Raw genomic sequence first — 57,671 nt, forward strand, 5'->3', positions numbered from 1 at the left:
GGGCGAACGAGGTGCAGATCGACGGTTTCCGGTTCGATTTGGCTGTGACGCTCGGCCGTGACGAGCGCCACGAGTTCCAGCCGGAGCATCCGCTGCTCACTGAGATCCGCGACGACCCCTACCTGCAGGACGTCAAGCTCATCGCCGAGCCGTGGGATGTCGGCATGGGCGGCTGGCAGTCGGGCAACTTCCCGACCGGGTACCTCGAGTGGAATGACGGCTACCGCGACCGGATGCGCTCATTCTGGCTCACTGACATCGCCTCCGCCCGCGATCACGGCAAAGCCAGCGAGGGCATCGGCTCGTTCACCCGGCGTCTGGCCGGATCCGCGCACGTGTTCACCGACGAGCGCGGCCCGCTCGCGAGCGTCAACTTCATCACCGCGCACGATGGCTTCACCGTCGCCGACCTCGTCGCCTACAACGCCAAGCACAACCTGGGAAATGGCGAAGCGGGCCGCGACGGCACGAACGACAACCGGTCGTTCAATCACGGCTTGGAGGGGCCGACGACGGATGCCGCCATCCTGGGCGTGCGGCGGAAGGCGATGCGCAACCTGCTCGCCTCCCTGCTGCTCGGCGCCGGCGTGCCGATGCTCACCGCCGGCGACGAGTTCGGCCGGTCGCAGCGTGGCAACAACAACGCCTACTGTCACGACGACGAGCTGACCTGGCTGAGCTGGCAGCGCGAGGACTGGCAGCAGGACCTGCACGAGATCACGCGCACACTGCTGCGGTTGCGCCGCGAGAACCCCGCCCTGAGACCGGTGCGGTTCGGCAAGTTCGGCGAGACCGTGCCGAGCGCGACCCAGATGGACTGGTACAACAAACAGGGCTTGTCGATGGCCGACGAGGATTGGGACTCCCCCGCCGAACGCACCGTGCAATACCTCGCCGCGTCAACGCCGGAGGAGGAATCTTCCAACCGGATCCTGCTGGTTGTGCACGGACTCGAGCAGGACGTCACGGTGACGCTGCCCGAGCATGAGGGCGTGAGCTCGTACACGCTGCTGTGGGATTCGGCGCGCGACGACCTGTCCGCAGCCGCCCTCGAGCACGGTCCTGGCAGTGAACTGACGCTGGCGGGCACCTCGATGCAACTGTTCCGGGCGCACTGAATGGCATCGACCACGGCGACGGTCGCGCTGCACGCGGCGGGCATACCGTTCACGCCGCACGAGTACGAGCACGACCCTGCGACGTCCAACTTCGGCATGGAAGCCGCCACCGCGCTCGGGCTTGACCCGGACCGGGTGTTCAAGACACTCCTCGCCGACGTGGACGGAAAACTCGTCGTCGGGGTTGTGCCGGTGACGGGCAAACTCGACCTCAAGGCCCTCGCCGCAGCTGTGGGCGGCAAGAAGGCCGCGATGGCGGACCCGGCGCTGGCCGAACGCCGGACCGGTTACGTGGTCGGCGGGATCAGCCCGGTCGGGCAGAAGATGCGGCACGTGACGGTCATTGACGAGACCGCCGAGCTGTTCGACACGGTGTTCGTCAGTGGCGGGCGCCGCGGCTTCGACATCGAGGTCGCTCCGGCTGATCTGGTCGCGGTGACCGGGGCGGTCGTCGCCGACATCGCGCGGTAAGGATCAGTCAGCGACTGCGATCAGGCCCAGCTCGGCCGGAGTGTCGAGCTGCGGATGATTGGGCACGACCCGCACGTTGTAGCCGAAGCTGCCCGCCCGATCGAGCGGCACGGTCCCGGTGAACACCGCCGGGCGACCCGGCTCGCGGGCGGCCAGTTCGAGTCGTTCTCGCCGGATTCCGGTGAGCTTCTCCTCGTCGACCGCCCGGCCGTAGACCACCTCGACCTTGACGTCATCGGGCTCCAGCGACCCGAGCGAGACGAACGCGCGCACGTGCAGCGCGTCGCCGACCTGCGCGGGCGCCTCGACTCCACCGGATTCGACGTGGGCCACCGTGACATCCGGCCACGCCTCGCGAACCCGCCGTTTCCAGATCGCGAGGTCCCGCGCCGGCAGGTAGTCATCGGCGGTCATCGTGCGGACGGATGCCGCGGCCGGGAGGTACAGCGCGGTGACGTACTCGCGCACCATCCGATCGGCAGACAACTCGGGCGAGAGCGTCGCCAGGCTGTGCCGGATGGCTTTCACCCAGTGCTCAGGCACCGACCCGGTGCGGTCGTAGAACCGGGGAGCGATCTGGAACTCGATGAGGTCGTACAGGCTCTGCGCCTCGATGGCGTCACGCTCGGCGGCATCGCCAGCGGCATCCGCCGTCGGAATCGCCCAGCCGTTCTTCTCGTCGTAGTACTCGGCCCACCAGCCGTCGAGGATGGACAGGTTCAGCGACCCGTTGAGAGCCGCCTTCATTCCCGAGGTTCCACACGCCTCGAGCGGGCGCAGCGGATTGTTCAGCCAGACATCCGTGCCCGGGTACAGCACCTGCGCCATGCCGATGTCGTAGTTCGGCAGGAAGACGATCCGGGTGCGCACCTCGGGATCCTGCGCGAAGTCGACCAGCCGTTGAATCAGGCGCTTGCCCTCCTCATCGGCCGGGTGGGACTTGCCGGCGACGACGAGCTGGATCGGCCGGTCCGGGTGCAGCAGGAGTGAGCGCAATCGTTCCTCGTCCTGCAGCATCAGGGTGAGCCGCTTGTAGGTGGGAACGCGACGCGCGAAGCCGATGGTGAGGACGTCGGGATCGAGCAGTTCACTCATCCACGACGGTTCGGCCACCCCCGGGTTCTGCTGGCGCCACGCGGCCGCGACCCGGCTGCGCGCGTCGGAGACCAATTGCGCGCGCATGAAGCCGCGTACCGTCCACAGGTCTGCGTCGCTGATCTCGGCCGACTGCCAGTCACACGCCGTGGTGTCGCCGGCGCCGAGCCGGGACTCGGCGAGTCCGAGCAGCAGCGGGTCGGTCCAGGTCGGAGCGTGCACGCCGTTGGTGATGGAGCCGATCGGCACGTCGTCCGGGTCGAAACCGGGCCAGAGTGCCCCGAACATGCCGCGGGAGACGGCGCCGTGCAGCTTGGACACACCGTTGGCACGCTGGGCCAGCCGAAGCCCCATCACGGCCATGTTGAAGGTGCCTTCGGCGCCGCCGTCGAAGTCTTCGGCGCCGAGCGCGAGCACGTCGGCGACCTCGACTCCGGGCAGCAGGTCGGTGGTGAAATACCGTTCGACAAGCGAGGTCTCGAACCGGTCGATCCCTGCCGCCACCGGCGTGTGGGTGGTGAACACGGTTCCGGCGCGCACGACCTGCATGGCCTCATCCATGGACAGGCCGCCGCCGATCAGGTCGCTCAGGCGTTCCAGTCCGAGGAATCCGGCGTGACCTTCGTTGGTGTGGAACACCTCGGGCGCCTGCCCGCCGGTCAGGGCGGTGAACTGGCGGATGGCGCGGACCCCGCCGATTCCGAGCAGGAGTTCCTGCAGCAGCCGATGTTCGCTGCCGCCGCCGTATAGCCGGTCGGTCACGCTGCGCAGGTCGGCGTCGTTGGAGGGGATGTCGGTGTCGAGCAGCAGCAGGGTGACCCGGCCGACCGCGACGCGCCAGACCCGCGCCGACAGCGCGCGGCCCTCGGGCAGTGCCAGCACCACCTGCGCCGGGGTCCCGTCGGGGTTGCGCAGCAGGGTGAACGGCAACCCGTCGGGATCGAGGGTCGGGTAGCTCTCCTCCTGCCAGCCTTCGCGGGAGATCGATTGCCTGAAGTAGCCGTTGCGGTAGAACAACCCGACGGCGACAATCGGGACGCCAAGGTCCGAGGCGCTTTTCAGATGGTCGCCGGCGAGGATGCCGAGGCCACCCGAGTATTGCGGCATGGCCGCGGCGATGCCGAACTCCGGCGAGAAGTACGCGATCGACGCCGGCGCGTTTTCAAGGCTCTGGTACCAGCGTGGTTCGGTGAGGTAGCGCTGCAGCTCCGCGTGCAGGGCGTGCGCCCGATCGACGAAGCCGTCGTCGGCGGCCAATGCGTCCAGACGCGTCGGTTCGATGGCGCCGAGCAGTTTGACCGGGTCGCGACCGGACGCCTCCCAGAGTTCCGGGGACATTGCCGAGAACAACTGGCGGGTGTGCTCATGCCAAGACCACCGCAGGTTGGTTGCGAGCTCCCCCAAGACGGCGAGGCGCTCGGGCAGGACGGTGCGGACAGTAAACCGACGGATCGCCTTCACCCGGCCCACTCTAAGTGAGAGGAGTTACTCGCCTGGCAACTCACGGTTACCGATTGGGCGCTTCTTGGCGGCATCCACCACGGCGCTGGCGACCATGTACCCGGCGTACAGGAACAGTCCGCCGGCGATCACCGGGACGATCCAGGCGCGGTTCTCACCATTCACGGCGTTGTTGACATATCCCAGCCACGGCACGCTGTACCAGACGCGACCCTGCACCTGGTCGGGCACGACCGGACGCGCGTCGGGAGCGTCGTTGTTGTCGCCCTGCGTGACGAAGGTCGTGCCGCCGTCCGAGGACGACGTGATCGAAATGACACGGTGGGTGACCACTTCGGGCTTGCCGGATTCGATCTGGTAGGTGATCGCATCACCGATGCGGATGTCGGCGGTGTCCACCGGTTGCACCACGATGAGGGTGCCCGGCGGCAGCGTCGGTTCCATCGAGCTCGTCAGAACGGTCAGTGGGACGGACCCGGTCGCCGCGGGGACGACAATCACCGCGGCGGCGAGCGCGAGCATCAGGACGAACAATCCACCGGACAGGCCCAAGCCGAGGTAATACAGGATGCCGCGGGTCTTTGCCAAAGTCGGTTCGGCGTCGGCATTGGCCTGGGCCTTGGCCGATGCTGCCTGGGCCTCAGCCGGTGCGGACTTGGCGTCGGCCGGAGTGGGCTGTGCGTCGGCCGCCGTGGGACGCGAGGTCATGGGTTCGGCTGCGCTCGGCGTGGGCTTCGCGGTCACTGGTTCGTCGACGGTCGGTAGGTCCGTTGCATCCGGCGTCACCGGTGAATTCTGGTCGGCCGTGTCCGGCTCGACTACTCGTCGCCCCATCAGACGCCCTCCCCCACGGATTCGGTGTCGCTGGCGCGCCGGCGTCGCCACGCCAGCAGGATGAACCCGGCGATTCCGGCGATGAACGAGCCGATGACGATGAACAGCAGGAGCAGGTTCAGCTCGCCGGTGTTCGGGTCGACGAAGGCCTGGAACGGAAACGGGAGCACCGGCAGGTCGACACGTGACGCGGTGGTCGTCGTCTCGGTGGGCGCGACACCGGTGGCGGCGACGGGGGCGGTCGCGGGGCTGCCTGTGCCGCTGTTCGGTGACGCAGTTGCAGTAGTTCCGGTAGGGGTGCGTCCGGGTTCGCCGAGCACGGGCAGTTCGGTGCCATCCGGGCCGCAATCCGTCGATGAGAACGCCGGGTAGGCCGGGTCGACGAGTGCTACGCGGATGCTGGTCCAGGCAGTCGCTCCCTGTCCGACCTGACCGGTCAGGTCGCCCAGGTTGAGTTCGGTAACCAGACGACGAGTCTCACCGGGCTGCAGAATCGGTCCCTCGAGTAGGACCGCGCACGGGTTGGCGGCGCTGAGCGGAACCGCCGGGCGGACGCCGCCACCGGCCAACGTCGTCATCATCGTGAGTGCGTCGGCGAGCGCGTCGTCGGTGGTGACCACATCGATCAGCGACACTCGCAGCACGCCAGGGGCCGTGGACGTGTTGCGCACCCAGAGGTCCTCGCTCACCGCGTCGCCGGGGACGAGCGGACTTGTCAAGGTGAACAGCGCACCGGGAAGCGTGGACGAATAGGTGACGTCATCTGCGGACACCTCGACACCGTTGCCTGCCGCGTGGGCGGGTGTCACGATCAGTCCGCCAGCGACGACAGCAAGGGCGATGCCCATCGTTGCGGAGATTCCCGCCTGCTTGAGCCTAAACACCAGATAACACGAAACTCTGTGCGGTATTCGCAGGGTCGCAGACCGTCAGCTGAATGCGCGTCTCCGAACTTTGCGGCACTCTCGTCGCGCAGGTACCCGTTACGGCGTTGATCAGCTGGTAGCCGCCCGTGCCATGCGCCTGGATCTTCCAGCCGGACGAGGTGTCGTTATTCGCGTTTTGGCTCTGCACGGTGGCCGTGCCATTCAAACCCCAGATCCGGCCATCGTGGCTAAGCGAGACGATTTGGAACGTGTCCGACATCCCGATTCGGGTGAAGCGCCACCGTTCAGGGTTTTGGGTGCATTTGGTGAGTGTGGTGACGGAGAGAGGAGTGTTGTGACCATTGCCGCCGATGGAGATGCACACATCCCCGTTAGTGATCGTGTAGCTGTTGGTCGGGGTGGGAGCGAACAGGGATGTCGTGAACTCCGCCGTGTGCGTACCACTCGATGCCGACCAAGAACTGGCGGTCACCTTGCTGACAAAGTTGACGCTGAGCTTCTGGTTCGAAACATCAGCGAGACCCATCGCCGTCGCCTCGACACCGATGCAATAGACGGTTGATTCACCAGTGCCAAGGCTTCCGGTGAGAGTCTCCCAGCTGTAGCCGACAGCGGACGCGGGAATCTCCTCACCGCATTGTGAAGGCTGCGCGACGGTCCATCGCCACGCGCGCAGATAGGTTGCGAGTTGCGTCAACTTGTTCGAACTGGCCAGAAACGTGTAGGCGGTCGACACCGAGCTGGTGTTAGTCACGGTGATTGCACCGACGATGCGGGGTGCAACGGCCGAGAACGCGTGAGAGAAGTTGGTTGCGGACTGAGACACGGACACAGTTGCCGCTTTCACAGAAGCAGACGTGCTCGTGGAAGCTGTCCAGACCGCGTACGCCGCACTGGAGCCGCCGAAAACAAGCAGCACGCTGACAACAGCCGCGATCGCCTTGCGGGAAACGCGCCGACCGCCGTCTGACCGTGCTGAGGTGCCCAAGAGTCCTAGTCGTGAGCGCGTTGGACTAGGACTTTCGGGCACCTCGGTGCCTCGAGTGGTGACTCGCCCGCGAGTTCTGAACATGGTCGGGGTTACCTCTGCGTTGCAGTCAGGTTGATCGCGAATGAGGCGGTCTGCCCCTGGACGGTGATGGGAGCGTCGGCATTGAGCCGGACTTCGGCACAGAACGTCATCGGCGTATTCGCTGGCATCTCGGCGATAGCCACGGCGCCGGTGGACGTGAGAACAGTCTCCATGCCGCCCGTCCGTCCCGGCTTGCAAAGCTCGCCTTCCGAGAGATGGGTGAGGCGCAACGTCATGTGCGAGGCGATCTCCGGGACCGGCGCGGCGACGGTGAGCGACGCCGACAGGGAGGCTGCGACCGTCCCGGCGTTGGTGACGACAAACGTCTCAGTCGCCGACTCGCCAGGCAAGAGGTTGGACCAGGCGCCGGTGTTGAGCGCTGGCTTGTCGATCATGAGTGTCATCGAGCCGGACGTGATCGCACCGGGGGTGACGGTTTCTGCGTCGCTCCAGAGCGCGTAAGTGCCGCCGGTTGGGACGAGGGCGAGACCTACTGCGGTTGCTACGGCAGCCAGGAGGAGCGTGCGAGCCTTCGGCCGCTTGGGTACGCGAATGCTGAGCATGGCGTCGCCTTCCACTCGTTCGGGTCGATGGGAAGAGGGTGTGTCCGCCCGGGTAGAGGCGGGCACACCGGCCGTTACTTCTGTGCGATCGTGAAATTGACCTCGGTCAGCGCGAGCTTCACGTTCTGGCCGGTAGTGCCCGAGATTGTGTCGGGGAAAATCACAGTCAGTGTCGCTCTATCGATCGCGCTAGCCTGTGCCGCGCTCAATCCGGTGAGAGTCGTGATCTCTGTAGCGCCGTCGTAAGCGCGCAGTTGAAGAGTTCCACCAGCGTTCTTGAACGCGGTCACATCACTCTTACCAAGGTCGAAGCCGAAGTCTGCTTTGAGGTTCGCGCCCTCGGCATCGATTCTGAGCGGCTGTGTCAAGACAACCGTCGTGCCCGGGACGAGCTTCTGAGTCGCGGGATTGAAGGCAGTGCCGGATACCGCTGCGGGTGCAACGTACGCCCATGTTTGAGCGGTCTGGTCGGCAGAAACGGTCATCTTTCCTACGCTGATCTCGCCAGCGGCGACGGTGGCCTCTGCGTTCCAGAGGGCAAACGTGCTCGCCCCTCCGAGGAGCAGCGCGATGCCTGCAGCGCCGGCGATGGATCCCTTGACGAGCTTGTTCATGAGCCTTGTCCTTATTCCGCGGCTCGTGGCCGCTCTAGGTAGTGAGTCCCCCGGCTCACGGCTCGACGACGACGCCCCACCCCGTGCCGCCTCGGGTGGCTGGCAGGGGTGGTGCGTCGTTCGCTCGGGTGATTCGGGTTGTTAGATCGCACAGGCGGCGGGTAGGCGACCGCCTGGTCGCGGGTAGGTATTGCTTCGGGTAGTTCAGGTAGTTCAGAGATCGGGCCGGGTGAGTCCGATTCGTTCCCCCGACCACTCACACTAGTTGTCGGGTTTATGGAGGACAAGCATGTACCCCATCCAACACGCCCCCAGTGCGAGGGGCACAACTCGTGTCCCCATCAATGCGGACAGACAGAACGGGACGTCTCCTCGCCCCTGGCACACGAAGGTGCAATTCCAACTTGCGATTCCCCGGCGGTGCTTCGGGTTGTGCAGGCGGCGGGTTGGGGACCGCCTGCACTGAGGGGTGTGAAGAAAGACGCCAAGGCGGCGCGGGATGCTTCCTCCAAACGATGAATCTATAAGTCCTCCTTTTGGAGGACAAGACTTATCTTCACGACATGTGAACCCAGTACGGGGGACAACGCACGCGGCGGAGGGCAGGCGGTACGGTCGGAGTGTGGTGACACCAGAGCACGAAACCAGCCCCGCCGCGACACGATCGACCGGTGCCTCCGCCCCGGTGATCGGCCGCATCCCCATCCGGCACCTGTCACCGCGACAGCCGGAAGATCGCTGGGCCCCCAAGGCGTTCGTCGGCGAGGTGGTCCCCTTCGCCGCCACGGTGTTCCGCGAGGGCCATGACCAGCTCGGGGTGACGCTGGAATTGACGGCCCCGGATGGCACGGCCAAGCAGCATCCGATGATCATGACGATCCCCGGGACCGACCGCTATTCCGCCGACATCCAACTCGATCTCCCCGGCACCTGGACTTACCGCGTGCTCGCCTACTCTGACGACTGGGCGACCTGGCTGCACAACGCCGAGATCAAGGTTCCGGCCGGCCAGGACGTCGAGCTCATGTTCGCCATGGCCGGGCAACTGCTGAAACGAGCCGGCCGATCAACGGTCGCGAAGGACGTCGCGGTCGCCATCTCGAACACGAAGCTCTCCCCCGCCGAACGCCTGCGCGCAACTTCCGACCCGCGGCTGTTGCGAGCCCTGGCTGCCTATCCGATCGCCAGCCTGCACACCTGGTCTGAGACGGTCGCCGTGCGCGTTGAGCGCACGCGGGCGGGCGTCGGCAGCTGGTACGAGTTCTTCCCGCGCAGCGAGGGCGCGAAGAAGCACCGGGACGGCTCGTGGACCAGCGGCTCCTTCCGAACCGCTGCCAGGCGGCTTCCTGCGATCGCGCGGATGGGTTTCGACGTCGTCTACCTGCCGCCGATCCACCCCATTGGGCACTCGTTCCGCAAGGGCCCGAACAACACCCTTACCCCTGGACCGCACGATCCGGGCTCGCCGTGGGCGATCGGCTCAGAGGACGGCGGACACGACGCCGTGCACCCCGACCTCGGCACGATCGCCGACTTCGTGGCCTTCGTCGGCACGGCGAAGAAGAACAACCTCGAGGTCGCGCTGGACCTGGCGCTGCAGTGCTCCCCCGACCATCCGTGGGTGCACGAGCATCCGGAATGGTTCACCAAGCTGCCGGATGGCTCGATCGCCTACGCGGAGAACCCGCCGAAGAAGTACCAGGACATCTACCCGCTCAACTTCGACAACGACCCCGAAGGCCTCCGGCAAGAGGTGCTGCGCATCGTGAAGCACTGGATCGGCCTCGGCGTCAACATCTTCCGGGTGGACAACCCCCACACCAAGCCGCTGGCCTTCTGGGAATGGCTGCTGCACGAGGTGAACACCGAGTATCCGGATGTCGTGTTCCTCGCCGAGGCGTTCACCCGCCCCGCGATGATGCAGTCGCTCGCCGGAGCAGGTTTCCAGCAGTCCTACACGTACTTCACCTGGCGGAACACCAAGCCGGAACTCGAGAGCTACCTGACCGAACTGTCCCAGGAGACCGCTGATTTCCTGCGTCCCAACCTGTTCGTCAACACGCCAGACATCCTCACCGAATACCTGCAGTTCGGCGGCCCGGCTGCCTACAAGGTGCGCGCGGCGATCGCGGCGACCGGGGCGCCGACCTGGGGCGTGTATTCCGGGTACGAGCTGATCGAGAACGTCGCCCGGCCGGGGTCCGAAGAGAACATCGACAACGAGAAGTACGAGTACAAGCCTCGGGACTGGGCACGCGCCGAGAAGCTCGGGGCATCGCTCGCGCCCTATCTGACCCAGCTGAACAAGATTCGAGCCGAACAGCCTGCGCTGCGACAGTTGCGGAACCTGCGTGTGCACTGGAGTGACGACGACTCGATCCTCGTCTACACGAAGTACCTGCCGGGTCGCCATGTGCGCACCGGTCGCGCCAACGGCATCATCGTGGTCGCCAACCTCGACCCGCACTCGGTGCGCGAGACGGTGGTCCACCTCGACGTCACCGAACTGGGCCTGCCGCTCGGTGCCCGGTTCGACGTGCGCGACCTGATCACTGGCCAGCAGTTCGAGTGGGGTGCCGACAATTACGTGCGCCTGGATGCGTTCACCGAACCGGTGCACATCCTGCGCGTCGACTACCCGCGAGGTGTCTGATGCTGCCCAAACTGGCTCCCGAGACCATCACGGCGCTGGCCACCGGCAGTCACCAGCGGCCGCACGACCACCTCGGTCAGCACCCCGTCGACGACGACACAGTCGTCATTCGGGCGGTCCGCCCGCTGGCGGCGACGGTCACCGCGGTGCGCGGCGACGGCAGCGGGATTGAACTGACTCACGTCGCCGATGGGCTCTGGGAGGCATCCGCTGCCGCGCCGATCCAGCCCTACGTGCTGCGCGCGACCTATGGCGACGGCTCCGAGTGGAGCACCGACGACCCCTATCGATTCATGCCCTCCTTCGGCGATGTCGATTTGTACCTCTGGGGTGAGGGCAGGCACGAGCAGCTCTGGAAGGCGCTCGGCGCCCACCACCGCGAGCACGAGGGCGTCGACGGAACGTCATTCAGCGTCTGGGCGCCGCGCGCCCGGGCAGTGCGCGTGGTCGGTGACTTCAACCGCTGGGACGGGGTGCTGCACGCCATGCGCCGCCTCGACGGCAGCGGCGTCTGGGAGCTGTTCGTGCCCGGCCTGCAGGCCGGCAGCACCTACAAGTTCGAGATCCTCACCGCGGGTGGCGAATGGGTGAAGCGGGCGGATCCGATGGCCCGGTTCACCGAGGCTCCGCCAGCCACCGCTTCGGTCATCGGCGACAGTAGCTACCGGTGGCAGGATGCCGCGTGGCTGACAGCCCGTGCCGAGCGGGATTTGCACTCCAGCCCGATGAGCGTCTACGAGGTGCACCTCGGATCCTGGCGTCCCGGTCTCGGCTACCGCGAGATCGCCGACCCGCTCATCGACTACGTCACCGAGCTCGGGTTCACCCACGTCGAGTTCATGCCACTGGCCGAGCATCCCTTCGGCGGTTCCTGGGGCTACCAGGTAACCGGCTACTACGCGCCGACCAGCCGGTTCGGCCACCCGGACGACCTGCGGTACCTCATCGATCGCCTGCACCAGGCCGGCATCGGCGTGATCATGGACTGGGTCCCGGGGCACTTTCCGAAGGACGAGTGGGCGCTCGCACGCTTCGACGGTGAACCGCTCTACGAACACGCCGATCCTCGTCGCGGCGAGCAGCTGGACTGGGGCACCCTGGTCTTCGACTTCGGCCAGTCGCAGGTGCGCAACTTCCTGGTGGCCAACGCCTTGTACTGGCTCGAGGAGTTCCACATCGACGGTCTTCGCGTGGACGCGGTGGCCTCGATGCTCTACCTCGACTACTCGCGTGAGGAGTGGCTGCCGAACGAACACGGCGGCCGGGAGAACCTCGAGGCGATCAGCCTGCTGCAGGAGGTGAACGCCACCGCCTACAAGCGCAACCCCGGGATTGTGATGATCGCCGAGGAGTCGACCTCCTGGGACGGTGTCACCCGGCCGACCTCGGAGGGTGGACTCGGCTTCGGGCTGAAATGGAACATGGGCTGGATGCACGACTCGCTCGTGTACATGGCCAAGGACCCGCTCTACCGCAGTCACCACCATCACGACATCACGTTCAGCTTCCTGTACGCCTTCAGCGAGAACTTCATGCTGCCGATCAGTCACGATGAGGTCGTGCACGGCAAGGGCTCACTGCTCGGCCGGATGCCGGGTGACCAGTGGCAGAAACTCGCGAATGTGCGCGCCTACCTGGCATTCATGTGGGCGCATCCGGGCAAACAACTGCTGTTCATGGGTCAGGAATTCGGCCAACCCGCTGAGTGGAGCGAGGAACGCGGACTCGACTGGTGGATCCTCAACCAGCCCGCCCACGCCGGCCTGCACAAACTCGTCGCCGAACTGAACCGCACCTACCGCAACACTCCTGCCCTCTGGGAACAGGACGAGGAGCCGGCGGGCTTCGAATGGCTGGATGGCGGCAATTCCGCGCAGAGCGTCCTGTCCTTCATCCGCTGGTCAAAGGCGGGCGAGCCGCTCGCCTGCTTCTTCAACTTCAGCGGAACCCCGATCACCGACTACCGGGTCGTCCTGCCGCGGGCGGGCCGCTGGCGCGAGGTGCTGAACACGGATGCCACGGAGTACGGCGGCTCGGGAGTCGGGAACCACGGCACGGTCGTTGCCCACGACGAACCGTGGGCGGGACGCCCAGCCTCGGCTCGGTTCACCCTGCCGCCGCTCGGAGCCCTGTACCTCTCGCCGCGCTGATCAGGCGCGACTGGCTAGTCGCGCCTGGCTAGTCGCGCCTGGCTAGTAGAGCAGCCCGGCGAGCCGGATGCGGGCGGCAACGACCCGCGGGTCCTCGGCGCCGACGATCTCGAAGTACTCGACGAGCCGTGCCCTTGCCCGGTTCTTGTCGGGGTGTGCGAGCTTGGGGAAGAGGTCCAGAATCCGTTCGAAGGCGTCTTCGACGTGACCGCCAGAGACATCCAGATCGGCGACGTCGAACTGCGCGTGCAGGTCACCCGGATGCTGCGCCGCGGTCACCCGGATGGTCGCGGCCGACTTGCCGTGCAGGCGCTTCAACAGCGACGCCTGCGCGAGGCCGGCGACGGCCTGCTGGTCCCGCGGGTCCTGCGTGATGGCGGTCTGGTAGGCGTGGATGGCGGCGTCCAGGTCGCCGCGTTCGATCGCGTCGAAGGCTTCCTGGTGCAGCGGCGGCAGGGGAACCTCCTGCGGAGCAGGCTCGGCCGCGGCGTCATCCGTCGCCAGCTGGCCGGTCACGCCGTTCTGCGCCGCGAGCTGGAGCACCTGCTCGAGAACCTCGCGTACCTCCTCATCGGAGGGCAGTCCGACGAACAGTGAAAGCGGTCGGCCGGCGACCACCGCGGCGACGGTCGGCACCTGCTGAACCTGGAACGCCTGGGCCAGCTGCGGGTTCGCGTTGGCGTCGACGGTCGCAAGCGCGATCCGGCCGCCATAGGAGGACACCACACCTGCCAGGGCCGGCTCGATGCCCTGCCCGAAGAACTCCACAACGACGGGCACGGTGTTCGACAAATCGAGCACCCGCGTGAAGTCCGCGTCGCTGTACTGCGCGACGACCGCTCCCGGGCCCGCGGAAGCCGGGGCATCCGTCGCTGGCCGGTTGACGAGGGATGACAGGTCGACGGCGCCGCGTAGATTGGCGCCGTTCAGGGGTGCGTTGCTCACGGGACCTCCGATGCTCCGATTAGTCCCTGAGCGTACCCGAGCAAAACGATCTTCTGATCGCTCTCGCTCACCGGCGGCACATAGAACAGCAGCTGCATGCCGTACGTTGCGGTCAATCCCTTGGTGCTCTGGCTCACACCGGACAGCGCCTTGACCTGACCCTCGGCGTTGACTGCCGCGCCGGCCTCAGTCGGCGTGATGGTCTCGATCTCGTTCAGGTTCACCGCGACCAGCGCGCCCGTGTCGTTCGTGGCAAGCGCGACCGTCTGTCCGCCGCCTGGCGCCTGCGCGAAGGTGAGGCTCGCCGTCTGCAAGGCGGCGACCCGCTCGTCCTTGTACGCCTTGCCGAGCTGGGCGAGCAGTTTGTCGTTCGCCGTGTCGAACAGCGGGAACGAGGCGCTTGCCTCGCCGTTCTGCAGGACATCCGCGTACGCCGGACCGACCTCGGCGGGCGTCAGGCTCAGCAGCTTGGAGTCTTCGGGTAGCGGCGCTGCGCCGACGCTCGCCGGTGCCACCGGAAGCTCGGCTTCGGTCAGCAGCGGAATCGCGTAGTGCACCTTGTACTGGCTGCGCGGGTCCGGCTGGACGAGCACCAGCGCGACCGGCGCCGGTGCTGGTTCCGGAGTGGCAGCCGGGTCGGTCGAGGGCTCGGGTGCCGGCGGCTGGACGACGGTGAGGACCGTGCGCGGCCACGCGTCACCGGTCTGCTGGGGAAGGGTCAAGGTGACCGGCTCCCCCGGGATCGCCGGCAGCGCGGCGATTGCCCCATCGGCGGCGCGCGCGGCGTAATTGGCCTTGCGCAGCTCTAGCGCGGGGCCGTCCAGACGCGTCGCCGCGAGATCAGCGTTGGCGCTGGCATCCGCTTCGGAGGTCACCGTACCGACCTGGGCGACGATGTTCTTGGCCTGGGCGACCGTGACCGCCGTGGCCGGCAGCTCTTCCGCCGGAGCTTCCGCGGTTGCGGTCGGCGTCGGCTCGGCGCCGCTTCCACCCAGGAATTCCGGCCAGGAGTCCGCCGAGCAGCCGCTCAGTACCAGTGCACCGGCGATCACCGGCACGACTGCGATCATGGGCCGCCGAGAACGACGTCCGCGAGCGTTGGTGGGAGTCTGTGCGGTGGCCGACTGCTTGAAGGCACGCTGACGCGGGGGTTTCGGCATCTTCGGCGACTTGGGCTGCTTCGGCTGGCTGCGGCGCGGACCCCGCGAGCGGCGCAGATGAATGATCGCCCACAACAGCAGGCCAAGGCCGGCCAGGAGCAGCAGCGAGCCACCGACGATCAGCGGGCCGGACAGCGGCGCTGAATTGTCGACCGGCCAGGTGACGCTGATGTCGGCCGGCGCGGGGGCAACACCGTCAGACGCGATGATGATCGACACATCCGAGGGAACGTTCACCGTGAAAGTCAGGGTGTTGTCCGCCTGGAAATCGGCCAGCCAGAGGTCCGAGCCAAGCGGGTTCGGCACCTGAGTCTCGGTGCCGGTCTGGTGATCGATGACGAGGTCAGAGGTGCCGTCCTCGGTCTCGGTATCCACGCTGATGCGGTTGACCGTGGCGTCGCCGATCCAGGCGTCGACATCGGCCGTGCGCCCGTAAGCGGCGAACACCGTGCCTTCCCCGTCGATGGACACCGTCTGTCGGCCGTCATGCGCGGTGAGCGACTCACCGTCGATCACGGCGAGTGGGGCGTCTTCCGTCAGCTCAGCAGTCGCGGTGACCGTGTCGGGGCTGGCCAGCACGGTGCGCTGCGCGATGCCCAGCCCAATCAAAACGGCAGCGAGGACGAAGGCGACGATCGCGAAGACGAAGCGCAAGTTTCTCCTTTCGTGCTGCCCGACTATCGGAATCGTCGCACGGGTAACCGCTTCCAGCACGGACACCGGCGAATTCCGGGCACCGCGGCGCCGGAGGGAGGGCAGCAGCAAAGACGTTCAAGAATACTCGATGGCTTGTTCCCAAACCAGTCCATGCACTGGGAGCATGCTGGGAGTCGCCGTGTCGGGGGCACTACCGACGCTGGCTAAACTCATTGCTGTCCGGCCCCACCCAACCACCCAAGGAGTCAACGTGGCTGCAGACGATGCAGGCTTCAGCCTGGAACTTCGCGGATACAAGAAGGAAGAGGTCGACCAGGCGATCCAGCAGCTTCGCCGCGAGTTGATCAAGGCCAACACCGACAAGGTCGACACCGCGAAGGAAGCGAAGCGTCTGGCGGCAACCGTCGACGACCTGCAGGCTGAGCTCGATGAGATCGGCAGCCCGACCTATGCGGGCCTCGGCATGAAGCTTGAGAGCACGCTGCGCATCGCCGAAGAGCAGTCCACTCGGCTGATCAGCCAGGCCGACATCGACGCCGAACGGCTGCGCGCCCACACTCAGGCCGACGTACAGAAGCTTCGCGAGGATGCAGCCGCCGCCGCTGAGAAGGTGATCGCCGACGCCAGGGAGCAGGCGGCGCACCTCGTGGACAACGCCCGCGCCGAAGCCCACGACATGGTGTCGATGGCGCAGGACTCCGCCGAAGCGACAACGCAGGACGCGCTGCGCGAGGCGGCCGCGATCCGAGGCGCCGTCGCCACCGAGGCTGCTGAAGCCCGCGCCACCGCGAAGCGCGAAGCGGCCGCACTGCGCGCCGAGGCCGAGCGCGAGGCATCCGAAGTCAAGGTCGTCGCCGTGCGCGAAGCGGCCGAAGCCCGCGAGATCGCCGCGAGCCTCAGCCGCGACATCGAGAAGACTCGCGCCGACTTCGAGAACGAGGACGCCACGCGGCGCGCCGAGCTCGAGGCGCACATCGAACGCGGCCGTGCCGATCTGGAGCATCACGTCAGCACCCGCACCGCCGAGCTGAACGAACTGGTGCAGACCACTCAGGCCTCGCTCGCCGCCGAGGTGGAGCAGACCCGCGGCGCTCTGGCGGCCGAGGTCGAGCAGACCCAGACCGACCTCGCCCGCCAGGTGCAGCAGACCCGCGCCGAACTGGCGAGTGAAGTTGAGCAGACCCGCGCCGAGCTGGCTGCCCACGTCGAATCGACCCGCGCCGACTTGGCCGCAGAGGTTGAGAGCACCCGCAGTGAGCTCACCCGTGAGGTCGACCAGACCCGCGCAGAGCTGGCGACCGAGGTGGAGCACTCCCGCGGCGACGTCGCCGCGGAGATCGACGCTGCCAAGCAGGCGCTGGCGCTCGAGGTCAAGGGCACACGCGCTGAAGCCGCCCGTGAGGTGGAGCGAGAGCGCGCCGAACTCGCCCGCGAAGCGCAGCAGACCCGAACCTCGCTGGCCCGCGAGGTTGAGCAGGCTCGTGCCGAGCTTGAGCGCGAGACGACCGAAACCCGGACAGCGCTCGAAGCCGAAGTCACCAGCACCCGCGCGACGCTCGACAGGGACGTCTCCCAGACGCGCGCGGCGCTCGATAAGGATGTCGCTGAGACCCGCGGTGCCCTCGAGCGGGAGGTGTCGGAGACCACCTCCGCCCTCGAGCGCGACACCGCCGAGGCGCGTGCCGCTCTCGACAAGGAGATCACCGAGGCCCGCGCAGCTCTCGAGAAGGAGATCGCCGACGCCCGCGCCGCATTGGAGCGGGACATCCTGTCACAGCGGACCGAACTTGCCCGCGAAGCCGAGGACCAGCGCACCGCACTCGCGTTCGAGGCCGAGCAGACTCGCGCCGCTCTGGCCCATGACCAGGACCGGGTGCAGACCGAACTCGCCGCCGAAGCCGAGCAGGCTCGCATCGACCTCGACGTCGAACTCACCTCCCGGAGGGACGAGGCCGAGAAGGACTACCTCAGCCGTCACCAGGAGGCGGTCGCGCAGACTCAGAAGTACCTCGACGAAGCCGGCGCCCAGCTGGCCGAGGCCACCCGTCGCGCAGCGGACAAGCGTCTGGAAGCAGACACGTTGGCTGTCAGCGCCAAGGCCGATGCCAAGCGCATCCGGGAACAGGCGGATGACACCGCCCGCGAAGTGCTCGAGAACGCGGACGCCCGCTCGCAGGCCATCGTGGAGGACGCTGAGCGACGCGCTGCGGCCCTGATCGCCGACGCCGAGGAGCGTCTCGACAAGCTGCGTATCGAGCGCGACGCCGTGGCTGGCTACTTCGAGGGTCTCCGCGGGGTATTGTCACAGGCAGAGAAGGTGACCAGCGAGCAGTAGCCGGCCAGGGGGAATAGCGTGAAGATCCACAATCCGTTCCGGCTCGGACTTCTCGCGGGGCTGGGAGTGCTGGTCGCGATCGCGATCGGCACGGCGGTCGTCCAACTGGGCGTCATCCTGACCTACGTCGGCGCGGCGCTCTTCATCGCGCTCGGCCTGGATCCGGTGGTGAGCTGGATGGCGCGCAAGGGCGTGCCCCGCTGGCTGGCCATCCTGATCACGATTTCCGCCGTGATCAGCGTGTTCGTCGGACTGGTTTTCGCCATCGTCCCCGTCATCACCGAGCAGGTGAACAAGCTGCTCGGGCAGATTCCCGACCTGGTGGAGTTCTTCACCGAAGGCGGCGCCCGGCAATGGGCCGAAGGGACCTTCCCCTGGCTCGACGTCGACATGGTCGTCGACGAGGTCGTCAAGTGGACGCAGGATGCCGACAATGTCGCCGGTCTGTTCGGCGGTGTGCTCCAGAGTGCCCTGGTGATTGCCAGCGGCGCGTTCGGTGCGCTGATCATCCTGATCCTGACCCTGTACTTCGTCGCCTCCCTGCACCGCATCAAGGCGTCGATGTACCAGCTGGTGCCGGCCTCACGCCGCGCCCGCGTTGTGGACATCTCGGAGCAGGTCAGCGACGCGGTCGGCCGCTACGTCGTCGGCCAGGGTGCCCTCGCACTGTGCAACGGCGTGCTGAGCTTCATCTTCCTGTCGATCATCGGCGCCGAGTACCCCGCCCTGTTCGCGTTCATCGCGTTCCTGTTCTCGTTGGTGCCGCTGGTCGGTACGATCACAGGATCGATCGTCATCGTGTCGATCCAGTGGCTCGTGAACCCGGACTCGATCAGCACGGTCATCGCGGCAGCCATCTACTACCTGATCTACATGCAGGTCGAGGCATACGTGCTCAGCCCGAACATCATGAACCGTGCTGTGAAGGTCCCCGGCGTCGTGGTGGTCATCGCCGCCCTCGCCGGCGGCACCCTGCTCGGCATCCTGGGCGCGCTGGTGGCCATCCCGGTTGCGGCGTCGATCATGATCATCGTGAAACAGGTGCTGGTGCCGAGGCAGCAGACGGTTTAGGACCGTTTAGGGGCTCTTCACAGTTGAGTGTGTAGTCGCTGGTGGGATAGTGGCTGCTCGAGACAGCGGATTCAGACCCCGACTAAACCCTGCATTGGTGAAGAGTCGCTCTTTCTGAGGGTCGGCCAAAGATACGACGGAAACCGGCAACCAGTGATCTTGAGTTGAACTTGCCGCGGGTGAGGTGCTGGGGCGGATCGCCGTCGGCTGCTCGACCAACGACAGCAATGCGCGAACGCAGCCGGAGGCCCGATCTTGTGTCACCGTTCGCAGTGGAATTCTTCGCGTACCTGCTCAGATCGGTCAACGGCGCACCGGATAGCGCAGGTGAAGCACCCGGTTGCCCTGAATCACCACGTCAGGATCCTCCAACAGGTGCTCCGCGTTGACCGATCCGAAGTAGCGCTTGCCGGACCCGAACACGACGGGTACGACATCCATGCGCACCTCGTCGACCAGGCCTGCGGCAAACGCCTGGCCACCGACATTGCCAGCGGCGACCTCGACGATGCGGTCACCCGCAAGCTCCTGCGCCTTGGCCACGGCTGCCTCGACGCCGTCGACGAAGTGAAACGGCGCCTCGGGGTCCCAGCCCTCAGGCGCCGGCCGGTGCGTCACGACGACCACGTGGTCGACCCCGGCCGGAGGCTTCCCGTCCCAGCCGTCGGTCATGTCGAAGACGTGACGGCCGGCGATCGTTGCCCCGATCTGGTCCCAGTACGGCCGGGTGTAGTCGTAGGAGGTCTGCGACACCTTCAGCACGCCGCTCTCGTCCAACGGCACGTCACCGCTGGTCAACCAGTCGAACAGGGGTCCGGGCTGGTCATTGTCGTCCGCGATGAAGCCGTCCACCGACACCGAGCTGTACATGACCACCTTGCCCATGGGGCGCTCCTCTGCGTTGGGGTCGTCCCCAGATTAGCGGGTCGTGGGCTGTCGCTCTTGTAAGAATTCAATCGGCCGGCAGCGGCAAGCTGTCGAGCACGTGGCCGGCATGTTCGCGCAGGATCTGTCGCCGGACTTCGACGTACCGGGTCGGCGTGAGCCCGGTGAACGCCCGGAACTCGTGGCCGAAGTGAGCCTGGTCGAAGTAGCCTGCCCCACCGCGAGGTCGTCCCAGTCGATCGGTCCGGCGGGGTTGATCGCGAACACGGTGGCGACCAAGCGATAGGTGCGGGCTCACATGTGGGCGCAGTCAGAGCACCGGTGGTGGCGGACCGTGATCGGCAGGGAGGTCGGTCGGCAAGCTCGACCAGCGGGTGGGCCTAGGTTCCTCGACCAGCGGGTGTGGGCTTCTAATACTCCGTGGGCAGCGGCAACGCCGCCGGGTTCAACCGTTCGACGATCTCGGCGAGCACCCGGTAGGTCTGGCTCTCCCCCACCCACAGGTGCTTGCCCTCGTCCACTGCCACCAGGTCGATGTCGGGGACCACCGCGAAACGCTCGCGCGCCTCGGCGGGCCGCAGGTAGTCGTCCAGCTCTGGCACGACCGCAACCAGCTTGCGCTCATCTTCGGCCCATGCGCCGAGCTCCTGGGCCGTTGTGCGGTGCAGCGGCGGCGACAGCAGGATCGCGCCGACGATCGGATGCGGCCGACCCCATTTCAGCGCCACCTCGGTACCGAACGACCAGCCCAGCAGCCAAGGGTTAGGCAGCCCCTGCTCGGAGACGAACTGCATCGCGGCGGCAAGGTCCCGGCGTTCCTCGATGCCCTCGCCGAAAGAGCCCTCCGACGTGCCCCGCGGTGAGGTGACCCCTCGGAAGTTGAAGCGCAGCACCGCCAGCTGCGCGAGAGCGGGCAGTCGCGCCGCGGCCTTCCGCAGAATGTGGGAGTCCATGAAACCCCCGCCGGTCGGCAGTGGGTGCAGGCAGACGAGGGTAGCGACCGGGTCGCCCGACTCGGGAACCGCCAGTTCGCCGACCAGGGTGAGCCCATCATCCGTGTGGAGCTCAATCTCGGTACGCACGGCGGGCAGGACGCTATTGCTGCGAATGGGTTCAGTCAACTCTTGATCTTCCAACAGTGGCTGTGCCAGTGCCGACGGGCGCCGACATCGTCGGCCTCACCCATCAAGCCATCGGCACGCCAGGCGACGATATGGGCAGTGCCCGGGGCGATCTGCACGGTGCATCCGGGGCAGGTGTAGTACTTGAGAGCGGATGCCGCAGCCACGGGCTGCACGTTCCACAACGCATCCCGCTTCTGTTCGGTGCGACGGCCGCCGAACAGTGCCTGGGTCAGATCGCGTTCCTCATCATCCTCGAGACGGCGCTTGCGGCCGCGGGGACGATTGGAACGAGGCATGGAACAATCCTAGGCAGCTTCAGGCTGCGACCAGGTCAGTACCAACCGCTCGACTGCGACTTCGCCCACGCGCCGCACGGTGTGCCGTAACGGCCGGAGATGTACCCGAGGCCCCAGGTGATCTGGGTTGCCGGGTTGGTCTCCCAGTCAGCGCCAGCCGTCGCCATCTTGCTGCCGGGCAGCGACTGCGGGATGCCGTAGGCACCGCTGGACTTGTTGTGGGCGTAGACGTTCCACTTGGATTCCTTGTGCCACAGGGCGACCAGGCAGTCGTACTGGCCCTGATCCCAACCGCGCGCCATGACCATGTCATAGGCGATCGCCTTGGCTGTGCCCGGATCGGGCGTGCCTGCGGCGGGTGCGGCGCGGCCGGCGGCAGCGGCGACGGGTTTCGGCTTGGGCTTCGTGACCTTCCACACCTCGCGGGAGACGGTTACCGCGTCGGTGGCCGCCAGCTCCAGAGTCTGGCCAGGCTGGGCGGAGCGAGTCGGCCGTTCCTCGTCACCCATGCCCGCGTAGGCACCGGTGTACGGGTCGACGACCGAGACGGCCAGGAAACCGAAGACGGCGAGCATCGCGAGCATCGGCAGGAACACCCGCTGTCGCTGGGGTCTCGAAGCAGAACCGCGACGAGATTCCGTCTGCGGCGGCACCGAGTGTGAATGTCTGCCCATGACCCGGAAAACACTACCGGATAACGGTCAGGTAACGCGAAGCCACGCTAGCGGACCGCGAGCATTACCTGCGTGACGCTGTCGAGCAGCAGATCCACCTGGGCCTCGTTGTAGCCCCGCTTGGCGGGACGGAACGCGATCGTGCGCACCTCGTTGATGCCGAGGGGGCGTCCGTGCTGGAAGAACCCGATCAGACGGTCGGCGAAGGCGTCGACATCCGACACGCGATATCCGGTCGTCATCAGCCCGACCCGGTTGAACTTCGCGCCGGCGGGCCGGGCCAGCCGGTCGATGAGCACCTGGGCGGTGGCGCGGGCATGCCCATTCCATTCAGCCTCGCCGCGTTCGGCTAGCGCTGCCTCGCGTTCCCGGGTGGCGAATGCGTCCTCGAGGCGCTCCAGGGCGGCATCGACGGCCGACGGGGTGTAGCCGCCCTTCTCCATCGCGAAGGCGGTGCGGCGGATGGTGTCGGAGGTCACCGTGCTGGCATGCGCCGAAGTCTCGGCGGTGTACGCCCGTCGGGCGTCCTCGAGGAATTCCTCGACCTGCTCGACGCTGTAACCGAGCTGCGACTTGCGGGCGCGCGGGAAGGTTGTGCTCACGGCACCATTCTGCCGTACGCGCCCTGCACGCCCGGTCAAGCGAAGAGCGTGTACAACGCGAACGCGGCGAACGCCGACGGAAGGATGGAGTCGAGCCGATCAAGGAAGCCACCGTGGCCTGGCAACCAGGTGCTGATGTCCTTGATGCCGAGGTCGCGTTTGATCAGTGACTCGATCAGGTCGCCACCCGTACCGGTTGCCACCATCACGAGGCCCAGGAGCACGCCGATCCACCACGGCTGGTCGATCATGAAGATGGCCAGCAGCACGCCGGTGATAACCGCGACCACGACCGACCCGGCGAAACCCTCCCACGTCTTCTTGGGGCTGATCCTGGGAGCCATCGGATGCTTGCCGAAGAGCAATCCGGACGCGTACGCGCCCGTGTCGGTGGCGACCACCACGGCGAGGAACGCGAGCACCCACCACTGACCGCCGTCCTGCGCGACCAGGAGCACCGCGAAGCTGGCCAGGAATGCCACGTAGATGAGCACCATGACGCCGCCGCCCAGGTCTTTCAGCACATCGACGAGCGGCGCCCGCCCGGCCGGAGTCACCAGCTCAATCAGTCGCCAGAGGCTCACTATCCCGATCCCGGCGAGCAGCACCAGCCACTGGCCGCTGCCGCCCCAGTAGAAGGCGGCCACCTGCAGGGCGACTGTGGCCACTACGACCGGCAGCCGCGGCACGTCCCGGCCGGCGAACCTCAGCGCACTGGCCAGCTCGAACGCCGCGAGCCCGGCGAGGGCAGCGGCGAAGACGATGAACAGTTCCTTGATCACCAGCAGGCTGACCAGCAGCAGGCCACCGAGGGCAAGGCCGATGGCGATCGCCATGATCAGGTTGCGACCGGTGCGCTTCTCGATCCGTTGTTCGATCGCGTCGAACTGAGCCTTCGTCGCGGCGAGTTGGGTCTCCAACTCGACACGGGCGTCCTGGGCAAACGTATCGAGCTCTATCTTGCGGCGGGCGCGCTTGCCTGACCGGCCTGCCGGCTCATCGGAGCCATCAGTCATCTAGACCTCGAGGAGTTCCGCTTCCTTGCGCTTGAGAGCCTCGTCGACGGCGTCGACGAATGACTTGGTGTTCGCCTCAAGCTCCTTCTCAGCGCGTGCGACCTCGTCGTCACCAACCTCGCTCTTCAGCGCATCCAGGTCATCCTTCGCCTTACGACGGATGTTGCGGATCGAGACCTTCGCGTCCTCGCCCTTCGAACGGACGAGCTTCACGAACTCCTTGCGGCGGTCCTCAGTCAGCTCGGGCAGGGTGACCCGCACGATGGTGCCGTCGTTGCCGACGCTCGCGCCGAGGTTCGGAGCGTTCACGATGGCCTTCTCGATCTCGCGGAGTGCGCCCTTGTCGTAGGGCGTGATGATGAGCATCCGCGCCTCGGGGTTCTGCATTGCGGCGAGCTGCGCCAGCGGCGTAGGGGTGCCGTAGTAGTCGACCAGGATCTTCTGGAACAGCGCGGGGTTCGCCCGGCCGGTGCGGACCGTACCGAAGTCGTCCTTGGCGACCTCGACCGCCTTGTTCATCTTGTCCTTGGCCTCGGCCAGTACGTCGCTGATCACGGATGCTCCTTATGCAGTGTTTCCTGTCGGCAAGCTTAGTTGGCAAGCCCTCAGTTGCTGACCAGCGTGCCGATGTGGTCGCCGAGAATGGCTTTGGTGACGTTACCGGAGGGCTCCATGCCGAACACGCGCATCGGCATCCCGTTGTCCATGCACAGGCTGAACGCAGTCGAGTCGACGACCTTCAGCCCCTTGACGAGGGCTTCCTGATAGGTGATCGCATCCAGCTTCTTGGCGCTGTCATTCTTCCGCGGGTCATCGTCGTAGACGCCGTCAACCCCGTTCTTGGCGACCAGCACCTCGTCCGCCTTGATCTCCAGCGCACGCTGCGCAGCGACCGTGTCGGTGGAGAAGTAGGGCAGCCCAGCGCCAGCACCGAAGATCACTACGCGCGACTTCTCAAGGTGACGCTCGGCACGCAGCGGGATGTACGGCTCGGCGACCTGCGTCATCGAGATGGCGGACTGCACGCGGACGCCGGCGCCCGCCTGCTCGAGGAAGTCCTGCAGCGCGAGAGCGTTCATTACCGTGCCGAGCATGCCCATGTAGTCAGCCCGCCCGCGGTCCATGCCGCGCTGGCTGAGTTCGGCGCCGCGGAAGAAGTTGCCTCCACCGACGACGATGGCCACCTCCACCTCGTTGGTGGCTGCGGCGATCTCCTTGGCAATGGCGCTGACGACGTCGGGATTGACGCCGAGCGACCCGCCACCGAAAGCCTCGCCGGAGAGTTTCAGCAGGACTCGTCTTCTGCGGTGTTCAGTCATAGGTCTCCCTCTCGAGGCTTGTTACAGATTAGGGGTTTGCGCATGAAAACGGGGTCCGAGACATGTGTCTCGGACCCCGTTTCACGGAATGTTAGGCGCCGACCTTGAAGCGGGCGAACCCGGTCACGGTGAGGCCTGCATCGGCGGCAACCTTGCTCACAGTGAGCTTGTTGTCGCGGGCGTAGTCCTGCTCGAGGAGGGCGACCTGCTTGAAGTAGGCGTTCACACGGCCCTCGATGATCTTGGGCAGGGCTGCCTCAGGCTTGCCCTCGCCACGGCTGATCTCCTCGACGATGCGACGCTCGTTGTCGACCTCAGCGGCCGGAACGTCCTCGCGGGAGAGGTAGGACGGGTTCGCGAAGGAGATGTGCTGCGCGATTCCGCGAGCGGTCTCCGCGTCGTCACCCGTGTAGCCCACGACCACGCCGACCTGCGGGGGCAGGTCCTTGTTGGTCTTGTGCAGGTACACCGCGAACTTGTCAGCCGAAACGACCGCAACGCGACGCAGTTCGATCTTCTCGCCGAGGATCGCGGCTTCGCCGTCGATCAGGTCGGCGACGGTGCCACCGGCAGCGGGGGCGGCAAGCGCCTCCTCAACCGTGGTTGCACCGGCTGCGACGACAGCGGCGAGAACGTTGTCGCCGAGCGCGACGAACTTGTCACCCTTGGCAACGAAGTCGGTCTCGCACGCGAGCTCGATCATCGTGGTCGAGGTGCCGTTTTCGGCAGCCGCGATCAGGCCCTCGCTGGTGGAGCGGTCAGCGCGCTTGGCGTTGCCCTTGGCTCCCTTGAGACGCAGGATCTCGGTGGCCTTCTCGAGGTCACCCTCCGCTTCGACGAGGGCGTTCTTGGTGTCGACCATGCCGGTGCCGAGGCGCTCACGCAGGGTCTTGATGTCAGCCAGGCTGATGTTTGCCATGAATGGAATCCTTACTCGGCGGTCGCGCCGGTCGCGGGCTTCTTCTCGTCCTCGGTGGCCTCAGCCTCGATCTTCGCCTCAACCTCTTCAGCGGTCTCCGGCTTGTGGACCGGGGTCACCTCAGCGTCGGCGGCGGCGGCCTTGGCGGCAACCTTCGCGTCAGCGTCGTTCTCTTCGGTCGGCAGCGGAGCGGCCTCAGCGGCGTTGCCCTGCTCGAGAAGCTCGCGCTCCCACTCAGCCAGCGGCTCGACGGCCGACACATTGCCGGCTTCCTCGGGCTTCTGGTGACGCTGGATGAGACCCTCGGCGGCGGCGTCGGCGATGATGCGGGTGAGCAGGCTCACCGAACGGATCGCGTCGTCGTTACCCGGGATCGGGTACTGCAGCTCGTCGGGGTCGGCGTTGGTGTCGAGGATGCCGATCACCGGGATGCCGAGCTTGGTGGCCTCGTTGACGGCGAGGTGCTCGCGCTTCGAGTCGATAACCCAGATCGCCGACGGGGTCTTGGTCAGGTTGCGGATACCACCGAGCGTCTTGTGCAGCTTGTCCAGCTCGCGACGCTTGATGAGGAGCTCCTTCTTGGTGAAGCCCTTGGTGGTGTCGTCGAAGTCGATCTCCTCGAGCTCCTTCATGCGAGCGAGGCGCTTCGACACGGTCTGGAAGTTCGTGAGCAGTCCACCGAGCCAGCGCTGGTTGACGTAGGGCTGGCCGACGCGGGTCGCCTGCTCGGCGATCGCTTCCTGGGCCTGCTTCTTGGTGCCGACGAAGAGGACTGTGCCGCCGTGGGCGACAGTCTCCTTGACGAAGTCGTAAGCCTTGTCAATGTAGGCAAGCGACTGCTGCAGGTCGATGATGTGGATGCCCGAGCGCTCGGTGAGGATGAAGCGCTTCACCTTCGGGTTCCAGCGGCGGGTCTGGTGCCCGAAGTGCACGCCGCTGTCGAGCAGCTGGCGAATGGTTACGACGGCCATAGCCGTTCTCCTTATTGTTCTCAGTTGTCATTCGCTACCGGATGGAGCGAATCCTGGTGCCCGGCGCGCCTCCGCCCTGGCCTCGGGACCGAGGCTGCGGGACTGAATGGAGAGCGTCGCGTGAATAATCACAACGGGCACGCGTAGTCACTCCGCCGTGACGGAGTGCCGGATCATCGTATCACCCAGTCCGGGCCGCTCCGGTCTCCGCTCCTCCCCCTCCTCGAGCTTTCCCCCGGGGCGGCCCACCTGGCCGCACGGGTGGATTTCGCGACGACGATGGGCGGATGTCTCGGCTCGTACTTTCGGTCATGGCTGTCGTTGTGGCATCCGTTGTCGCGGCCGTTCCTGCGACTGGGGTCGTGCCTGCAATTGGTGTCACGCCTGTCATGGGGGTCGCGCCGGCTTCGAGGGCAACGCCCGTCTGGCAGTGGCCGGTGGATCCACCGCGATCTGTGGTGCGCCCCTACGTGGCTCCGGCTACTCCGTATTCGGCCGGGCACCGTGGTGTCGATCTGCGGGCCACGGATGGCGGAACCGTGTACGCGCCCGCCGACGGAGTGGTGCATTTCTCCGGGATCGTTGTCGACCGGCCCGTGTTGTCCATCCGGCATCCGGGTGGCCTCATCTCGAGTTACGAACCCGTCGAGTCGGCGCTTGCGTCAGGCACAGCGGTACGGCGGGGTGAGGTAGTCGGGATGGTGCTGGCTGCGCATTGCGTGCCGGCGGCGTGCGTGCACATGGGGGTGCGACTGGACGGCGAATACGTTTCGCCGCTGCTCTATCTCGGCGACGTGCCACGCTCGGTGCTGCTGCCCACGCGACCGCTCAGCGCGAGTGTCCGGCTTGGGTGACGCTGTCCCGGCCGGCGAGGTCGTGTCTGACCGTGCGGAGAAAGCCGGTCAGTACGTCGATCTTGTCGCCGTAACGGGCAGCAAGAGCTTCAACCAGTGGTTCGCGTGCCGCCTCCGCGCGCTCCGCCAGGTCACGGCCTACGGGCGAGAACGTTCACCTCCTCCGCCTGGCGCTAGTGTTTCGGCGCGGCGCGTCAGAAAACTTCACCCGCGCAGAGCCGAAACACTAGCGCCAGTCGTTTGGGTGCGGGCAGGCTCAGGCACGCGGGGTGCGAGCAGAGTCAGGCGCGCGGGTGCGCGGCGGCGTAACTCTGCTTCAGCCGGTCCATCGACACGTGCGTGTAGATCTGGGTGGTGCCGAGGCTGGCGTGGCCGAGCATCTCCTGCACGGCACGGAGGTCGGCACCGCCGTCGAGCAGGTGTGTCGCGGCCGTGTGCCGCAGCGCGTGCGGACCGGCCGGTCCGCTGCCCGGCACCGCTTCGAGCAGGCTGGCGACCAGGCGGTACACAGTGCGAGTCCCCAGCCTGCCACCGCGAGTGCCGAGGAACAGCGCGTCGGTGGGGCCGTTCAGCAATTCCGGGCGGCCGCGATGCAGGTAGTCATCGAGAGCCCTGAGCGCCGGCACCCCGAACGGCACGACGCGTTGCTTCGAGCCCTTACCGGTCACCCGAACGGTCAGACGGGACCGGTCCAGATCGCCGAGGTCGAGTCCGGTCAGCTCGCTCACCCGGAGCGCCGAGGCGTAGAGCAGTTCGATGACGGCAAGATCGCGGATGGCACCCGGGTCTCCGGTGTCCGCGCGCATGGCAAGCGAGTCAATCAGGCCATCGATCTGGTCGCGGGTCAGCACGCGAGGCAGGTGACGCTCGGGTTTCGGCGCGCGAAGTCGGGCGGCGGCATCCGTCTCGGCATAACCGGAACGGACCAACCAGCCGCTGAACCCGCGGGCGGCAGCCGACCGGCGTGCGAGGCTCGCCTTGGCGAGTCCAGCCTGCGAGCTGTGCCACAGCCAGTCACGGAACAGTTCCAGGTCGGCAGCCCCGCTGTCGACGACGCCACGGCCGGCGGCGAACTCGGCAAACTGGGCCAGATCGGACCGATACGAACGGATCGTGTGCGCGCTCAGCCCTCGCTCGACGGCGAGGTGCTCGGCGAATCGGTCGATCGCGTGCAGCAGTTCCACTCCCCCATCGTGCGCGCTATTCCGGGATCGGGGCGGCAGGCGCTCCGGCCTGGGCGGCGTCGGCCCGGGCAGCGTCGGCCATGCTGAACGTCGAGCGCTTGCTCGACAACTGCTCGCGGCGCTCGGCCGGGTCCAGCGCTTCGACCGCAGCGCGCGCCGCAGCCGGCCAGCCGGCAATCTCGGCGTACTCGCCAACCGGCACGATCGTGTGCACGACACGGTCGGCGTAGACGTGAACCAGGGTGAACGACTGGCCGCCATCCACGCCAGACAACAGCCGGTCAGCGGACGCCGCCGCATCCAGTGTGTAACAGGTGGCGGCAGCCACCGACACCGGGATGCCGGCGAACAGGCTGTGGCTGGCGTGGTGCAGGTGGCCACCGAGGATGGCCCGGATGTCACTGCCTTCGACCACCGCGGCCAGACGGTCCTGACCCTCAAGCTCGAGGGCCGCCATGATCTCCACGGCTACCGGGATCGGCGGATGGTGCAGCGCGAGGATGGTGCCCTCGGGGGCCGGCGTCGCCAGTTCGTCGCGCAACCACTGCAGTTGGCCGTCGGAGAGTTCGCCGTGGTGGTAGCCGGGCACGGTGCTGTCGAGGCTGATCACCCGGAGCCCACCGAGCCGGTACACCCGGTCCTGCGGGGCATCCGTCTCGGGCTCACCGTGCAGCAGGCTCGCGAACGCGGCCCGCTCGTCATGGTTGCCCATCACCCAGATCACCTGCGCGCCGATCCGTTCCGCAACCGGCTCGACGACCTCCCGAAGCCGCCCGTAGGCGTCCGGCTCAGCCAGGTCGGCGAGGTCGCCGGTGAACAGCAGCGCTTCCGGGCGGATGCCAGAGCGTTCCAGGTGCGCGAGCGCTCGCTCGAGGTTGCGTTCAACGTTGACGGCACCGTACAGCGGCCGGGAGCCACCGAGGAAGTGGGTGTCGCTCAGGTGGACGAGGGTGTGCACGGGCGCGGGATATTGTCCGAGTTGGATCACGCGACCACCCTAAGCGTTCGCACCGACGTTGGGCGGTCACACCCCAACGCCGGGCCGTCACCCCGACGCTCGGGCGACGCGCACCCAGCCGGTCGGGCGTTCCTGCACCTCCCCCGTGAGTTCCAGCATGCCGAGCGTTGATTGCACGCTCGCCATCGACAGCCCGGACCGCACCGCGACATCGGACGCAGGTCTGGCCGAGCGGGTGCTGAGCGCGTCCAGCACACGCACCACCTCCGGATTCTGGCCGCCTCCCGCAGCGGCGGCGACCATGGGAGCGTCAAACGACGGGTGCAGTTGCGCCATCTCCTCGGCATTGGTCACGCAGACGGCGTCATACTCGCGGATCAGCCGGTGGCAGCCGGCCGAGGCGGCACTCGTGACCGGTCCCGGAACGGCACCCAATGCTCGCCCGAGCGCCGCGGCGTGGCCGGCCGTGTTCAACGATCCCGATCGCCAGCCCGCCTCGATCACCACGGTCGCCTGGCTGAGAGCGGCTATCAACCTGTTTCGTTGTAAAAAGCGCCACTTAGTCGGCGCCGTCCCGCAGGGCACCTCCGAAAGCACCGCCCCGGAGTGGGCGATTCGGGTCAGCAGGGACTCGTGACCGGTCGGATAGAACCGGTCGAGTCCTCCGGCGAGGATCGCGACAGTGGAGCCACGACCCGCGAGTGCGGCATGATGGGCGGCTCCGTCGATGCCGTATGCGGCACCGGAGACGATCGCGAAGCCGCGGTCGACCAGTCCGCCGGTGGCATCGACCGCGACGCTCTCGCCGTACCCGGTCGCGGCTCGGGCGCCGACGATCGCGATCGACCGCTCAAGCGGTGCAAGAGCGTGCTCGGCGCCGCGCAGCCACAGCGCGTGGGGAGCGTGCGGACCGAGATCGTCCAATCCGGTCGGCCATACCCGGTCATCGGGCGCGAGCAGCCGCAGGCCGTAGCGCACAGCCTGTTTGAGCGAGTCGAGCACCGCACTGGCGTCGATCCGCGGGCGCCATCGCGCAAGCGCCTCATGCACCGCATCCGGGGTCACGATGATCCCCGACTCAGTGAGCATCGCGGTGATCCGCTCCACCGGCCAGCCGGTGACGAGAGCCTCGAGCGCGACGGCCGGTCCTTGCACGGCGATCAGCTCGCCCGCATGGCCATCGCCGGGCTCGGCGATCCCCATCCAGGCAACCCGTGCCAGTCGGTCAAGGAGTTCGGTGCGCTCCAGGTCATCGCGGGTGACAGTACGCACGAGCGGGGCGACCTCGGCCTCGCGCAATCCGAAGATGGTCATGACGACATCGCCTTTCGCAGGTACAGGGCTTGGCCGAGATGGTCGGCAGTGGGACGGGCCTCACCGGCGAGGTCCGCGACGGTCCAGGCGACGCGCAGCACGCGGTCATACCCGCGCATGGTGATGCCGCCTCGCTCCAGCGCACGGTCGAGCGGTGCGGTCACCTGCCGATCCAGTCGAACCCTCGGGGAGCGGAGGAACGATCCGGGCACATACGCGTTCAACGTCCACGGGGTGGCCGAGAGACGTGCCCGGGCTGCTTCGCGCGCCGCACCGACCCGGGCGCGCGCCTGTGCGGTGCTAACTCGCGCGCTCGCCTCGGCCGCGCGTAGTTGTGACGCGGTGATGCGTTGCACCCGTAGTTGGATGTCGATCCGGTCAAGCAGCGGTCCAGACAGTCGCTGCAGGTAGCGGCGGCGCGAATGCGGCGGGCAGGTGCACTCCGAGTCCCTCGCGCCGTACTGGCCACATGGGCATGGGTTGGCGGCAAGCACCAATTGGAATCGGCCCGGAAACCTGGCAACGGCGTTGGCACGGTGGATGCTGATCACACCCGATTCCAGCGGTTGGCGAAGCGCGTCCAGCGCGGCGGCCTGGAACTCCGGCGCCTCATCCAGGAACAGCACGCCGTGGTTCGCCCGCGCAGCCGCCCCCGGTCGGATCTGCGCGCTGCCCCCGCCGACCAGCGCGGCCGGGGTTGCCGTGTGGTGTGGCGCTTCGAGCGGCGGACGGGTGGCGAGACTCGCTCCGACAGGCAGTCCGGCGAGCGACCGGACGCAGCTGACCTCCAGCGCGGCATCCGGGTCAAGATCTGGCAGCAGCCCGGGCAGCCGGGACGCGAGCATGGTCTTTCCTGCGCCCGGCGGGCCGAGCAGCAGCACGTGGTGGCCACCGGCAGCAGCCACCTGTATGGCCTCGATTGCGTCGGGGTTGCCGATCACCTCGGCCAGATCAGAGCCCTCGACGGGCAGATCCGGGAGTGCCTGGGAAAGCAACGGCTCCACCGGCTGCGGTTCGAGCCTGCCGCCGTGCCAGATCACTGCTTCGCGGAGCGAGGCCACGCCGACCACCCGGATGCCGGGAACCAGGGCAGCCTCATCGGCGTTCCCGACCGGAACCATGACGGTATCGAATCCTGCGCGGGCGGCAGCGAGCACGGCGGGCAGCACTCCGGGAATCGGGCGGAGCCGCCCGTCGAGACCGAGTTCACCGATGTGCACCACGCGAGCGACCGACTTCGGACGGACGGCACCGTCTGCGGCGAATGCGGCGAGAGCGATGCCGAGGTCGAAACCCGAGCCGTGCTTCGGCAGCGACGCTGGGGACAGATTGACGGTCAGCCGGTGATGCGTGAACCCGCAGCCCGAGTTGACGCTCGCGGCGCGCACTCGATGCTCGGCTTCGCCGAGCGCGGCATCCGGCAACCCGATGATGACGACCTTCGGCAGCTGCCCGGAAATGTCCGCCTCGATCTCAACGATCGCGCCGTCAAGACCGAGTAACGACACCGCATGGGTGCGACCGACCGCCATCAGGACACCCGCTTCAGGTGCTCGATCGAAGGTGCGGCACCGAACGGGGCGATCACCGCGACGGCGTCGATTCGAATCAAGTACGACCCGGGATGCGCCTCACACCAGGCGGCGGCGAGCCGACGCAGCCGGGCATACTTCAAAGCGGTGATCGCCTCGAACGGATGCCCGAAGGCAAGACTTGACCGGGTCTTCACCTCGACGAAGGCCAACTCAGCGCCGTCGATGGCCACCAAGTCGATCTCGCCCGCCGCGCAGCGCCAGTTGCGATCCACGATGATCAGGCCGGCTCGTTCGAGATAGCGCGCAGCCAGCGCCTCGCCCGCTCTGCCGAGTTCGTCTTTGCGAGCCACCGGTCACCTCCGAGGCGAGCATCGCGCAGCGCGGCGACATCCGGGATAGCCGCAGGACGCAACTGGGGACTATCGGCGGCCGCGCTCCCCTGTCGCGGAGAGGTGGTCGGACCGGCCGCGGACGCGGCCGCGACAGATCACGCAGGGAAGCATCTAGGAGGGCGCGGGGAACGAGCGCTACTCGTCGAGCGCGAGTTCCTTCGGAAGCTCCAGCTCCTTGGAGGACAGCTCCTCGACGTTCACGTCCTTGAACGTCAGCACCCGCACCGACTTCACGAAGCGGTCGGAACGGTAGACATCCCACACCCACACATCGTGCATAGTCAGCTCGAAATAGAAGTCGTTCGCGGTGTCCTGCCGCACGAGAGTGACCTCGTTGGCGAGATAGAACCGCCGCTCGGTCTCGACGACGTACTTGAACTGCCCAACAATGTCGCGGTACTCGCGGTAGAGCGCCAGTTCAACCTCGCGGTCGTAATCTTCGAAGTCGTCCTCGTCCATGGTCATTCAATCCTAAGCGCTCTCGAGCGCGTCGAGCTCGAGCCCGAGAAGGGTCGGCTGATCAGCCCTCAGCCAGGTGCGGCGATGGAAGTCGGTGGCGCCGTGCTCGGCGATGGCGGCGAGGTGGCCAGCGCTGGCGTACCCCTTGTTACCCGCCCACTGGTACATCGGGCTGGTTTCGTGGGCGCCGATCATCAACCGGTCGCGGTGCACCTTCGCGATGATCGACGCGGCAGCCACCGAGCCGCAGTCGCGGTCGGCCTTGATCTGGGTGACCACGTGCACCCGGCTGGTCAGCGCCGGGTTCAGCCAGTCGTGGTGGCCGTCGAGCAGGACGACGCTGGACTGGATGTCGCAGCCCGCGTCATGCAGGGCGATCAGAGCCCGCTTGCCCGCGAGTCCCAATGCTCGAGTGATGCCGATCTCGTCGATTTCCTGCGGTGATGCGAGCCCGACAGCCGAGAACCGGGACCAGTCGAGGGTGGTCGGCTCGAGCAGTTCTCGTTTCTTCTCGCTGACCAGCTTGGAGTCGCGCAGCCCCTCGGGAATCGCGGTGATAGTGGCATCCACGACCGAAACGCCCACGGCGACCGGACCGGCCAACGCACCACGGCCGACCTCATCGCAGCCGATGACGAACTGGGCGCCCTGGTGGAACAGCATCTTCTCCCGCGCGAGCGTGGGGTCGGCGACGGCCATCATGGCTGCCCCTGATCGACTCCGCGGAAGCTGAACTCGTAGTTGTCAAGCCACGCCCAGCGGGAGATTGGCCAGGTGATGAGCACGGCACGACCGACGACGTTGTCGTAGGGCACGAAACCGTTGCCCGGCTGGTCCTGGTTGTAACGGGAGTCGGCCGAGGCGTTGCGGTTGTCTCCGAGCACCCAGAGGGAGTCTTCGGGCACCGTGACCGAGAAGTCCACCGCGGACGCACGGTCGACGCCGGGCGGCAGCAGCACGTACGGCTCATCGATCGGGACACCGTTGATCGTGAGCTGGCCGAGTTCGTTGCAGCACTCGACCTTGTCACCCGGTAGCCCGATGACGCGCTTGATCAAGTGATCGTTGCTATCGGAGGCCGACAGTCCGACCAGCGACAGGAGCCAGTCGAAGGTGGCGACCACGGGGTTCTGCGGCTCGGCTTGGCGCGGAGTCAGCCACTGTCCCGGATCGCGGAAGACGACCACATCGCCGCGTGCGATGGGCATCAGGTCGGGAGTGAGCTGGTTCACGATGATGCGGTCGTTCTTGTGCAGGGTGTCCATCATCGACTCGGACGGGATATAAAACGAACGAACCAGGAAGGTCTTGATCAGGAACGAGATGAGAATCGCGGCGACGAAGATGATGAGGACGTCGCGAAGGAACGTCGTGACACCTTTCGCGCGGCGTCGTTCGCTGGCGACGCGCATCGACCGCGTCGGCTGTATTTCATCCGTCATTAAACCCCTGAGCTCCCCTGCCAGTGTAGGCGGAGGGGAGCTCAGTGGATGACGCAGCGGGAGGCTTAGCTCTCGCGCTTTTCCTTGATCTTGGCCTTCTTGCCGCGCAGCTCGCGCAGGTAGTAAAGCTTGGCGCGGCGGACGTCACCGCGCGTAACGATCTCGATGCTGTCGATGACCGGCGAGTGCACGGGGAACGTACGCTCGACACCGACCTGGAAGCTCACCTTGCGGACGGTGAAGGTCTCACGCACACCGTGGCCGGAGCGGCCGATGACGACACCCTGGAAGACCTGGATACGCGAACGAGATCCTTCGATGATGTTCACGTGCACCTTGACGGTGTCGCCGGCCCGGAAGTCGGGAATGTCGGACTTGAGGGATGCAGCGTCGACTGAGTCGAGGATGTGCATGGTTCTTCGCTCTCTGCGACCGCCACAGGTCGACCGCGGTTCTTGAATCAATAAGTTGGGGTGTGCCCCTATGACTGCGGGTTCCCCTGTGGCAGAACCGTGCGGAGGCACAAACAGCAATTGTGCCACAATCCGTAGTCGGAGATCCACTCGTGCCCCTGCACGCGTTCTCCAGCTGGGAATGAGAGTATTCCTTTGCACCACCAGAATGGAGACCCCCCTATCCATGAGCGAGACAACTGAGCTTCTGAAGAAGCTCATCCGTACTGAACCGATCCAACAGCGCAGTTCTGCGCGGATCACCCTGTTGCTCGACGCCGCAGCCACGATCATCTCGGAGCACGGCATTGAAGGCTTGACGACCAGTGACGTTGCAACACGCTCCGAATCATCGGTCGGCGTGGTCTACCGGTACTTCCCCAATATTCGTTCCCTGCTTCGTGCGCTGGCCGCGCGAAACCTGGAGCGCTATGTTGCCCGTCTGGAGGCGCAGCCTCCTGCCGCGTCCGCTCTCGACGGTGTGGACAACGCGATCGGCGTCATCGTCGACATGATGCGAACCGAGCCCGGCTTCCGTGCCATCCGGTTCGGAGATGTGATCGATGAGCGACTGCTCGAGCCCGAGATGGACAACAGCGGCATGATCGCCGAATTGTTCGAGTCCTTCCTCGTCGACCGCCACCAGGTCAGCCGCTCCGCCGAGCTGACCTTCCGGCTGCAGGTCGCCGTGGAGATCGCGGACGCCCTGATCAAGCGGGCCTTCGAAGTGGATGCGCGCGGCAACGCCCGCTTCATCGACCGGGCACGTGAGTTGGTGCGAGCCGAGGTTTCCCAGGTGATCGAGTGATCGAACTGCGCACGCCCGCCGAGATCGAACAGATGAAAGCGGCTGGAGCGTTTGTCGCCGACGTGCTCAAGGCCACGTCGGCGGCGGCTGCGGTCGGCGTGAACCTGCTCGAACTCGACGCGCTCGCGCACGACATGATCCGCACGGCCGGCGCCGAGAGTTGTTATTTGGACTATCACCCATCATTCGGCGGTTCGCCGTTCGGACGGGTCATCTGCACGTCGGTGAACGATGCCGCGTTGCATGGCGTCCCGCATGACTACCGGCTGAAGGACGGCGACGTGCTCAGCCTTGACTTCGCCGCATCCGTCGACGGTTGGGTGTGTGATTCGGCGGTGTCGGTCATTGTCGGCACTCCACGCGCCGAAGACGAACGGCTGATCGACGTGGTGGAGCGCGCCCTCGCTGCGGGCATCGCCGCGGCTCAGCCGGGCGGACGGATGGGCGACGTGTCGGCCGCGATCGGCGCGATCTGTCTGGCCGAGGGCTTCGGGGTGAACACCGACTTCGGTGGACATGGCGTCGGCCGCACCATGCACGGCGACCCACATGTACCGAACAACGGCCGCCCGGGACGCGGGATGCCGTTGAAGCCGGGTCTCGTCTTCGCAATCGAGCCCTGGTTGATGCACGGCACCGATCGGATCTACACCGACGCTGCCGACGGCTGGACGTTGCGGAGCGCGGATGGGTCTCGCGCCGCGCACGTGGAACACACGGTGGCAATCACCGAATCCGGTCCGGTGGTACTCACCGCGCGCTGAGCGCGTCAGCGGTCGGGCGAGGACTCCGGCGGTTCGATCCGGATGACCGGACCCTGGTCCAGGCGGGGGTCATACCCGCCGGGTGGCCGTGTCGCCGGAGGCTCCGGTGGCGTCATGGGTGTCTCGAAGCTCGCGATCACGACATCCATCCGTTGCTTGGTCTCGCGGATCAGCTGCGCGATGGCATTCCAGAACGCGCCAAGACCGATCAGCACACCGATCAGCGCCAGGGCGGCTGCGGTATCCGAGGTCCAGGCGATCGAGTGGCCGATGATCGTGAGATACCAGAGCGTCAGGATGATGGCATCCGCTGGGGCGACCGCCTTCTCGGCGCGCACCGAACGGCGTGCCCTGGTGATACCCGCCACCGCTCCGAGCGCGATCGCGAGCACCGGCGCGATGAAGAGGTAGCCGAAGAAGTTCCAGCCTCCCCCGACCACGCTGCGCGCCACGAGCATGAACACAGGCAGCAGGATCGCGGCCCAGAACTGGGTGCGATGGAGCGCACGGCGATACCACATAGGAACAAGGGTAGTAGGGCCTGCTTTGTTGAAAGCTGAGGGTCTCGGCAAGCTCGACCAGCGGGTCTCGGCAAGCTCGACCAGCGGGGCTCGGCAAGCTCGACCAGCGGAAGGGCTCAGCCCAGGTCGATCTCGAAGTCCAGCAGGTCCGGACGCACACGGCGGGTGCGTTCCACCTGCTGCTCGCGGCGCCAGGCGGCGATCGCGCCGTGATTGCCGCTCAGCAGCACCGGCGGCACCTCGAGCCCACGCCAGCTGGCGGGTTTCGTGTAGCTCGGATATTCGAGCAGCCCGTCCTCGTGGCTCTCCTCGGTGAGGCTCTCCGGGTTGCCGACCACGCCGGGGATGAGACGGCCGATGGCTTCGATCATCGCCATCACGGCGACCTCTCCCCCGTTCAGCACATAGTCGCCGAGGCTCACGAGGCGCACCCGAGCACGCGTCGCGGTGTGGTCGAAAACGCGCTGGTCGATGCCCTCGTAGCGGCCGCAGCCGAACACCAGGTGGGACTCGTGGGACAACTCCCGCGCCATTGCCTGGGTGAAGACGTCGGCGGCCGGGGAAGGGAAGATGACGAGCGGTCCGGATGCCGGATCCTCCGCACCGAGGACCTCGTCGAGCGCCTCACCCCACGGTTCCGGCTTCATGACCATGCCGGCGCCACCGCCGTACGGGGTGTCGTCGACCGTGCGGTGCCGGTCGTGGGTGTGGTCACGCAAGTTATGCACGCCGAGTTCGATCAGGCCCTGCTGCCGAGCCTTGCCGAGCAGCGAGATGTCGAGGACGTCGAAGAATTCCGGAAAGATCGTGACGATGTCGATGCGCACGATCGGACTCTAGTCGTCCGCGGGCGCCTCGCCCGCGTCATCCGGCAGCTCCTCGAACAAGCCGGCTGGCGGGGTGACCGTGACCGTTCCTGCGGCGATGTCGACGGCCGGCACGATCGCCTTGACGAACGGCACCATGACCTCATCGGTCGCCGTCTTGACGACGAGCAGATCCTGCGCGGGAAGGTGATCGACCCGAATCACGGCGCCGATGGCGACGCCGTCGCGCAGCACACGCAGGCCGACCAGCTGGTGGTCGTACCAGGCGTCCTCCTCAGCGGGCAGCACGGAGGTGTCCTGGTCGACCCAGAGGATCGCCTTGATCAGCGTCTCAGCCGTGGTGCGGTCGGGGACGTCCTTGAAGAAGCCGACCGGATGCCCGTTGTACCAGCGCAGCTCGATGAGCTCAAGGCTCTTGCCGTGCCACGGAGAGGACTCCGGCACCTGGAGGGTGAAGACCGCACCAGGAACGAACCGGCGTTCCGGTTCGTCGGTGAAGAGCTCGACCTTGATCGCGCCCTTCAGCCCGTGGGCCTTGGTGAGACGGCCGACGCGGAGCTGGGTGGTGCGATCCGGAGAGGGGTGGTTCGGTGACGCCATAGTGAAAGGTCGAAGCCTAGTTGTCGGTGTCGACGACATCGACGCGCACGCGCTTGCCATCGGCAAGAGCGGCGATCAGAGTGCGCAGCGCCTTGGCTGTGCGTCCGGCACGACCGATCACGCGGCCGAGGTCCTCGGGGTGCACACGCACCTCGAGGACCTCGCCACGCGGTGAGTCCTTCGCCACTACCTGCACATCGTCCGGGTGGTCGACGATCCCCTTGACGAGGTGCTCGAGAGCGGGAGCGAGCACTGGCTAGGCCTTGTCCTCGGTCGACTCAGCGGTCTCTTCGGCGGGAGCTTCCTCGGCGGGAGCTTCCGCGGCAGGAGCCTCCTCGGCGGCCGGGGCCTCCTCAGCCTTCGGCTCTGCCTTCTCGGTCTTCGGCTTCAGCACGGGCTTCTTCTTCTCGTCGGCGACGAAAGCAACCTTGGCGTCCTTGACCTTGACGGTGCTCACGGCGTCCTTGTCGCCCTTGAACTTGCCCCAGTCACCGGTGAGCTTCAGCAGCGCGGCGACCTGCTCGGTCGGCTGCGCGCCGACGCTGAGCCAGTACTGCGCACGCTCGGAGTTGACCTCGATCACCGAGGGCTCCTCGGTGGGGTGGTACTTGCCGATCTCTTCGATGACGCGACCATCGCGCTTGGTGCGCGCGTCGGCGACAACGATGCGGTAGTACGGCGCGCGGATCTTGCCCATGCGCTTCAAACGAATCTTGACAGCCACAATTCTCCTGAATTTACTTTGTGTGGTTGAACTGACAGCCGTGAGCGTGGGGGCACACTCGGCAAAAGCTCTGATGGGGTCTGTGAGCGCCTGATTAGAGGGTCGGGCAGGGCACAGACTCGACTAACCATTCTGGCAGATTTTTCGGCGACTCGCGCACCATCCCCGCCAACCTCGCGTGAAAGGGCGCGGCAGGGAAGAATCGCAGCGTGCGCCTCGACTTTCCGCAGTCCCCCCGCTCGACCCTCGGCATTGAATGGGAGTTGATGTGCGTCGACCGCAGGAGCGGCGAACTTCGCCCGGCCGCGCCGGAGATCCTTGCCAAGGTCGGCAGCGACACGAGCAAGTTCCCGCACGCAACCGTCGAGTTCCAGACCAACACTGTCGAGCTCGCGACCGCCCCGCACAGTCGGGTTGCCGACGCGGTCGCTGATCTGGCCGGGGTGCTCGAGAGCGTGCGGAATGCCGCCGAGCCGCTCGGCGTCGACCTGATCGGGGGCGGCACGCATCCGTTCGCCCAATGGTTCCGGCAGCATCTGACGCCGAACAAGCCGCGGTATGAGAAGGTCCTTGAACGCGCCCAGTGGTGGGCGCGGCAGATGCTCATCTGGGGCGTCCACGTGCACATCGGCGTCGACGACAAGCAGAAGGCGATTCCGTTGCTGAACGCGCTGCTGACCTATTACCCGCACTTCCAGGGGCTGTCGGCGTCAAGTCCGTTCTGGGCGAGCGAGCGTACCGGTTACGCGTCCAATCGTGCGCTGATCTACCAGCAGTTGAACACCGCGGGCATGCCGCCGCTGCTGAAGGACTGGGACGAGTTCGAGTCCATGGTCGGCGATCTGGTGCGTGCCGGGGTCATTGACGATGCCACCGAGTTGCGCTGGGACATCCGTCCGTCCTCGCGGTGGGGCACCCTCGAGGTGCGCATCTTCGACGGCGTGGCGACCCTCGACGAGGTGGGCGCCCTGGCTGCGCTCACCCAGTGCGTCGTCGAGGACCTGTCTTCACGAATGGATGCCGGTGAGGAACCGGTCGTCCTGCAGCAGTGGTACCTGCGTGAGAACAAATGGCGGGCCGCTCGCTACGGGCTCGACGCGACCATCATCACGAACCGGGAGGGCGACCAGGCCCCGCTGCGCGACGAGCTCCGGCAGCTCATCGCCCGTCTCGAGCCGACCGCTGAGCGACTCGGATGCCTGAACGAGTTGCGGTTTGCACTGACGATCCTTGAATCCGGCGCCGGCTACGAGCGGCAACTCGCCGCCGCCGAGGCCAGTGACGGCAGTCTCAAGGCGGTCGTCGCGCACCTCACGGCGGAACTGCGCGACGGCATCCAACCCGTCGGCTAACCGGCGTTCCGTGAGTCGCGCCAGGCCAACCATTTGCGCACGAAGTCGAGGTCGTAGTTCGGGGCGCTGAGGCCGAGCGTGAACAGGCTCGCCCCGAGGTTCCGCAAGGCATCCGCCTCCTCGGTCGAGCGCCGCTTCACCTCGACTGAGATCTCGATCTCATCCACGTTCCGGCCAACGGCCGCGCCGTGTCCGCGGAGCACGTCCAGTTTGTGCGCGAGCACCTCCGGGGTGGCGAAGCTGTGCCAGATGTCGGCGTGCTCGGCGACGATGCGGAGAGTGCGTTTCTCGCCAGCGCCACCGATCAGGATGGGAATCTGCCTGCTTGGCGGTGGGTTCAGTTTCTGCCAGCGGTCCTTGATCACCGGCAGTCCCGCAGCGAGATCGCGCAGTCGGCTGCCGGGGGTGCCGAACTCGTAGCCGTACTCGTCGTAGTCGCGCTGGAACCAGCCCGAGCCGGTGCCGAAGATGAAACGGCCGCCGGAGATGTGGTCGAGGGTGCGTGCCATGTCGGCCTGCAGGTTCGCGTTCCGATAGCTGTTGCAGTTCACCAGGGTGCCGAACTCCACCCGGCTGGTCTGCTCTGCCCAGGCGCCGAGCATCGTCCAGGCCTCGAAGTGCAGGCCATCGCGGTCGCCGGAAAGCGGGAAGAAGTGGTCCCAGTTGAAGATGATGTCGACGCCGAGCTCTTCAAGTTCGGCGACGATCCCGCGAATCTGCGAGTACGGGGCGTGCTGATTTCGCGATCTGCACGCCGATCCGGATCGGCCGCGGCATTTGGCTCACGTCTGGAGGCCCGCGGTCAGCGGCCGAGGAACTTCTGCAGCGACGCGAGCTCTTCTGGGCTCGGCGCGCCGGGCTTGCCAGCGCCCGCGCCGAGTCCGAAACCGCTGCCGGCCTCACCGGTGTTCGGCTTCACGCCGGCGGCGCGGGCCGCTTCCTCGGCGGCGCGCTTGGCCGGGTTGCCGGACTTCGACTTCGAGCTGGCCTTCTTCTTCGAGCCCGCCTTGCCGCGTCCGCCGCCGAATCCACCCGGCATGGGGCCCATGCCCGGGATCTGCGGGGTTCCACCGCGGGCGACGGTCTTCATCATCTTTGCGGCCTGCTCGAATCGAGTGACCAGCTGGTTGACGTCGGTGACGGTCATCCCGGAACCACGGGCGATGCGCAGCCTACGTGACCCGTTCAGAAGCTTGGTGTTCTGCCGTTCCGCTGGCGTCATCGACCGGATGATCGCCTCGGTGCGGTCGATCTCGCGCTCGTCGAAGTTCTCGAGCTGATCGCGCATGCCCTTGGCGCCCGGCAGCATGCCGAGCATGCCCTTGAGCGAGCCCATCTTCTTGAGCTGCTGCATCTGGCCGAGGAAGTCCTCGAGGGTGAAGCTGTCGGTCGCGAACTTCTCGGCGACCGCCTTCGCCTCTTCCTCGTCGAACGCCTTCTGGGCCTGCTCGATGAGGCTGAGGATGTCACCGAGGTCGAGGATGCGGCTCGCCATCCGGTCCGGGTAGAACGGCTCGAAGTCGCCGAGTCCCTCACCGGTGGAGGCGAACATGATCGGGCGGCCGGTGACCGATGCCACCGACAGCGCGGCACCGCCGCGGGCGTCGCCGTCGAGCTTGGTGAGCACCACACCGGTGAAGTCGACGCCATCCTGGAACGCCTTGGCGGTGGCCACGGCATCCTGACCGATCATCGCGTCGATGACGAACAGCACCTCATCGGGACTGGTCGCCTTGCGGATGTCGGATGCCTGCTTCATCAGTTCGGCGTCGACACCGAGTCGACCGGCGGTGTCGATGATGACCACGTCGTGCAGCTTGTCGGTGGCGAATCGGACCGCGTCCTTGGCGACCTTGACCGGGTTGCCGACACCATTGCCCGGCTCTGGAGCGAACACGGGCACGCCTGCCTGCTCACCGACCACCTGCAGCTGGGTGACCGCGTTCGGTCGCTGGAGGTCGGCAGCCACGAGCATCGGCGTGTGGTTCTGCTCGCGCAGCCACTTCGCGAGCTTGCCCGCGAGAGTCGTCTTACCGGCACCCTGCAGGCCGGCGAGCATGATCACGGTCGGCGGGTTCTTGGCGAACTCCAGACGCCGCTGCTGGCCGCCGAGAATTCGTACAAGCTCCTCGTTGACGATCTGCACGACCTGCTGGGCGGGGTTGAGGGCCTTGTTCACCTCGTCGCTGAGTGCACGCTCCCGCACGTGAGAGGTGAAGTCCTTGACGACCTCGAGCGCGACGTCAGCGTCGAGCAGGGCGCGTCGAATCTCGCGGACGGTGCCGTCGACATCCGCCGCGGACAGCTTGCCCTTGGTGCGGAGATTCTTGAAGGTCTCGGTAAGGCGATCGGAGAGTGTCCCAAAAGTGGCCATGGTGTCGCCTAGTTTAACCCGCGCCGCAACACTCCCCGCACAGGGTTTACCGTTGACGCATCCCCCCACCGGCTGTCCCCAAGGATCCTGATGCCCACCGAGCCGATCACCGAGCACGCAATCACCCGCACCGAACGACTGGATCGGTTGCCGTTCACGAAGGCGCACCGCAAGCTGCTGGTCGGCTCCGGTCTCGGCTGGGCGCTCGACGCCATGGATGTCGGGCTGCTGTCGTACGTGCTCGTCGCGCTGGCCGCCAGTTGGGAGATCACTCCGACCGAGCAGTCCTGGCTCGCCACGATCAGTGCGCTGGGCATGGCGATCGGCGCGAGCCTGGGTGGCCTGCTGGCCGACAAGGTCGGCCGTCGTCAGGTCTTCGCCGTCACGTTGCTGATCTTCGGCATCGCCACCGGGTTGAGCGCTCTCGCCTGGGGCGTCGGGGTGCTGCTGGTGCTGCGCTTCATCGTCGGTCTGGGGCTCGGTGCGGAGCTGCCGGTCGCGTCCACCCTGGTCAGCGAAATGGCGCCGTCGCGGATCCGTGGCCGGATCGTCGTGATCCTCGAGGCGTTCTGGGCTGTGGGCTGGCTCGCGTCGGCGCTGATCGGAGCGTTCATCGTGCCGACCAGCGAGAACGGCTGGCGCTGGGCGCTGGCGATCGGGCTGATTCCGGCGATCTACGCCGCGATCGTGCGGTTCGGGCTGCCGGAGTCGGTGCGCTTCCTGGAGGCGAAGGGCAGGCACATCGAGGCAGAGTCGGTCGTGCGCGACTTCGAGGCATCCGCGGGCATCGAGCAGGGTGGCATCACCGAGCCGGCGGCAGCAGCGCCAGCCAGCGCCGAGCGGACGACGGGCACCGCCGAGCCCGCGACGCTCGGCGCCCGGCAGCGGCTGGCCGCGTTGTTCTCGACCCGGTTGCGTGGACGCACGATCCCGCTCTGGGTGGTCTGGTTCTGTGTCAACTTCTCGTACTACGGCGCCTTCATCTGGTTGCCGACGATCCTGTTCAACTCGGGCTACCCGCTGGTGCGTTCGGTCGAGTTCACGCTCATCATCACGCTCGCTCAGCTGCCCGGCTATGCGGTCGCGGCCTGGCTGATCGAGAAGTGGGGTCGCCGGGCAACTCTGTCGGTGTTCCTTGCCGGATCGGCCGTCTCGGCGATGCTGTTCGGCACCGCGGCGACGGACACCACCGTGCTGCTGTTCGGCTGCCTGCTCTCGTTCTTCAACCTCGGCGCCTGGGGTGCGCTGTACGCCATCACGCCGGAGCTGTTCCCCACCCGGCTGCGCGCGACCGGCGCCGGCTGGGCGGCCGCGGTGGGCCGGATCGGCGCCATCCTGGCTCCGCTGAGCGTTCCGGTGCTCAGCGCCGCTGGCGGCAACGGGCTGCTGTTCGGTGTGTTCGGTGTGTTCTTCCTGATCGCGACCGTCGGCGCGCTGTTCCTGGCGGAGAAGCGTGGGCAGTCGCTCGAAGAGGAGTAGCACCGGGCGCCTATGCGACTGGCTGATCGCGTCATCCGATCATCTCCGAATGCCAGGACGAACTGTCATGCAAGAGTTTCGAACGCCGGGCTCTCAAGCCCGCACGGCCCGCTCCTCAACAGCGGAAGCTACTTGGAGGTGATCGGGGTGTCCGGGTAGTCGGTGCCGACAATCCCGTGCGGGCTGGACCACTCCAGCACTCCGGGGCTGATCTGTTTCACACTCCAGCCGGGCAAGTGTTTGAGGATGTGGCAGCCGCGACAGAGCAAGGCCAGGTTCTCGGCTGTCGTTTTGCCGCCGTGTTCCCAGGCCAGGGTGTGATCGAGGTCGCCGTGGCTGGCGGTGCGGGTGCAGAACGGACATCGACATCGTCGATCCCTCCCGCGGATGAATCGGCGCAGTTTCTTCGAGGGTCGGTAGGTGTCCGCGGCGAGCACCTGGCCGCTGACCGGGTCGGTGAGCAACCGGATCAGGGACGGTGCCTGCGCGGCCAGTTTGAGTGCCTCGGCCATGCCGATCGGGCCGCGGCCGGCGATCGTCGCCGGCTCGTCACCCTGACCCAGCAGGGTCAGCGCCGGGATCACGATCGACACCTCGGCGCGGATGCCGATTCCTGCGGCGTGCGGGGCATCCGGACAGCCGGACGGTTGCCGGGTGAGCACCAGCTCGCACATCAGGTCGGCGCGGATCTGATCCAGCGTGCGTGGCTCGTCCGGGTTGGCCGCCTTGACGGCTTTGGCTTGTTCGGTGAGTCGGTCCAGCATCGGCACCGCGAACACCGTCGGCAGGGTGTGGATGATCTCGGACATGCCGTCGTCCAGTTCCTGCAGCCGCACCGCCCGGTCCTCGACGGCCAGCTGGTGCCTGTCCTCGAAGCTGACCTCCGCGAGCCGGGTCGCGGCCAACCGGGCCTGTTTCCGCAACCGGCCCGGCGTGAGATCGACCGCCCGGTCGATGACCGCGGACTCATAGGTGGCGCGCAGTGTGGGGTCACCGATCGGCAGCCCGCATTCGATGATCACCCGGGCATGCCCGACACCGATCGTGCCGGTCTCCAGTGCGGCGAGGGTTCGCGGGAAGTCCTGAACCAGGGTCTCGGCGTCGTTGATCCGGGCCTGGAAGGTGCGCTCGGACAGGTGGGCGGCCATCCCCAGTTCGGCGGCCAGGGATCGGTAGACCAGTCCCCGGTCGGCACCCTTGCCGGCCTCGGCGACACTCATGCGAGCCAGGTTGGCAAGCTCGCGGCTCCTCCTCGCCTCCAGCTCGGCCTGCTCCTGCTCCATCCGGACAATGCGTTGGATGCCCTCCGGGATCGAGCCGGCAACCGTCTGCGAGGTGAACAGGTCACGCGGGAGCCGTCCCACCAGCCAACCCGACGCGCGCAAGTCCGCGACGCGCGCCTGAAAGGCCGCTTCGATCTGCTCGGCGGACAACGAATCGAGAGGCAACTCGGCCAGAACAGAGGCTTGTGCTTCGCCCCATCCGTTGGCTTCGTTGTCCATGCTCGAAGTCAATACCGGACCACCGACATTCCCGCGGACCGTTTCCACAGGGTCTCGACAGGCTCGACCAGCGGAAACAAGGCGGTGTCCAGAGGCGTCACTCGCTGCGCGCGGCGGCGCTCCCGGCCGCGAAAGGGAGCTAGCCGACCAGGTTCGCCGCGAAAACGTGCGGCGTGAAGCCGGTGAGGTCGTTGATGCCCTCGCCCTGGCCGATGAGCTTGATCGGGATGCCGGTCTTCTCCTGCACCGCAAGCACGAAGCCGCCCTTGGCTGAGCCATCCAGCTTGGTGATGACCAGTCCGGTGACCCCGGCGTGCTGGATGAACGCCTCCGCCTGCGCGACACCGTTCTGGCCGGTGGTCGCGTCCAGCACGAGCAGCACCTCGGCGATCGGTTCAAGCTTCTCGATCACGCGGCGCACCTTGCCGAGCTCGTCCATCAGGCCGGCCTTGGACTGCAATCGACCCGCGGTGTCGACCAGCACGATCTCAGCACCGGTCGCCCGGGCGGTCTCGATGGTCTGGTAGGCGACGGATGCCGGATCCTGCCCCGGCTGCTGCGGCCGCACGATCTCGGCGCCGGCTCGCTCGGTCCAGGTTGCCAGCTGTTCGACCGCGGCGGCACGGAAGGTGTCCGCGGCGCCGACCAGCACGGTGCGGCCATGAGTCTTCAGGAACTTGGCGAACTTGCCGATCGTGGTGGTCTTGCCCACGCCGTTGACGCCGACGACCAACACGACCGCGGGACGGTTGCTGAGGGTCAGCGTCGAGTCGTGCTTCGCGAGACGTTCCTCGATGGTCTCGCGCAGCATCCGCTTCAGGTCGGCCGGGTCGGTGGTGCGGTAGCGGTCCACCTTGTCGCGCAACTCATCGACGATCGCCTCGGTGATGTCTGGGCCGAAATCGGCGGTGATGAGCGCGTCCTCGAGGTCTTCCCAGGTGCCCTCATCGATGGTCTTTTTCGCGAACATGCCGCGCAGGGCGCCGGTGAGTGACCAGGGGGTGCGTTCAGCCATGACAACAGGCTAGAGCACCCTGCAGGCACGCCCGGCGAGCACCGCCACCCTTACGAGGCTGGTGAATGCATGGTTGTCTCGACTGGGAGGAGGTGCCCGTGACCGTTATCGGATTCCACGCATCGCACGAACAGATCCACCCCGCCGAACTGCTCAAAGCAGTCCAGCACGCTGAACAGGCAGGCTTCACCGCCGCCATGTGCAGCGACCATTTCGCCCCCTGGAGCGCCCGCCAGGGCCACTCCGGCTTCGCCTGGGCCTGGCTCGGCGCGGCATTGCAGGCGACCAGCCTGCCCTTCGGGGTGGTGAACGCCCCCGGGCAGCGCTACCACCCGGCGATCATCGCCCAGGCAATCGGCACGCTGGAGGCAATGTTCCCCGGCCGCTTCTGGGCCGCTCTGGGCAGCGGCGAGGCCGTGAACGAGCACATCACCGGCGAACGCTGGCCGGACAAGGACACTCGAAACCAGCGACTGCTCGAAAGCGTCGAAGTCATGCGCGCCCTGCTGGCCGGCCATGAAGTGAGCCGGACCGGCACCATCACGGTGGACCGCGCCAGGCTGTGGACCAGGCCGGACTCCCCGCCGCCGCTGATCGGCGCCGCCGTCTCCGCCGAGACCGCGGGCTGGGTGGCATCGTGGGCCGACGGTCTGGCGACGGTTGCCCAGCCGCTGCCGGTGCTGCGTGAGGTCATCGACGCGTACCGGTCCGAGGGCGGCAGAGGACCGCTGGTGCTGCAGGTGCACGTCAGCGTCGCGGACACGGATGCCGAGGCTCTCGCCATCGCGCACGACCAGTGGCGCAGCAACGTGTTTCCACCGCCGCTGAGCTGGGATGTCGACTCCCCCGAGATCTTCGACCTGGCGTCGGCGCATGTCGAGCCGGAATCGGTGCGCGACTCGGTGCTCGTGACATCCGACCCGTCCTGGCTGACCGACCGCGTCGGCGAGTTCATCGAGCTCGGCTTCGACGAGGTGTACCTGCACCACGTCGGCCAGCGGCAGGCCGCGTTCATCGACACCGTCGGTGAACGGGTACTCCCCGCGCTCCCCGTGACCCGAAAGGACGCCGCATGAGGATCAGCGACACCAGCGACCTGTGGTGGAAGAACGCCGTCGTCTACTGCCTGGACGTCGAAACGTACATGGACTGGAACGGCGACGGATTCGGCGACTTCGAAGGCCTCGCCCACCGCCTCGACCACCTGGCCGACCTGGGCGTGACCTGCCTCTGGCTGATGCCGTTCTATCCGACCCCGGACCGCGACGACGGCTACGACATCACCGACTTCTACGGCGTCGACCGGCGCCTCGGCCATTCGGGGGATCTCGTCGAGGTCATCCGCGGCGCGCGCGACCGGGGCATGCGGGTGATCGCCGACCTGGTGGTCAACCACACCTCGGTGAAGCACCCGTGGTTCCAGGCCGCCCGGGCGAGCCGGAACTCGCCGTACCGGGACTTCTACGTGTGGCGGGATGAGGTTCCGAAGGATGCCCCGGCCTCCGTCTTCCCGGGCGATGAGAAGGGCGTGTGGAGCTTCGACGAACGCGCCGGCCAGTACTATCTGCACCGGTTCTATCGCCACCAACCCGACCTGAACGTCAGCAACACGAAGGTGCGCGAAGAGGTCGGCAAGGTGATCGGCTACTGGCTCGAGCTGGGGCTGTCGGGTTTCCGGGTCGACGCCGTGCCGTTTTTCCTTGAAGGCACCGGGGACGACCCGTCCGAGGATCTCGCCGACCCGCACGGTTACCTGCGCGAACTCCGCGAGCTCGTCAGCCGCCGCCAGGGCGACGCCATCCTGCTCGGCGAGGTGAACCTGCCGTTCAAGGAGCAGCTCACCTATTTCGGCGGCAGCGACGGCGACGAGCTGAGCATGCAGTTCGACTTCGAGTCGATGCAGCGGCTCTACCTGTCGCTCGTCCGGGAGGACGCGCGACCGCTCGCGAAGACGCTGGCGAAGCGGCCGCCGGTGGCGCTCGCCTCGCAGTGGGCGAACTTCGTGCGCAACCACGATGAGCTCACCCTCGACAAGCTCAGCGAGTCGGAGCGTCAGGAGGTGTTCGCGGCGTTCGGGCCGGAGCCGGAGATGCAGGCGTACGGGCGCGGCATCGTGCGCCGGCTGCCGACGATGCTCGGCGGCGACCCGCGCCGCATCCGCATGGCCTACAGCCTGCTGTTCTCACTGCCGGGCACCCCGGTGCTGTTCTACGGTGAGGAGATCGGCATGGGCGAGAACCTCGCGGCCGGCGGCCGACTGGCGGTGCGCACGCCGATGCAGTGGTCGGATGGCAAGAACGGCGGTTTCTCCTCGGCGCGGCCGTCACAGCTGCCTGAGCCGGTCACACCCGATGGTTACGGCCCGGAGCATGTGAACGTCAACCGGCAGCGCCGCGACCCGGATTCGCTGCTGCATTTCATCCGCAACCTGATCACCCGCTACCGGGCGTCGCCGGAAATCGGCTGGGGCGAACTCGCGATCCTCGAGCAGCCCCATGCCGCGGTGCTCGCGCACCGGGTGACCAGCAGCTACGGCAGCATGATCGCGCTGCACAACTTCTCACCAGACGCGATCTCGGTGCCGCTCGTCGTGGAGGGAAGCGAGGAGGGTGCTCGCCTGAGCGACCTGCTGCACGATGAGGCGACCGAAATCGGCCGCGGCGGCAAGGTGGAGCTCACGCTCGACGGCTACGGCTACCGCTGGCTGCGCGTGCTGGAGCCCGGCAGTCGCAGGCTCTCGTGACGCCCTCGGGCAGGCTCCACAGGCCGGCTCGGGCAGAATGGAGGGGCCGCTCGACCGGGCGGTCCTCGACCCATCGGAGCTCCACCATGACGATCGCCTTCATCCGCCACGGACAAACCGACTGGAACGCCGCCGGGCGGATGCAGGGCAGGAGCGACATCGTGCTGAACGACACTGGCCGGCAGCAGGCGCGTGACGCGGTCGCCGTGCTCACCGACGCCGAGCTTGCCGGCGCCGAGTGGGAGGTCATCGTCTCGTCGCCGCTGCAGAGGGCTCGAGAGACCGCGGCGATCATCGCGGATGGCCTCGGCATCGAGCTGGGCAAGACCTATGAGCTGCTCGTCGAGCGCGACTACGGCGAGGGCGAGGGGCTCACGATGAACGAGATTCTGGAGCGCTGGCCGGATCGCGAGTACCCGGGACTCGAGCCGCTCGATTCGGTCGTCGCCCGCGGCCGGGCCGCGCTGGATGAGATCGCCGACGAGTACGCGGGCCGGAACGTGGTCATCGTCTGCCACGGCACGCTGATCCGCTACACGCTGGCGTCGTTGCTCGATCACCCGATCGACCAGATCACGAACGGCTCGGTCTCGACGCTCGACCGGACGGATGCCGCGTGGCGAGTGCTCACGGTGAACGGCGCCGTCATCGACTCGCTGGTCTAACGCACAGCGACGAGCGCCAAGGAGTAGAAGCGGCGCTCGTTTAGGACGCCTGCTCCTCCGGTTGCGCGACGCGCTGGCCGATCACCGCTGAGACGCCGTCCTGCCGCATCGACACACCGTACAGGGCGTCGGCGATCTCCATGGTGCGCTTCTGGTGGGTGATCACGATGAGCTGGCTGGACAGCCGCAGGTCCTGGAAGATTGTCAGCAGACGGCCCAGGTTCGCGTCATCCAGCGCCGCCTCGACCTCGTCCATGATGTAGAACGGGCTGGGGCGGGCCTTGAAGATCGCGATCAGCAGCGCGACCGCGGCGAGTGACCGCTCCCCGCCGGACAGCAGCGAGAGTCGCTCGATCTTCTTGCCTGCCGGTTTCACACTCACTTCGATGCCGGTGGTGAGCAGGTCGTCCGGATCGGTCAGCTGCAGGCTGCCAGTGCCGCCGGGGAACAGGATCGGGAACACCCGGTCGAACGCGGCCTGGGTGTCGGCGAAGGCCGCCGCGAAGATGTCCTGCATCTTCGTGTCGATCTCGTCGATGATCGTGAGCAGGTCCTTGCGGGTCTGGGTGAGGTCGGTGAGCTGCTCGGTGAGGAACTTGTGCCGCTGCTCGAGCGCGGCGAACTCCTCGAGGGCGAGCGGGTTCACCCGGCCCAGCTGCTGGTACTTGCGCTCGGCCTTGGCGAGGCGGGCCTTTTGTTCGGCGCGGTTGAAGGGCGCGCTGGCGGCCTCGCTGGCCGGGCCTTCCCCGCTGGTTGAGCCTGCCGAGACCTTCGCGTCGAGTTCCTCGTCGGTGGGTTTCGAGACGCTCGTTCCTCGCTCCTCAACCACGCCAGTGGTGTGCGCATCGTCCGCGGGCACCGGCACGTGCGGGCCATACTCGGCGACGAGTACGTCTTCGACGAGCCCGAGTTCGTCGCCGGCGCGCTCGAGCAGCGTCGACAGGTGCAGCTTCTTCTCGTAGATCTGCATCTCGAGGCCGTGCACGTTCTCGCTGACCGCGTGCAGGCGTTCCCGCAGCGCGCTCTCCGCGGCGCGCAGATCGGACAGTTCCCGGTTCTGCTCGGCACGCGCGGCCTCGGCGGACGCGAGCCTCACACGCGCTTCGGCGACCGATCGGTCGACGGCGTTCAGCACGGGCGGCAGCGCGTCGACGACCGTGGTCGCCGACTGCATCTGCCGCTGCCGCAGCACGGCGAGCCGCGCCTGCTCCTCGGCAGCGGCACGTTCGTCCTCCCGCTGCCGGGCCAGCTCGATCGCTCGGGCCTCCTCGGCGCGCACCCGTTCGCGGGCGGTCTCGAGCTGGATACGGGTCTCCACCTCGGCAGCGCGAGCCGCCTCAAGCTCGGTCAACAGTCCGCCCCTGGCCGACACGTCCAGGATCGGACGCGGCTTCGCCGAGTACTCGTCATGCTCGGCCCGGGCTTTGTCGACGCCGGTTTCGGCGACCCGCACGGCTTCAGCGGCAACAGCCACGGCGGTGCTGAGCCGTTCACACTCAGCCTCGGTCGCCTCGAGCTGCACGCGGGTGCGTCCGAGCTGCTGATCGTGGGCCGCCAGCCGCTGGTCGCGCTCACGTCGCTTCGCCAGCAGGGCGGCGGCATCCTTCTTCGCGGTATCCACGGCCGCCCGCTTGTCGGTGAGCAGTCCGCGGATGCGCTCGACCTGGGTAGTGACCTCGGTGAGGCGGGCGGCGGCCGCGTCGCGTTCGGCGATCAGTTCGATGCGGCCTTGCTTGCCGCCGGACCCGCCGCGCAGCACGTAGCGGGTGAGCACGTCGCCGTCACGGGTGACGATGGTGAGGCCGTGGCCGAGTTCGGCCAGTTGCGGCGCGGCCCGGCGGGCGGCAGCCAGGTCGTCGGCGATCGCGATCAGGGTCAGGATGCCGCGGACACCGACCGGCCCCTGGACGACCGAGCTGGCCGGCACGATGCCGTCGATGGTGGGCCACTGGGGCTCGTGATGTGCGCTGTCGTCCGAGCCATCCGCGACGACCACCTCGACGCGGCCGAAGTCCTTGTCCTTGGCGTGGGCGAGCGCTTCGTGCGCAGCGTCGCGGGAGTCGGCGAGCACCGCGTCGGCGAGGGTGCCGAGAGCGGCAGCCACTGCGGTTTCGAATCCGGGAGTGACCTGCACGTGTTCGGCGACCAGGCCGCGCACCCCGGACAGTCCGGCCGCGACCAGATCGCCGGCGCCGTCCTTGACTTCCAGCGCGCGGGACAGGGCACTGGTGCGCGCGGCGAGCGCGTCGCGTTCGCGCTCGGCGGCGTGCAGTTCGTCGCGCAAGGTTTCGATGTCGGCTTGCAGGGCGACGACCGCGGCATCCGCTGCTTCGTGCGCCTCCTCGAGGCCGCTGTCGGCGTCGTCCGCGTCGTCGTTCTGCTGTTCGAGGGCGCCGAATGCGGCGCGGGCCTGCTCGCGGCGCTCGGTGGCGGCGTCCAGTGTGTTCTGCTGGCGCAGCAGCTCACCGCGGGCACCGGCGAGCTTGGACTGCGCGAGTTCGATCTGACTGCCGAGCCGAGCGACCTCGAGGTCGTGCTGCGAGACCAGGGCGCTCTGCGCGCTGATCTCCTCGTCGAGCGAGTCGAGTGACGCCTTCGCGGTCGCCGTCGCGGCCGCGGCTCGACCCACGGCTTCCTCGGCGGCGCCGACCCCGGCGCGCAGCCGGTCGGCTTCGTCCCGGGCATCCTGAACCATCTGCGGTGAGATCGTCGACTGCATTCCGGGCAGTTCCGCCTGCTGGCCGAGCAGCGCGAGTTTCTGGTTCGCCAGCGAGTACAGGTTGCGCAGGCTCTGCTGCACCTGTTCGAGTTCGAAGGTGACCCGTCGGGCGGTGTCGACGGCGTCGCCAGTCATGGCCTGCTCGATGTGGGTCTGCCGCAGCTTGGCCTGGTCGACCTGCTCCTGAAGGACGATCCGTTCGCTCTTGCGGTCGTTCTCGGAGCGGCTGAACTCGGTGATCGCCTGCCGCAGTTCCACGACCTCGTCGGCCAGCAGGCGGGCGCGGGCATCGCGGACGATCGCGGCGATGGTCTGGGCCTCACGGGCGATCTCAGCCTGGTGGCCGAGCGGCTTCAATTGGCGCCGGATCTCACCGGCGAGGTCGTTCAGCCGGGTGAGGTTCGCCTGCATGGCTTCGAGCTTGCGTACCGTCTTTTCCTTGCGGCGGCGGTGCTTGAGGATGCCGGCGGCTTCCTCGATGAACCCGCGGCGTTGCTCCGGGGTGGCGTGCAGCACGTTGTCGAGCCGGCCCTGGCCGACGATGACGTGCATTTCCCGGCCGAGGCCGGAATCGCTGAGCAGCTCCTGCACATCGAGCAGCCGGCAGCTTTCCCCGTTGATGGCGTACTCGGAGCCGCCGTTGCGGAACAAGGTGCGGCTGATCGTCACCTCGGTGTACTCGATCGGCAGCGCACCATCGCTGTTGTCGATCGTGAGCGTGACCTCGGCGCGGCCGAGCGGGCCGCGGGTCGAGGTGCCGGCGAAGATGACGTCTTCCATCTTGCCGCCGCGGAGGGTCTTCGCGCCCTGCTCCCCCATCACCCAGGCCAGCGCGTCGACGACGTTCGACTTGCCCGAGCCGTTCGGACCGACGACACAGGTCACCCCGGGTTCGAAGGCAAACGTGGTCGGCTGTGCGAAGGACTTGAACCCCTTGAGGGTCAGGCTCTTCAAATACACGTGGCCGCCTTCATTCGCCCGGAAATACTGGCACTACGGTACCGGACTGCCGCCGCCCGGCCCGCCGTGGCGCGCGGCACACCGGTAGGGTGTCCGTGGCGCGCGCCACCGCCCGGCTCAGCCTCGACACCGTCGCCGCTGCGGGCGTAGGCTGATGCGCTGCGTCCGCCGAAGAGATTGAGTCATGAGCGCGTTCACCATTGACGAATTGCCGATCCCCGAGAATCTGGACGGTGAGCATGGCGACGCGTTCCGCGAGATGGTCGAGGTACGGAACACGATCGAGGCCGACACGATCGGCAACCGCGACCTCAACTACGCGCCAGACGAGTTGCTGCCGTTCTGGCAGAACCAGCAGTACAACCCGATGCGCGTGCTCGTCGCCCGAGTGGACCGTCGCGTCGTCGCCAGAGCCGTGTTCGAGCTGCAGGCCGAGGAGTCGGCCGAGGCGTCCTTCATTTCGATTGAAGTGCTCGCAGAGCATCGCCGACAGGGCATCGGCAGCGCCTTGTACGAGCGGCTGCTCGAGTGGACCCGCGAGGCCGGCCTGCGCGTGATGCAGTGCTACGTGCTGCACCGGCCCGACAGGACCGGCCCGCAGTTGGCTGCGCCGACTGGTTATGGATCGGTGCCAGCGGATGACCCGGGGTCGCGCTTCCTCGTGGCTCGCGGCTTCACCCTGGAGCAGGTGGACCGGATGAGCCGGCTGCCGCTGCCACTGGAGCCGAACGTGATCGACACGAACCTGCGGCTCGCGTCGCGCGCCGCAGGCCCCGACTACAGCCTGGTGCACTGGGTGGGCCGCACCCCGGACGACCTGGTCGAGGACCTGGCCCGACTGCGTCAACGGATGAGCGTGGACGCCCCGGCGGCGGGCCTGGCCTTCGCCGAGGAGGAGTGGGACGCGGAACGCATCCGCACCACCGACGACCTGGCCGCGAAGAGTCCGCGAATGCTGCTGTACGCGGCGGTCCGGCACGAGCCGAGCGGTCGCCTGGTGGGCTTCACCGAGCTGTCGGCGCCGCCGGAGCTGAGCCGCCCGGTGGATCAGGGTGACACCCTGGTGATTCGCGAGCACCGCGGTCACCGGCTGGGCATGCTGCTCAAGATCTCGAACCTCAAACATCTCGAAGCGGTGCGTCCTGGACATCCGAGCGTCATCACCTTCAACGCCGAGGAGAACCGCTACATGCTCGCCGTGAACGAGGCAGTCGGTTTCGTCCCGGCCGGCTACGAGGGCGGCTGGAAGAAGCTGCTCGACTGAGTTGCCAGCGCGGGCGCCGCGTCGAGGTGGACGACCCGGTCGACCAGGTCAAGACCCTCGGTGCGGTGGGTGACCAGCAGCACGCTGCGACCGGATGCCCGGGCTTCGGCCAGCAGGTCGGCCATCAGTGCTTCCGCGGTCGGTTCGTCCAGGCTTTCGGTCGGCTCATCGAGGATCAGCACGCGCGCGTCACGCACGAGCGCGCGGGCGAGCGCGAGCCGGCGCCGTTCACCACCGGACAGGGTCATTCCACCCGAGTCCAGCCAGGTGTCGAGGCCCGCGGGCAGCGCGTCGAGCCAGTCGGAGAGTCCCGCGCGATCCAACGCGTCGAGCAACGCGTCGTCGGTGACCTCGTCGCCGGCGAACCGCAGGTTCTCGCGAACCGTGCTGGCGAACACATGGTCGTACTCGCCGAGCGCCGTCACCGTGCGTCGCAGGTCATCGCCCGGGATGTCGAGAATGTCGACCCCGTCGAGCGTCACCCGTCCGCCGCTCGGGTCGAGGAGCCTCAGGGCAACCGCGACCAGGGTGGACTTGCCCACTCCGGACGGGCCGAGCAGCGCGACCTGCTCCCCGGGGTTCAGCTGCAGGTCGAATTCGCGCACGGCCGGGCTTGATCCCCAGCCGGCGCTGACGCCCTCGAAGCGCAGTCCCCGCTGGTCGAGCGCCCAGCGGAGTGCGCTCGACCCGCGCGAATCGGGTTCGGATGCCGCGGACGGCGCGCCGGCGACCGCGTCGAGCCGCGCCCCGGCCGCCTTCCCGCGACGAATCGCCAACGCAGCTGGCACCGCGGCAAGAGCAGGCTCCGCCAGGGTCAACGTTGCCAGGGCGAGGATGCCGAACACTTCGTCGGTGATGCCGCCCGCGGCGAATCCGGCGGCGCCCGCGATGAGGACACCGACGACGGCGACCGCGATCCCCAGCCGGGCAACGGCATCCGCGACCCCGCCGCGCCAGGCGGCGCGGGTTTCCGCCCGCGCCAGGGCGGCGCTGCGCTCGGCGGGAACGGCGGTGACCTCGTGCACACCGCGGGCGAGCAGGTCTTCAAGCGCGTCCGTTGATTCGACGAGCGCCTCGGTCAGGCGCGTGCGCCGGTCGCTAAGGGCGCGTTCGTCCGCGGCATCCAGCACCACAGCGAGCAGCGGCGCGACGATCAGCGTCAGGGCAAGGCCGGCCGCAAGCGGCAGCGCGGCACCCGGCAGAACCGCACCGGCAATCCCGAGGGCCACCAGGCAGGCAATCGCCGCGGCTGCGAGCGGCAGCCCACCACGGAGTGTGCCATCCAGCCGCTCGTCGACGTCACCGACCAGGCGGGCGAGCAGGTCTCCGCGCCGCGGCGGAACCGCGCCCGGTAACCGCGTCGACAGCGCATCGACGAACCGGGCGCGCATCGAGGCCAGCCGGCCGAGCGCGAGATCGTGCGACGCGAGCCGTTCGAAGTAGCGCAGCAGCGGCTTCAGCACGGCCGAGCCGCGCACGATGACGACGGCGATCGACAGGGTCAGCACGGGCGGCTGCTCGGCGGCGCGCACGATCATCCACGATGCCGCCGAGGTCAGCGTCGTGCCCGTCAGGTAGGCGGCCGCGCCGAGCAGGGCGGCACCGGCCAGACGCACCGGCATCGGCATCCGGGCCCAGCGCCTGCGCACACCGGTGAGCGCGTCGGCCTCGTCATCGACCGCGCTGGAGGCCTCAGGCAGCAGGCTGCCGCGCTCCGGCAGCGGAGTGGTCACCTGCACGCTGCGGTCGGCCGCGGCGATCACCGCCGGCCGGTGCGCGACGGTGATAACCGTGCAGCCCGCCGCGACCAGCTCATCCAGCCGGGTGAGCACGCGCCGCTCGGAGGCCGCGTCCAGGTGCGCGGTCGGCTCA

At 67.3% G+C, this 57,671-nt stretch carries 54 protein-coding genes (2 of these 54 only partly in view); 16 read left to right on the forward strand and 38 right to left on the reverse strand.

The features are described 5' to 3' along the window. Window positions 1-1,118: the 3' portion of a glycogen debranching protein GlgX gene (gene glgX, locus GO591_RS09100; protein ID WP_157156524.1), read on the forward strand. Its footprint begins 928 nt before the window's first position; 1,118 of the gene's 2,046 nt are visible here — the last part of the coding sequence; its start codon lies off the left edge, out of view; the stop codon is at window positions 1,116-1,118. Continuing rightward, entirely contained in the window at window positions 1,119-1,589 is a 471-nt protein-coding gene (gene ybaK, locus GO591_RS09105; protein ID WP_157156525.1) for a Cys-tRNA(Pro) deacylase, read from the forward strand. A 3-nt stretch (window positions 1,590-1,592) separates the two neighbouring features. On the opposite strand, the gene glgP is transcribed toward ybaK, so the two are convergent. The 6 genes from glgP to GO591_RS09135 all read right to left on the reverse strand — a co-directional run bounded on the left by glgP (window position 1,593) and on the right by GO591_RS09135 (window position 8,115). Then, window positions 1,593-4,145, reverse strand: a complete 2,553-nt coding sequence (gene glgP, locus GO591_RS09110; RefSeq protein ID WP_157156526.1) for an alpha-glucan family phosphorylase — start codon at window positions 4,143-4,145, stop codon at window positions 1,593-1,595. 24 nt (window positions 4,146-4,169) lie between these two features. After that, entirely contained in the window at window positions 4,170-4,979 is an 810-nt protein-coding gene (locus GO591_RS09115; RefSeq protein WP_232466118.1) for a signal peptidase I, read from the reverse strand. Then, entirely contained in the window at window positions 4,979-5,863 is an 885-nt protein-coding gene (locus tag GO591_RS09120) for a hypothetical protein (protein WP_157156527.1), read from the reverse strand. Before GO591_RS09120 ends, GO591_RS09115 begins: the two co-directional genes overlap by 1 nt. Further along, entirely contained in the window at window positions 5,856-6,854 is a 999-nt protein-coding gene (locus GO591_RS09125; RefSeq protein ID WP_157156528.1) for an RICIN domain-containing protein, read from the reverse strand. Before GO591_RS09125 ends, GO591_RS09120 begins: the two co-directional genes overlap by 8 nt. Before the next feature lie 92 nt (window positions 6,855-6,946). After that, window positions 6,947-7,516: a TasA family protein gene (locus tag GO591_RS09130; RefSeq protein ID WP_157156529.1), complete on the reverse strand. Its 570-nt coding sequence runs from the start codon at window positions 7,514-7,516 to the stop codon at window positions 6,947-6,949. A gap of 59 nt (window positions 7,517-7,575) precedes the next feature. Further along, window positions 7,576-8,115: an alternate-type signal peptide domain-containing protein gene (locus GO591_RS09135; RefSeq protein ID WP_157156530.1), complete on the reverse strand. Its 540-nt coding sequence runs from the start codon at window positions 8,113-8,115 to the stop codon at window positions 7,576-7,578. Window positions 8,116-8,737: 622 nt separating this feature from the next. On the opposite strand from GO591_RS09135, the gene GO591_RS09140 reads away from it, so the two are divergent. Further along, window positions 8,738-10,768, forward strand: coding sequence for an alpha-1,4-glucan--maltose-1-phosphate maltosyltransferase (locus tag GO591_RS09140; RefSeq protein WP_370455241.1), 2,031 nt, complete (start codon window positions 8,738-8,740; stop codon window positions 10,766-10,768). Then, complete coding sequence (gene glgB / locus GO591_RS09145) at window positions 10,768-12,918, forward strand: 1,4-alpha-glucan branching protein GlgB (RefSeq protein ID WP_157156532.1); 2,151 nt, start codon at window positions 10,768-10,770, stop codon at window positions 12,916-12,918. The genes GO591_RS09140 and glgB overlap by 1 nt, the downstream gene beginning before the upstream one ends. A 42-nt stretch (window positions 12,919-12,960) precedes the next feature. On the opposite strand, the gene GO591_RS09150 is transcribed toward glgB, so the two are convergent. Next, complete coding sequence (locus GO591_RS09150) at window positions 12,961-13,863, reverse strand: tetratricopeptide repeat protein (protein WP_157156533.1); 903 nt, start codon at window positions 13,861-13,863, stop codon at window positions 12,961-12,963. Next, window positions 13,860-15,677 (reverse strand): DUF8094 domain-containing protein, encoded by a 1,818-nt coding sequence (locus tag GO591_RS09155; RefSeq protein ID WP_157156534.1) that lies wholly within the window; start codon window positions 15,675-15,677, stop codon window positions 13,860-13,862. Before GO591_RS09155 ends, GO591_RS09150 begins: the two co-directional genes overlap by 4 nt. A 253-nt stretch (window positions 15,678-15,930) precedes the next feature. Between GO591_RS09155 and GO591_RS09160 the strand changes: the two genes are divergently transcribed. Next, window positions 15,931-18,015, forward strand: a complete 2,085-nt coding sequence (locus GO591_RS09160; protein WP_157156535.1) for a hypothetical protein — start codon at window positions 15,931-15,933, stop codon at window positions 18,013-18,015. An 18-nt stretch (window positions 18,016-18,033) separates the two neighbouring features. Next, complete coding sequence (locus GO591_RS09165) at window positions 18,034-19,086, forward strand: AI-2E family transporter (protein ID WP_157156536.1); 1,053 nt, start codon at window positions 18,034-18,036, stop codon at window positions 19,084-19,086. A 303-nt stretch (window positions 19,087-19,389) separates the two neighbouring features. On the opposite strand, the gene GO591_RS09170 is transcribed toward GO591_RS09165, so the two are convergent. Then, on the reverse strand, window positions 19,390-19,971 hold the full coding sequence (locus GO591_RS09170; RefSeq protein ID WP_157156537.1) for a dihydrofolate reductase family protein: 582 nt from the start codon (window positions 19,969-19,971) through the stop codon (window positions 19,390-19,392). 100 nt (window positions 19,972-20,071) lie between these two features. Between GO591_RS09170 and GO591_RS15795 the strand changes: the two genes are divergently transcribed. Next, complete coding sequence (locus GO591_RS15795; protein WP_198295449.1) at window positions 20,072-20,257, forward strand: hypothetical protein; 186 nt, start codon at window positions 20,072-20,074, stop codon at window positions 20,255-20,257. A gap of 124 nt (window positions 20,258-20,381) precedes the next feature. Here GO591_RS15795 and GO591_RS09180 read toward each other — a convergent pair whose 3' ends face one another. From GO591_RS09180 to rpsB, 9 genes are all read right to left on the reverse strand, one after another. Beyond that, window positions 20,382-21,092 (reverse strand): alpha/beta hydrolase, encoded by a 711-nt coding sequence (locus GO591_RS09180; RefSeq protein WP_157156538.1) that lies wholly within the window; start codon window positions 21,090-21,092, stop codon window positions 20,382-20,384. After that, window positions 21,089-21,391, reverse strand: a complete 303-nt coding sequence (locus tag GO591_RS09185) for a hypothetical protein (RefSeq protein ID WP_157156539.1) — start codon at window positions 21,389-21,391, stop codon at window positions 21,089-21,091. The genes GO591_RS09180 and GO591_RS09185 overlap by 4 nt, the downstream gene beginning before the upstream one ends. Before the next feature lie 35 nt (window positions 21,392-21,426). After that, window positions 21,427-21,987 (reverse strand): aggregation-promoting factor C-terminal-like domain-containing protein, encoded by a 561-nt coding sequence (locus GO591_RS15960; RefSeq protein ID WP_232466119.1) that lies wholly within the window; start codon window positions 21,985-21,987, stop codon window positions 21,427-21,429. Window positions 21,988-22,112: 125 nt separating this feature from the next. Beyond that, the gene (locus tag GO591_RS09195; protein WP_157156540.1) at window positions 22,113-22,667 is read right to left on the reverse strand and encodes a DivIVA domain-containing protein; all 555 of its coding nucleotides are present in this window, start codon (window positions 22,665-22,667) and stop codon (window positions 22,113-22,115) included. A gap of 35 nt (window positions 22,668-22,702) precedes the next feature. Beyond that, window positions 22,703-23,683, reverse strand: a complete 981-nt coding sequence (locus tag GO591_RS09200; RefSeq protein ID WP_157156541.1) for a phosphatidate cytidylyltransferase — start codon at window positions 23,681-23,683, stop codon at window positions 22,703-22,705. Continuing rightward, window positions 23,684-24,238, reverse strand: a complete 555-nt coding sequence (gene frr, locus GO591_RS09205) for a ribosome recycling factor (RefSeq protein WP_157156542.1) — start codon at window positions 24,236-24,238, stop codon at window positions 23,684-23,686. Between the two features lie 50 nt (window positions 24,239-24,288). After that, entirely contained in the window at window positions 24,289-25,002 is a 714-nt protein-coding gene (gene pyrH / locus GO591_RS09210; protein ID WP_157156543.1) for a UMP kinase, read from the reverse strand. A gap of 91 nt (window positions 25,003-25,093) precedes the next feature. Further along, window positions 25,094-25,921 carry a translation elongation factor Ts gene (gene tsf / locus GO591_RS09215; RefSeq protein ID WP_157156544.1) on the reverse strand — a complete coding sequence of 276 codons (828 nt, stop codon included), beginning with the start codon at window positions 25,919-25,921 and terminating at the stop codon, window positions 25,094-25,096. A gap of 11 nt (window positions 25,922-25,932) precedes the next feature. After that, window positions 25,933-26,892, reverse strand: coding sequence for a 30S ribosomal protein S2 (gene rpsB / locus GO591_RS09220; protein WP_157156545.1), 960 nt, complete (start codon window positions 26,890-26,892; stop codon window positions 25,933-25,935). A 287-nt stretch (window positions 26,893-27,179) separates the two neighbouring features. Between rpsB and GO591_RS09225 the strand changes: the two genes are divergently transcribed. Beyond that, the gene (locus GO591_RS09225; RefSeq protein WP_157156546.1) at window positions 27,180-27,746 is read left to right on the forward strand and encodes a M23 family metallopeptidase; all 567 of its coding nucleotides are present in this window, start codon (window positions 27,180-27,182) and stop codon (window positions 27,744-27,746) included. 281 nt (window positions 27,747-28,027) lie between these two features. Here the strand turns inward: GO591_RS09225 and GO591_RS09230 are convergent, their stop codons facing one another. The 9 genes from GO591_RS09230 to rplS all read right to left on the reverse strand — a co-directional run bounded on the left by GO591_RS09230 (window position 28,028) and on the right by rplS (window position 35,443). Next, window positions 28,028-28,930 (reverse strand): tyrosine recombinase XerC, encoded by a 903-nt coding sequence (locus GO591_RS09230; RefSeq protein WP_157156547.1) that lies wholly within the window; start codon window positions 28,928-28,930, stop codon window positions 28,028-28,030. Between the two features lie 16 nt (window positions 28,931-28,946). Further along, window positions 28,947-29,918 (reverse strand): phosphodiesterase, encoded by a 972-nt coding sequence (locus GO591_RS09235; RefSeq protein ID WP_157156548.1) that lies wholly within the window; start codon window positions 29,916-29,918, stop codon window positions 28,947-28,949. A gap of 57 nt (window positions 29,919-29,975) precedes the next feature. Further along, window positions 29,976-31,202: a DNA-processing protein DprA gene (gene dprA, locus GO591_RS09240; RefSeq protein WP_157156549.1), complete on the reverse strand. Its 1,227-nt coding sequence runs from the start codon at window positions 31,200-31,202 to the stop codon at window positions 29,976-29,978. Further along, window positions 31,199-32,734, reverse strand: a complete 1,536-nt coding sequence (locus GO591_RS09245) for a YifB family Mg chelatase-like AAA ATPase (protein WP_157156550.1) — start codon at window positions 32,732-32,734, stop codon at window positions 31,199-31,201. Before GO591_RS09245 ends, dprA begins: the two co-directional genes overlap by 4 nt. Continuing rightward, the gene (locus tag GO591_RS09250) at window positions 32,734-33,087 is read right to left on the reverse strand and encodes a YraN family protein (protein ID WP_157156551.1); all 354 of its coding nucleotides are present in this window, start codon (window positions 33,085-33,087) and stop codon (window positions 32,734-32,736) included. The genes GO591_RS09245 and GO591_RS09250 overlap by 1 nt, the downstream gene beginning before the upstream one ends. Before the next feature lie 177 nt (window positions 33,088-33,264). Then, window positions 33,265-33,588 carry a DUF2469 domain-containing protein gene (locus GO591_RS09255; RefSeq protein ID WP_157157856.1) on the reverse strand — a complete coding sequence of 108 codons (324 nt, stop codon included), beginning with the start codon at window positions 33,586-33,588 and terminating at the stop codon, window positions 33,265-33,267. Window positions 33,589-33,600: 12 nt separating this feature from the next. After that, the gene (locus tag GO591_RS09260; RefSeq protein WP_157157857.1) at window positions 33,601-34,287 is read right to left on the reverse strand and encodes a ribonuclease HII; all 687 of its coding nucleotides are present in this window, start codon (window positions 34,285-34,287) and stop codon (window positions 33,601-33,603) included. Continuing rightward, window positions 34,287-35,030 (reverse strand): signal peptidase I, encoded by a 744-nt coding sequence (gene lepB, locus GO591_RS09265; RefSeq protein ID WP_157156552.1) that lies wholly within the window; start codon window positions 35,028-35,030, stop codon window positions 34,287-34,289. The genes GO591_RS09260 and lepB overlap by 1 nt, the downstream gene beginning before the upstream one ends. A 65-nt stretch (window positions 35,031-35,095) precedes the next feature. Further along, window positions 35,096-35,443, reverse strand: coding sequence for a 50S ribosomal protein L19 (gene rplS / locus GO591_RS09270; RefSeq protein ID WP_157156553.1), 348 nt, complete (start codon window positions 35,441-35,443; stop codon window positions 35,096-35,098). A gap of 226 nt (window positions 35,444-35,669) precedes the next feature. Here rplS and GO591_RS09275 point away from each other — a divergent pair, with 226 nt between their 5' ends. Both GO591_RS09275 and map read left to right on the forward strand, forming a co-directional pair. Then, a complete protein-coding gene (locus tag GO591_RS09275) occupies window positions 35,670-36,290 on the forward strand; it encodes a TetR/AcrR family transcriptional regulator (protein ID WP_157156554.1) in 621 nt (206 codons plus the stop codon). Continuing rightward, complete coding sequence (gene map, locus GO591_RS09280) at window positions 36,287-37,054, forward strand: type I methionyl aminopeptidase (protein ID WP_157156555.1); 768 nt, start codon at window positions 36,287-36,289, stop codon at window positions 37,052-37,054. The genes GO591_RS09275 and map overlap by 4 nt, the downstream gene beginning before the upstream one ends. Before the next feature lie 5 nt (window positions 37,055-37,059). Here the strand turns inward: map and GO591_RS09285 are convergent, their stop codons facing one another. The 5 genes from GO591_RS09285 to rpsP all read right to left on the reverse strand — a co-directional run bounded on the left by GO591_RS09285 (window position 37,060) and on the right by rpsP (window position 39,726). Next, window positions 37,060-37,575: a hypothetical protein gene (locus GO591_RS09285; RefSeq protein ID WP_157156556.1), complete on the reverse strand. Its 516-nt coding sequence runs from the start codon at window positions 37,573-37,575 to the stop codon at window positions 37,060-37,062. Between the two features lie 116 nt (window positions 37,576-37,691). Then, the gene (gene trmD, locus GO591_RS09290) at window positions 37,692-38,402 is read right to left on the reverse strand and encodes a tRNA (guanosine(37)-N1)-methyltransferase TrmD (protein WP_157156557.1); all 711 of its coding nucleotides are present in this window, start codon (window positions 38,400-38,402) and stop codon (window positions 37,692-37,694) included. Between the two features lie 9 nt (window positions 38,403-38,411). Continuing rightward, entirely contained in the window at window positions 38,412-39,002 is a 591-nt protein-coding gene (gene rimM / locus GO591_RS09295) for a ribosome maturation factor RimM (RefSeq protein WP_157156558.1), read from the reverse strand. 16 nt (window positions 39,003-39,018) lie between these two features. Continuing rightward, window positions 39,019-39,255 carry an RNA-binding protein gene (locus tag GO591_RS09300; RefSeq protein WP_157156559.1) on the reverse strand — a complete coding sequence of 79 codons (237 nt, stop codon included), beginning with the start codon at window positions 39,253-39,255 and terminating at the stop codon, window positions 39,019-39,021. Between the two features lie 3 nt (window positions 39,256-39,258). Beyond that, window positions 39,259-39,726, reverse strand: a complete 468-nt coding sequence (gene rpsP, locus GO591_RS09305) for a 30S ribosomal protein S16 (RefSeq protein ID WP_157156560.1) — start codon at window positions 39,724-39,726, stop codon at window positions 39,259-39,261. 209 nt (window positions 39,727-39,935) lie between these two features. Here rpsP and GO591_RS09310 point away from each other — a divergent pair, with 209 nt between their 5' ends. Further along, the gene (locus GO591_RS09310) at window positions 39,936-41,078 is read left to right on the forward strand and encodes a glutamate--cysteine ligase (RefSeq protein ID WP_157156561.1); all 1,143 of its coding nucleotides are present in this window, start codon (window positions 39,936-39,938) and stop codon (window positions 41,076-41,078) included. On the opposite strand, the gene GO591_RS09315 is transcribed toward GO591_RS09310, so the two are convergent. Then, window positions 41,075-41,794 (reverse strand): LLM class F420-dependent oxidoreductase, encoded by a 720-nt coding sequence (locus GO591_RS09315; RefSeq protein ID WP_198295616.1) that lies wholly within the window; start codon window positions 41,792-41,794, stop codon window positions 41,075-41,077. The two genes, GO591_RS09310 and GO591_RS09315, sit on opposite strands and share 4 nt — an antisense overlap. 86 nt (window positions 41,795-41,880) lie before the next feature. Continuing rightward, window positions 41,881-43,452 carry a signal recognition particle protein gene (gene ffh / locus GO591_RS09320; protein ID WP_157156562.1) on the reverse strand — a complete coding sequence of 524 codons (1,572 nt, stop codon included), beginning with the start codon at window positions 43,450-43,452 and terminating at the stop codon, window positions 41,881-41,883. Window positions 43,453-43,542: 90 nt separating this feature from the next. Between ffh and GO591_RS09325 the strand changes: the two genes are divergently transcribed. Continuing rightward, on the forward strand, window positions 43,543-44,931 hold the full coding sequence (locus GO591_RS09325; RefSeq protein WP_157156563.1) for an MFS transporter: 1,389 nt from the start codon (window positions 43,543-43,545) through the stop codon (window positions 44,929-44,931). Between the two features lie 128 nt (window positions 44,932-45,059). Here the strand turns inward: GO591_RS09325 and GO591_RS09330 are convergent, their stop codons facing one another. Both GO591_RS09330 and ftsY read right to left on the reverse strand, forming a co-directional pair. After that, window positions 45,060-46,433 (reverse strand): HNH endonuclease, encoded by a 1,374-nt coding sequence (locus GO591_RS09330; protein ID WP_157156564.1) that lies wholly within the window; start codon window positions 46,431-46,433, stop codon window positions 45,060-45,062. 139 nt (window positions 46,434-46,572) lie between these two features. Continuing rightward, window positions 46,573-47,448, reverse strand: a complete 876-nt coding sequence (ftsY, locus tag GO591_RS09335; protein WP_157156565.1) for a signal recognition particle-docking protein FtsY — start codon at window positions 47,446-47,448, stop codon at window positions 46,573-46,575. Window positions 47,449-47,546: 98 nt separating this feature from the next. On the opposite strand from ftsY, the gene GO591_RS09340 reads away from it, so the two are divergent. The 3 genes from GO591_RS09340 (at window position 47,547) to GO591_RS09350 (ending at window position 50,856) form a co-directional block, all read left to right on the forward strand. Continuing rightward, window positions 47,547-48,524 carry a TIGR03885 family FMN-dependent LLM class oxidoreductase gene (locus GO591_RS09340; protein ID WP_157156566.1) on the forward strand — a complete coding sequence of 326 codons (978 nt, stop codon included), beginning with the start codon at window positions 47,547-47,549 and terminating at the stop codon, window positions 48,522-48,524. Next, window positions 48,521-50,191, forward strand: a complete 1,671-nt coding sequence (locus GO591_RS09345; RefSeq protein WP_157156567.1) for an alpha-amylase family protein — start codon at window positions 48,521-48,523, stop codon at window positions 50,189-50,191. Before GO591_RS09340 ends, GO591_RS09345 begins: the two co-directional genes overlap by 4 nt. Before the next feature lie 86 nt (window positions 50,192-50,277). Beyond that, window positions 50,278-50,856 (forward strand): histidine phosphatase family protein, encoded by a 579-nt coding sequence (locus GO591_RS09350; protein ID WP_157156568.1) that lies wholly within the window; start codon window positions 50,278-50,280, stop codon window positions 50,854-50,856. Window positions 50,857-50,896: 40 nt separating this feature from the next. Here GO591_RS09350 and smc read toward each other — a convergent pair whose 3' ends face one another. Beyond that, entirely contained in the window at window positions 50,897-54,535 is a 3,639-nt protein-coding gene (smc, locus tag GO591_RS09355) for a chromosome segregation protein SMC (protein WP_157156569.1), read from the reverse strand. A 184-nt stretch (window positions 54,536-54,719) separates the two neighbouring features. On the opposite strand from smc, the gene GO591_RS09360 reads away from it, so the two are divergent. After that, on the forward strand, window positions 54,720-55,799 hold the full coding sequence (locus tag GO591_RS09360; protein WP_157156570.1) for a GNAT family N-acetyltransferase: 1,080 nt from the start codon (window positions 54,720-54,722) through the stop codon (window positions 55,797-55,799). Here GO591_RS09360 and cydC read toward each other — a convergent pair. Then, window positions 55,766-57,671, reverse strand: the 3' portion of a protein-coding gene (cydC, locus tag GO591_RS09365) for a thiol reductant ABC exporter subunit CydC (RefSeq protein ID WP_157156571.1). Its footprint extends 1,451 nt past the window's final position; 1,906 of the gene's 3,357 nt are visible here — the last part of the coding sequence; its start codon lies off the right edge, out of view; it ends in the stop codon at window positions 55,766-55,768. The two genes, GO591_RS09360 and cydC, sit on opposite strands and share 34 nt — an antisense overlap.

It is taken from the genome of Diaminobutyricimonas sp. LJ205, assembly GCF_009755725.1.
GTDB lineage: Bacteria > Actinomycetota > Actinomycetes > Actinomycetales > Microbacteriaceae > Ruicaihuangia.

Excerpts from the sequence above, each read along its gene's own strand:
- GO591_RS09245 (WP_157156550.1), bottom strand. The coding sequence starts at position 32,734 with ATGGCGGTCGGTCGCACCCATGCGGTGTCGTTACTCGGTCTTGACGGC.
- GO591_RS09275 (WP_157156554.1), top strand. The coding sequence starts at position 35,670 with ATGAGCGAGACAACTGAGCTTCTGAAGAAGCTCATCCGTACTGAACCG.
- lepB (WP_157156552.1), bottom strand. The coding sequence starts at position 35,030 with ATGACGGATGAAATACAGCCGACGCGGTCGATGCGCGTCGCCAGCGAA.
- ybaK (WP_157156525.1), top strand. The coding sequence starts at position 1,119 with ATGGCATCGACCACGGCGACGGTCGCGCTGCACGCGGCGGGCATACCG.
- rpsB (WP_157156545.1), bottom strand. The coding sequence starts at position 26,892 with ATGGCCGTCGTAACCATTCGCCAGCTGCTCGACAGCGGCGTGCACTTC.
- GO591_RS09170 (WP_157156537.1), bottom strand. The coding sequence starts at position 19,971 with ATGGGCAAGGTGGTCATGTACAGCTCGGTGTCGGTGGACGGCTTCATC.
- GO591_RS09260 (WP_157157857.1), bottom strand. The coding sequence starts at position 34,287 with ATGGCCGTCGCCGACCCCACGCTCGCGCGGGAGAAGATGCTGTTCCAC.
- GO591_RS09345 (WP_157156567.1), top strand. The coding sequence starts at position 48,521 with ATGAGGATCAGCGACACCAGCGACCTGTGGTGGAAGAACGCCGTCGTC.
- GO591_RS09255 (WP_157157856.1), bottom strand. The coding sequence starts at position 33,588 with ATGGACGAGGACGACTTCGAAGATTACGACCGCGAGGTTGAACTGGCG.
- tsf (WP_157156544.1), bottom strand. The coding sequence starts at position 25,921 with ATGGCAAACATCAGCCTGGCTGACATCAAGACCCTGCGTGAGCGCCTC.
- ftsY (WP_157156565.1), bottom strand. The coding sequence starts at position 47,448 with ATGGCTGAACGCACCCCCTGGTCACTCACCGGCGCCCTGCGCGGCATG.
- GO591_RS09325 (WP_157156563.1), top strand. The coding sequence starts at position 43,543 with ATGCCCACCGAGCCGATCACCGAGCACGCAATCACCCGCACCGAACGA.
- GO591_RS09115 (WP_232466118.1), bottom strand. The coding sequence starts at position 4,979 with ATGGGGCGACGAGTAGTCGAGCCGGACACGGCCGACCAGAATTCACCG.
- GO591_RS09135 (WP_157156530.1), bottom strand. The coding sequence starts at position 8,115 with ATGAACAAGCTCGTCAAGGGATCCATCGCCGGCGCTGCAGGCATCGCG.
- GO591_RS09330 (WP_157156564.1), bottom strand. The coding sequence starts at position 46,433 with ATGGACAACGAAGCCAACGGATGGGGCGAAGCACAAGCCTCTGTTCTG.
- ffh (WP_157156562.1), bottom strand. The coding sequence starts at position 43,452 with ATGGCCACTTTTGGGACACTCTCCGATCGCCTTACCGAGACCTTCAAG.
- rimM (WP_157156558.1), bottom strand. The coding sequence starts at position 39,002 with ATGGCGTCACCGAACCACCCCTCTCCGGATCGCACCACCCAGCTCCGC.
- GO591_RS09185 (WP_157156539.1), bottom strand. The coding sequence starts at position 21,391 with ATGCCTCGTTCCAATCGTCCCCGCGGCCGCAAGCGCCGTCTCGAGGAT.
- GO591_RS09360 (WP_157156570.1), top strand. The coding sequence starts at position 54,720 with ATGAGCGCGTTCACCATTGACGAATTGCCGATCCCCGAGAATCTGGAC.
- GO591_RS09200 (WP_157156541.1), bottom strand. The coding sequence starts at position 23,683 with ATGACTGATGGCTCCGATGAGCCGGCAGGCCGGTCAGGCAAGCGCGCC.
- GO591_RS09350 (WP_157156568.1), top strand. The coding sequence starts at position 50,278 with ATGACGATCGCCTTCATCCGCCACGGACAAACCGACTGGAACGCCGCC.
- GO591_RS09225 (WP_157156546.1), top strand. The coding sequence starts at position 27,180 with ATGTCTCGGCTCGTACTTTCGGTCATGGCTGTCGTTGTGGCATCCGTT.
- glgB (WP_157156532.1), top strand. The coding sequence starts at position 10,768 with ATGCTGCCCAAACTGGCTCCCGAGACCATCACGGCGCTGGCCACCGGC.
- pyrH (WP_157156543.1), bottom strand. The coding sequence starts at position 25,002 with ATGACTGAACACCGCAGAAGACGAGTCCTGCTGAAACTCTCCGGCGAG.
- GO591_RS09285 (WP_157156556.1), bottom strand. The coding sequence starts at position 37,575 with ATGTGGTATCGCCGTGCGCTCCATCGCACCCAGTTCTGGGCCGCGATC.
- dprA (WP_157156549.1), bottom strand. The coding sequence starts at position 31,202 with ATGACCATCTTCGGATTGCGCGAGGCCGAGGTCGCCCCGCTCGTGCGT.
- rplS (WP_157156553.1), bottom strand. The coding sequence starts at position 35,443 with ATGCACATCCTCGACTCAGTCGACGCTGCATCCCTCAAGTCCGACATT.